Here is a 57,671-nt window from a genome sequence, read left to right on the forward strand (position 1 = left end):
CACCGCGTTTCTCATCGAGTATGCCCCCGACCGGCGCGCCTATTACGCCAGTTGGCAGGTCGCCAGCCAGGGCGCTGCGATCTTGCTGGCTGCGGTGTTCGGCACGGCGCTGCATGCCGGCCTGACGCAAGCGCAATTGGAAAGCTGGGGATGGCGGGTGCCGTTTATTTTCGGCTTGCTGATCGCGCCGGTCGGCTACTACATCCGTCGCCACATGGATGAAACGCCGGAATTCAGCGCGGCCAAAGCGTCGGATTCGCCGTTGGGCGATATGTTCGCGGGTCAGAAGCTGCGACTGGCCGTCACGGTCGGGTTTGTGGCGCTGGGTTCGGTGGGCAATTATCTCGCCCTGTACATGCCGACGTACTCGATACGTCAATTGGGGCTGCCGCCGACGATCGGCTTTCTGGCGACGTTGGTGACCGGCGTGATCATGACGGTGGGCTCGCCCTTCGTGGGCGCTTGGGCCGACCGCATCGGCCCCGCCCGCATCATGACGGTTACCGCGGCGCTGACGGCGGTGTTGTGCTATCCGCTGTTCTTCGTGCTGGTGTCGCACCCGACGGTTGCCGTACTGATGGGCGTGCAGGTGGTCCTGGGCGTCTTGGCCACCGCCTATTTCGCACCGATGCCCGCGTTGATGTCCGCCATATTCCCGGTGCAGGTCCGTACGACCGGTCTGTCGCTAGGCTACAACATCGCGGTCACGATCTTCGGCGGCTTTGCGCCGTTTATCCTGACGTGGCTGATAGACAGCACGGGCTCCCGCTTGTCGCCCAGCTATTACTTGTTTGCCGTGGCCCTGATGGCCTTGGTGTCGCTGTCCATGGCGCGGGTCCGGTTCAGCCAGCGATAGCGGGCGCCGCCGCGGCCATTCCGGGCTTGCCGCCGGAACGCCGCGGCGTTGTCAACGGAAGCAGCAGCGCAAGATCGGGCGGGAAAGGCATAATTGCCCTTTTTCTTGCGCCAAGAAAGGTTCTTCCGTATGACCGACGCCGTACCCATCAGCCAAGCCGACTACGACCTGCCCCTGGAAAAACTGGAATCCCACCTGCTGGCGCAGCGCCAGCGCGCGGCGGACGTGGTCAATGCGGCGACGCGCAACTGGACCTGGGTGCGCCATGGCGCGTTCCTGGCGTCCATCGTCATCGTCGGCATCGAGAAACTGACGACCGGCAAGGTCGGCGCCAATACCGCGGTCTTCGCCAGCGTGATACTGCTGATGGCATTGAGCTTCATCGCCGCGGCCAAGACCCGCCGCATCATCAAAGGCCTGGGCAACGGGCAGCCCACACCCAAGTGGGTGCTCAAGCGCATGATCCGCAAAACCATTTTCAAGGGCGCCGACAGTCTGCGCGGTTCAGCCCGGTTCTATCCGGATCGTTTCGTGCTGGAGCAGAACGGCAGCCATTTCGAATCCGATTACGAAAACGACAAGATCGAATTGATCGCCCTGACGCCGGATTATCTGCAGATCATTCCGGTGCAACGCAAGGACGTGCCCGACGAGGTGTATTTCATTCCGCTGGCGGCGGTGGACCAGCCCGAGGAACTGCTGAAGTTCCTGGGCGGCAAGCCTAATTATGTGGATGCGGTGTAGCGAGAGAAGCTCGGCTTATCGCCGCGTTCATTCATATGCCTGCTTGGCCGCGGACCATTTGAAGGTCCGCTTCCACTTTCCGCCTTGCTGGCGCAGCTGGATATCAAAGTAGCCGCCCGTCTTGCCGGGCAGCAACACCAGGGAATTGCTGGCGTCCGATACGTCATGTTCGCGTGTGCCGTCCGGGTTCCAGTCACCAGCGATCGATTTGCTGAACGACATGGGCTGGGCGAAGACGACCCGCAGGGCTGCGCCGTCGATGCGGAACAGGTACAGCGCTTCGAAGTCGGCGCCGCCGCCGGCGTAGCCTTCGCTCCAGCCGGCGCGCAGGCCAAAGGCCACGGCGTCGGGGGCGATCTTGTACGGCGCCAGGTCAAAGCGCTTCCAGCTTTGCGGCGGCGATAGCCGCGGCGTGCCGGCGTCCTGCATGTCCAGATCGATGGGCAGGTCGATGTCGGTGTCGCTCCAGTCGGTCTGTGTGGTGACCGGGCCGTCGGTGCGCGCCACCAGCTTGGGCGCGGCGCCTGGGGCTGATTCAAATACGCCGACCCACATCTCGTTCTTGTCTTCGTCGCGCGACAGGTTGTTGCAGCCGCCGCCGCCATATTTCTGGAGCCGTTCGGCGCGCTCGGCGGTGGCCGCCAGGCAGACCATGGTGACGAACGATCCGGGCCGCTGCGGCCAGGCCTTGGCGCCGGCCACCAGCAGCCGCTTGGGATTCTGGCCGGGCGCCAGTTGCTGCAGCAGGAACGTGTCGGTGAACTCCGCCGGCAGTTGCGCGCCCAGGCCATCGGGCTGGGGTGCGCCGCTCATCTGGGCGTCGTACAGCTTGCGCGCGTCCTGGGTCTTGATGGCGCCGGGAACCTGATCCAGGGATTGCACCCGGGTGTCCGCCAACGCCAGGGGCGCGTGCAGGGCATAGACCAGCGGGCAGAGCAGCAGAGCGGGACGCAGGCGCATCGATGAAACCAGGCAGTAGTGAAGTTGCGTGATTATCGCTGAACGGCGGCGGTAGAGGATCGATGAAATCTCTCAGCAAAACGTCAGGAATTTCGCGCTATCCGCCTGCTGCAATGGCCCGTGCCCGGGCCGCGTCAGTCTGTCTTCCAGCCCCATTTCTCGAAGATCGCGCGGCCGTCGGGCGAGGCCAGGAAATCCACGAAAGCCTGCGCTTGCGGATTGTCCTTGCCGTACCGGGTGACGACCGCGCCGGCATCGCGGTAGATGCGATACGGCTCTTCCACCTGCACCACGTCGGCCAGTGTGGGGTTCGAGACCTGCCAGATGTTCCAGATCAGCCAGGCATCGATGCTTTTGTCCTCGGCCCATTGGCTACGCGCCTGGGCGCTGTTGCCGGCTTCGGGCAACATCAGGTTGGCCCGGAAGGCGCGCACGGTGTCGATGTCGCCCAGGCGGCCGGCCACGTCTTCCCACAGGCCGGTCTGGCCCGCGCCGGAAACGGCCATGACCTTGATGCCAGGCTTGAGCAGGTCCTTGAACCCCTGGATACCTTTGGGATTGCCGGGCCGCACCAGGATCGCCGAGGGCCGCAGGTACAGCGTGCGTGCTTCGCGCAGGTCGAACAGGCCGGGCAGGGCGGTGGCAAAGCCGCTCATCATGTTTTCCGCACCGCTGAACAGCACGTCGGCATTTTGCTTGGCCTGCTCGGCCCAGGCGGGCGTGGGGCCGGCGGTGACCTTGACCTGGATGCCATGCTGCTTGCCGAAGGCGTCCGCGGCTTCTTTCATGGCGGGCGCCGGGCCGCCCGGGCCGTAGACGTTCAGGTCTTGCGCGGCCCAGGCGGGCTGGGCGGCCAGCGATGCCAGCGCAAGCAGGGCGCTGGCCAATAGCGTGTTCGACTTCATAGCGGGGACTCTCCGGCGAGGCCGGTCAACGCCCGAACTGCGCGTGACCGGCGGGTTGGCGTGAACAGGCCGCAAGCATTTCGAGTCGCGGCCCGTCAGGGGTATGGACGTTGCCGGGCGCCCGAATATTCCAAGTGCGACATCATGCGTTGCCAATCTGCTGGTTTTCGTTCCAAAAAAAACGGACGCCAGCCCGGCAAGCCTTGTATTTCAGTCTATATTCCCTGGGCGAAACCCGTTGCCGCCGCGGCCTGGCTCATCGCGCCCGCGCAACGCGTATTCCGTCCGCCCCGATTGCCCGGGTCCGGCGCCTGCGCAGCCCTTGCGGCTGCCCAATGCGCGCCGCCGGCGCCGGTGGGCGATGAACCGAACAGAGAGAGAGCGATGGATAAGCGACAAGACCTGGAACAACCGGCCATCCAGGAGGGCGCGGCACAGGCCGTGGCGCATGGCGAGCCGGAATCGCTTGCCCGCGACGCGATCGTCATCGACATCGAGGCCGATCCGACCTTGGGTTATGCATCGATCCAGAACGTCGTCCCGGTGCTGCGTTCGTTACGCCTGACCAATCGTTCGCAAGACACCTTCGAGAACCTGGAAGTCCACGTCCGCTGCAATCCGGCCTTTGCGCAAAGCGCGCGGCTACGCTTTGACGTGCTGGTGCCAGGAGAAATCCGCCGTATCGCGCCGCTGGACCTGGCGCCGGATCATGGCTACTTGGCCGGTCTGCAGGAATCGCAGCGCGCCAGCATCGACGTCACCGTGCAGGCCAGCGCTCAGGTCGTGGGCCGCGCGTCGCAGCCGGTGGCCGTGCTGGCGTACGACCAATGGGCCGGCACGCGCGCCTTGCCGGAGTTGCTGGCCGCGTTCTCGATGCCGAACAATCCGGCGGTGGACGTGCTGATCGGCAAGGCCGCCAAGCTGCTGCGCAGCCAGCATAGCGATCTGACCATGAACGGCTACCAGTCCAAGAGCCGCGACGTGGTCTGGAAGCAGGTGTCGGCCATCTACAGCACGTTGGCCGCCGAGACCTTGCATTACGCCGAACCGCCGGCCTCGTTCGGCGTGGATGGCCAGAAGATCCGCACGCCCGACCGCATCCTGGAGGCCCGCGTGGCGACCTGCCTGGACCTGGCGATGCTGTTCTCGTCGTGCCTGGAGCAGGCCGGGCTGCGCCCCGTGATCCTGATGAAGGACGGCCATGCCTGGGTGGGCGTGTGGCTGCACCCGGCGTGCTTCGCGGACCCGCTGACCGACGACGTGCAGGCGGTGCGCAAGCGCGTGGACAGCGGTGAATTCCTGGTCTTTGAAACCACCGGCATTGCCCAGCATCCCAATTTCCGCCCGTCGCTGCGGCTGGCGCTGGAACAGGGCGCCGCGCACCTGCGGGAAGAAAACACATTCCGCTACGCCATCGACGTGCACCGCGCGAGGGAGTTGCAGATCAAGCCGCTGCCGTCGCGCGGGGGCAGCGCCGTGCCTGGCGAGGCCGAGGCCACCGAGCGGCCCGCCGCCATCGAGCCGACCCCCGACCTGCCGCCGCTGGACCCGGAGTTCGTCATCAATCTGGAACCGGCCGACGATACGCCCGAAGGCCGGCTGGCCAAGTGGAAGTCGCGCCTGCTGGATCTGACGCTGCGCAACCGGCTTCTGAATTTCAAGAACACCAAGTCGACGCTGCCGCTGGTGGCGCCGGACCTGGCGCGCCTGGAAGACGCCATCGCCGACGGCAGCGAGTTCCGCATCCGTGCGCTGCCCGCCGCGCTGATGGAAGGCAGCGACCCGCGCGTGGCGCAGGTACATGTGGACCGCGGCGGCCGCGCGCCGCTGGACGACATGGCGCTGGAGGCCCTGGGCAACCAGGAATTGATCGCGCGGGTGCCGCAAGAAGCCCTGGACGCCAATCTGCTGACCATCTTCGGCGCGGCGCGCACCGGCCTGGAAGAGGGCGGCGCCAACACGCTGTACCTGGCCATGGGCATGCTGCGCTGGACGGAAGACCCGGCCGCGGAAAGCGCCCACCTGGCGCCGCTGATCCTGGTGCCGGTGTCGCTACAGCGCCAATCCGTACGCAGCGGATTCCGGCTGGTCAGGCACGACGATGAAACCATCATCAACCCCACGTTGCTGCAGATGCTGCGCAACAATTACGAACTGCGCATCCCCGGCCTGGACGTGCTGCCGGCCGATGACAAGGGCGTGGACGTGGCGCGCGTGCTGCAGGCGTTCCGCCTGGCGGTGCGTGAGATCGCCGGCTGGGAGGTGCTGGAGCAGGTGCACCTGGGCATCTTCTCGTTCACCAAGTACCTGATGTGGAAGGATCTGCAGGACCGCAGCGCGCAGCTCAAGAGCAATCGCGTCGTCCAGCACCTGATCGATCGCCCGGGCCAGGCCTTTGCGCAAACGCCGTGGGATCCGCGTTTTGAACGGCTGGACGAAAGCTACAGCCCGCAGGACCTGTTGACGCCGTTGCTGTCCGATTCGTCGCAGCTGAAGGCGATCTGCGCCGTCGATGCCGGCCGTGACCTGGTGCTGGAAGGCCCGCCGGGCACGGGCAAGAGCCAGACCATCACCAACCTGATCGCGCATCTGCTGGCGCGCGGCAAGACGGTGCTGTTCGTCTCGGAAAAAATGGCCGCGCTGGAAGTGGTGCATCGCCGCCTGGCCAATATCGGCCTGGGGCCGTTCTGCCTGGAGCTGCATTCGTCCAAGGCCCGCAAATCCGAAGTGCTGCAGCAGCTGGGCAAGGCGCTGGACCACAGCGGCCAGCGCAGCAGCGACGACTGGCTGCGCGAGGCCGAGCGCCTGGGCGTGTTGCGCCAGGAGCTGAACGGCCTGGTGGATGCGCTGCATCATCTGCATCCCAATGGCCTGACGGTGTATGACGCCATCGGCACCAGCATCCAGCACGCCGGCCAGGGGCCGTCGCCGATGTTCTGGCCCGATGCGCACGCGCACGGCTACGGCGAGTTGGCGCAACTGCGCGAGGCCGCCCGCCGGATGGCGACTCTGTCCGGGGAGCTGGGCGCGTTGCATGGTCATCCGCTGGCCCACATCGGCATGGCCGAATGGAGCCCCAGCTGGCAGGACGCGCTACTGGCGTCGGCGCAGGCGCTGGACCAGGCGGTGGACGGCTTCAAAGCCCGCATCGCCGCGGCAGGCGAAGGCCTGGGCGTGCCGGCTGCCGGCCTGAGCCTGGACGCCTACGCCCGCCTGGATGCGCTGATCGACGTGCTGCTGGCCGCGCCGCAGGTGCCCGCCGGCCTGGCCGCGCAGGCGCATGATCCGGCGGCCCGGCTGCAAGTGCAGGCGCTGGCCCGGCATGGTTTGGCGCGCAATGCGCAATGGGCGCAGGTGGGCGCGCAGTGGACGGCCGAGCTGGCGCAACTGGACGGCAACGCGCTGAAGGCGCAATGGCAGGCTGCCTGCACCGCCTGGTGGCCCAAGTCCGCTTTTGCCAAGCGCGGCGTGCGTAAACGGCTGGCGCCGCTGCGCGCCGACGGCCAGCGCCCGGACGATGCCGCCATCAACGCGATGCTGGCCCCGCTGGCGCTCGTCAACGCCGAGGATCGCGAATTGGCGGCGTTGACGGCCGATGCCCAGCGTCTGCTGCAGAACGACTACGCGGGTCTGGACACCGATTGGGAACAGGTCAGGCGCCACGAACAGTGGGCCGAGCGCTTTGCCGACGCAGTGACGCTGATGGCGGGCGACCCGGCCGCGGCCACCGACCTGCGCACGCGCTTGCAGCCGCTGGTGGGGGAAAACCGCGCCTTCCTGCAACCTGGCGCGGCGTTGGGCAAGTGCCTGCTGGAGGCGCGCAACGCCTGGCGCACGGTGCAGGACACGCTGGCGGCGGTGCAGGCCCAGGCCCAGCCCGTTGAACCGCTACAGGGCGGCGCGGATGACAACGCCGCGCTGGAACGCATCCAGGCGGTGCTGGCCGGCTGGCGTCATCACAAGCAGTATCTGATGCCCTGGTGTGTCTGGCGCCAGGCCCGCGAGCAGGCCATTGCGCTGCAATTGCAGGCCCTGGTCGCGTCGCTGGAGCAGGGCCAGGTGCCCTTGGCCCAGGTCGAGGCGCATTTCGAATACAGCTACCGCAATTGGTGGGTCAAGAAGATCATCGATCACTCGCCGGTGCTGCGGTCTTTCTCCAGCGCCGACCACGAGCGCAAGATCCGCGAGTTCCGCCAGGCCGACGACCGCTTCCAGCAACTGACCTCGGCCTATATCGGGGCATTGCTGGCCGGCAAGGTGCCCGCGGGCAACGGCATCCTGGTCAGCCCCGACAGCGAGCTGGGCCTGCTGCGTCGCGAACTGCAGAAGAAGGCCCGCCATGTGCCGGTGCGCCAGCTGATGCAGCGCCTGCCGTCGCTGCTGCCTAAGCTGAAGCCGTGCCTGCTGATGTCGCCGCTGTCGGTGGCGCAGTACCTGGATGCCGGCCATTCGCAGTTCGACGTCGTGGTGTTCGACGAAGCGTCGCAGATTCCCGTGTGGGATTCGGTGGGCGCCATCGCCCGCGGCCAGCAGTTGGTGGTGGTGGGCGACACCAAGCAGCTGCCGCCCACCAGCTTCTTTAGCAAGTCGACGAACGAAGAAGACGGCGCCGGCGACGACGGCCAGGTCGAAGACCTGGAGAGCATCCTGGACGAGTGCCTGGGCGCGGACATGAACCGCCTGCGCCTGCAATGGCACTACCGCAGCAAGCACGAAAGCCTGATCACGTTCAGCAACGTCACCTATTACGACTCGCAGCTCATCACCTTCCCGTCGCCGGTCACCGATGACGTGGCTGTGCGGCTGGAGCGCGTGGCGGGTGTGTACGACCGTGGCGGCAGCCGTACCAACCGGCAGGAGGCCGAAGCCATCGTCAGGGGTATCGAGCAGCACTATCTGGACAAGGCGCGCCGCCGCCAGACGCTGGGCGTGGTCACCTTCAACCAGCCCCAGCAATCGCTCATCGAAACCCTGCTGGACGCGCGCCGCCGCGCCAATGCCGAGCTGGACAAGGCCATCTCGGCCCAGTCGCGCGAGCCGCTGTTCATCAAGAACCTGGAGAACGTGCAGGGCGACGAGCGCGACGTGATCTATTTTTCGATCACCTACGGCCCGGATGCGGCCGGCAAGATGACGATGAACTTCGGCCCGCTGAACGGCGAAGGCGGCCACCGCCGCCTGAACGTCGCGATCTCGCGGGCCCGCGAGGGCGTGGTGATCTACAGCACGCTGCTGCCCGAGCAGATCGACCTGTCGCGGGTGCGCGCGGCGGGCGTGCGCGACCTGAAGCACTACCTGGAATTCGCGCTCAAGGGTCCGCGCGCGCTGGTCGAGCAATCCCTGCCCTCGGGCCGCGAACCCGACAGCCCGTTTGAGACGCAGGTCATCAAGGTGCTGCGCGAGCGCGGCTGGGTGGTGCATCCGCAGGTCGGTTGCTCGGGCTACCGCATCGACATGGGCGTGGTGGATCCGCGCGCGCCGGGGCGGTATCTGCTGGGCATCGAATGCGATGGCCGTGCCTACCATTCCGGCGCCACCGCGCGCGATCGCGACCGCCTGCGGCAGGTCGTATTGGAAGGCTTGGGCTGGCGGCTGCACCGGGTCTGGTCCACGGATTGGTGGATCAACCCCGAGCGGGAAGTGGAAAAGCTGCTGGCGCGCCTGGAGACGGAATTGGAGCGTGTGGTGGACGAGGCGCCCGAGGCGGAGCCCGACGAGGCGTCGCCGTCCGAGACCGGAACACAGGACGATGGCGCGGAATTCGTGATCACCACCGAAGAGGGCGCCGCGGGATGGTCGGGTGCTTCGACGCCGACGGCACCGGCCGGTGTGGCGCCGCTGATCGATCCGGCCAGCGGCATTACGCCCTACCGGGTAGCCGACCTGCCGCCTGGCGAGGCCGACGCGTTCTACACCCGGGCCAACAATGCCCGTCTGGCGGACGCGCTGCGTCAGGTCATCGATACCGAGGGCCCCATTCCTGAAACCGTGCTGCATCGCCGGGTGGCCCGCGCCTGGGGCCTGGAGCGCACGGGAGTGCGGATCGTGGAGCGCCTGCGCACCTTGACGCCCGCCGACGTCGCCGAGACGCGCGAAGGGGATGTGACCTATTACTGGCCCACCGGCGTGCAGCCCGATACCTGGGCGGGTTTCCGTGGCGCGGGGCAAGACGAAGCCACGCGCCGCCGGGTCGATGACGTCTGCCTGGAGGAATTGGCCAACGGCGTGCTGCGGGTGCTGGCCATGACGGGCAATGCGCCCAAGGCGGATGTGATCAAGTCGGTGTGCCGTCTGCTTGGCTTGTCGCGGACCTTGGCGGACGCGGAAACCCGGGTCGGTCAAGCAGTGTCGGCGCTGGCGGCGCAAGGGCGTGTGGGCGATGCGGCCGGGATCTTGCGGGTGGTCTGAAGCGAGACCTGATCCATGGTGCGCCCCTGGGCGCACCATGGGCCGCTCAACTCGCTACGGATTTCGCAATCTTTTGCATAGCTGGGCAGATCGTTGCAGCGACGCAGATATCGGATGCCAGCGTGTGAGTGTCAGACTGTAATTGCGCACAGGCGGGCGCCGCGGCGTGGGCGAGCCCTCGCGTTTGGGTCATTGCCCAGGGGCAGCGGCCATTGCATGACGATGATCTTGTCAGGCTGTGTTCAGCCTCGCGGCAAGATTTTGATACGAGCCAACGTCCGATTGGCCAAATTCGTCCATGCTGCGGACGTAGAATCCGGGTTTTCATCAGTGCCACATGGCTGATAGGAACGAACCATGAAAAAAACAATCCTCCTGGCGTCTGCTTGCGCCGCGCTGCTTCAGGCTTGCGCGCCGGTTTCCTCTCCTAGCGAAGGATCGTCCACGATGTCCACCCCCGCCGCCACGTCCGCTTCGACCCAGTTGAGCCTGCCCGCCTATTACTGGCGCCTGGCATCCGCCACCGACGCATCGGGCAAGGCCATCGCCGCCCTGCAGAAAGGCATCGAACAGCCCGTGCGCCTGACGTTCTCGGCTGACGCCTTGAATATCCGCGGCGGCTGCAATGCGCAGTTCGGCGGCTATACGTATCAGAACGGCGTGCTGCACGTCGCTAACCTGGCCTCCACCATGAAGGCATGCGAACCGAGCCTGATGCAGCTGGACGCCGAACTCGGCCGCCATCTGAAGGGCGATCTGCGCGCCACGCTGGGCGGCGAGGCCTCGGAACCTGGCCTGACCCTGGTGGCGCAAGACGGTAGCGTGCTCAAGTTCGTTGGCGAGCCGACGCCGGAAACGCTGTACGGCGGCCCGGGCGAAACCATTTTCCTGGAAGTGGCCGCCAAGCGCACGCAATGCAGCCATCCGATGATTCCCAATTACCAGTGCCTGATGGTGCGCGAGCGCCGCTACAACGATGCCGGCGTGCAACTGCCGCCGCAGGAAGAATGGCATCCGCTGTATCAGTCGATCGAAGGCTACGAACACCACGACGGCGTGCGCACCGTGCTGCGCGTGAAGCGCTACGATTGGAAGAACCCGCCCGCCGATGCGCCGTCGAAGGTATATGTGCTGGACATGGTGGTCGAGCAGGACGCGTCGGGTAAGAAGAAGTAGGGCATTGCGATGACGCGTTCTGATGCGTCGTGATGCGAAAAGGGCAGTCCGGTTCGGACTGCCCTTTTTTGTGCTTGTGCGGGCGGACGCCCGCAACGCTGCCACGCTTTCTGGCCTCGCTGCGGAATCATTTACCCGGAGTGTGAGTTGTATTGTAAATTATAGTTATTCTCATCTATACCCGCGCGTCCCTCATGGCTGCCACCGATCCCACCCCGCAGCACACGCTTCATACGCTATACCAAGACCATCAGGGCTGGCTGCAGGGCTGGCTGCGTAAAAAGCTAGGATGCGCGTTCGACGCGGCCGATCTGGTGCATGACACCTATCTGCGGGTCTTGAGCCGCCGCGAGCCGGGCGCTATCCGTGAACCGCGTTCGTATCTGGCCACCATCGCCCATGGCCTGATGGTGAACCATCTGCGGCGCCGCGACCTGGAGCGCGCCTACCTGGAAACGCTGGCGCACCTGCCCGACCACATGGCCCCCTCGCCGGAAACCCGCGCGTTGGCCCTGGAAGCGCTGTACGAGATCGACGCCATGCTCGACGGCCTGCCCGTCGCGGTCAGGCGTGCGTTCCTGCTGTGCCAGCTGGAAGGCATCACGCATGCCGAGATCGCCAAGAGGCTGCGCGTGTCGGTGGGGTCGGTGCGCCTGTACATCGCCCGGGCCTTGCGCCAATGCCTGGAACTGGCGCCGTGAGCGGCGGGGGCATTGACCCGCGCGCGCTGGACGGCGCGGTGCAATGGTTCCTACGATTGACGTCTGGCACCGCCAACGACGCCGACCGTGCGGCCTGGCAGGCCTGGCGCCGCGCTGATCCTGAACATGAACGTGCCTGGCAACGCACCGAAGCCCTGACGCGCCGGTTCGAGGCACTGCCCAAGGGTGTGCTGCCGGTCTTGGGCCGGCCGCGCTCGGCGGGGCGCCGGCGCGCGCTGGGCAAGCTGGCGCTACTGCTCAGCGCTGGCGGCGCTGCGTGGCTGGCGTACCGCGACGACGCCTGGCGCAACTGGGTCGCCGAGTACCGCACGCCGACAGGGGCGCGGCGCGAGGTCATGCTGGCCGACCATAGCCGTGTCGTCTTGAACACGTCCACGGCGATGGATGTGCTGTTCGACGCCCAGCAGCGGCTGATCGCGCTGCATGCCGGCGAAATCCTGGTCGAGACCGCGCCCGATCCCGAACGCATCGCCCGGCCGTTTATCGTACGGACCCGCGAAGGCAGCATCACCGCGCTGGGCACCCGTTTCGTGGTGCGGCGCGACGACGGCGTATCGGCCGTGCAGGTGCTGGAAGGCGCCGTGCGCGTGGCGCCGCGCGGGGCGGCTGGCGATGGCGCTCTGGTGGTACCGGCCGGCATGGGCTTGCGTTTTGGCGACGGCGTGGCCGACCGCCCCGAACCCATCGCGGGCGATCCGTCGGCCTGGCAGCACGGCATGCTGCAGGTGGACGGCATGCCGCTCAAGCAATTCCTGGCCGAGCTGCAACGCTACCGCAGCGGCTGGATCGAATGCGCGCCGGAAGTGGCTCATCTGCCGATCTCGGGCGCGTTTCCGTCGGGCGACATCGACCGGGTACTGGCCACCGTCGCCGATACCCTGCCGCTGCAGGTGCGCTACCGCACCCGCTACTGGGTGTCCGTGCTGCCGCGCGGCGGAAAAACTAATTTGTAACGCGATTAGCACTTTTCGCGTCTCATCTGGCTACGAGGGTAAGACCAACTGTTGGAGTGCCCCGTCATGCCCCCGCGTTTTCCCCGTCTGCGCACCAGCGCGTCCCGTCGCGCCCTATGCGGCGCTCGCGCGTTCGCGCTGCCGCTGGCTGCCCTGGCCGCGCCCGTCCATGCGCAGACGTCCGCCGCGCCGGTCGCGGTGGCGATCGAACCCGGCCCGCTCAGCGCCGCATTGTCGGCCTACGCCGCGCGCGCCGGCGTGCTGCTGTCGTTCGATCCGGCGCTGACGCGAGACCTGCGCACGGCGGGGCTCCAAGGCAGCTATGGCTTCGAAGAGGGCTTGCGCAAGCTGCTGGACGGCAGCGGGCTGGAGCCCTTGCGGCGGGCCGACGGCGGCTACACGCTGCGCCGCCAGCCCCAGGCTGACGTGACCGCGCTGCCCGTCGTCACCGTGACGGGCAGCCGCGACGGCGACGCGGTCAGCGAAGGCACCGGTTCGTACACGACGCGGGCCGCCTCGTCCGCGACCCGCATGGACTTGTCCCTGCGCGAGACCCCCCAGTCGGTCAGCGTCGTCACCCGGCAGCAGATGGACGACCAGAATCTGACGACCCTGGACGACGTGTTGCGCCAGACCCCAGGCGTCGTGGCGGACAAGCAGGACGAACGCGTCACCATCACGTCGCGCGGCTTCGCCATGAACACCATGATCGATGGCGTGCCCACGTTCGCGTTCAAGACGCCCGCGGCCGAGGTCGGCATGATCAACACCGTCATCTACGACCGCATTGAAGTCGTGCGCGGCGCGGCCGGCCTGCTCAATGGGGTGGGAGAGCCGGGCGGTTCGATCAACCTGATCCGCAAGCGGCCCACCAGCGAATTCGCCGGCCATGTCACTGCCGGCGCGGGCCGCTGGAATAGCTACAACCTGGAGATGGACCTGGGCGGGCCGCTCAACAGTTCCGGTTCCGTGCGCGGCCGGGCCATCGCCTCGCGCACCGCGGGCGACAGCTTCATCGACAAGCGCAAGCGGTCCGACGATGTTTTCTACGGCATCCTTGAGGCGGATATCACGCCCAACACGCTGTTGAGCGTGGGCTTCGAACATCAAAAGACCGCCATCGACGGCGCCAACTTCGGCCAGGCGCCCCTGTTCTACAGCGACGGCACGCGTACCGACTTTCCACGCTCGTTCAACCCCGGCACCCCATGGAGCCAGTGGGACATGTACAGCGACAAGATTTTCGTCACGCTGGACCATCGCTTCGACAACGGCTGGCGCGTCAAGATGGACGCGAGCCGTCTGAAGAACGAGCGCCGGGCGGTCTGGGGCTACCTGTTCGAATACTTCCCTGTAGAACAGAACGGCGATTCCACCATCGAGATTCGCAAGAATCCGGCCAACTCCACCAACAAGTCCTTTGACCTGTACGCCACCGGTCCCTTCCAGGCATTCGGCAGAGAGCATCAGGCGTCGTTGGGCGTGAGCGTCAATGACTACACCAGCGAGCTGAACCTGGATTCGGCCAACCCCAACGGCTGGGACCGCCGGCCGCTCAATTTCTATCAGCTGCAGAATTTTCCCAAGCCCAGCCAGTTCTACACCTTCTACAACACCTTCCTGGACGCCAAGGAAACCGCCGTCTACGGCTCCGCCCGCCTGAAAATCGCCGAACCCCTGTCATTCGTGCTGGGCGGCCGCGCCACCTGGTACGAAGAAAAATCCAAGTCCTACAACGGCCCCGCCAATCTCTGGACGACCAACCCTACCGCCAAGGCGAACGGCGAATTCACGCCCTATGCCGGTACGGTGCTGGACCTGAACGACACGTTCTCGGCCTACGCCAGCTATACGCGGATCTTCATTCCCCGCACCGAACGCGACGCTACCAATGCGTTGCTGCCGCCGCAAACCGGCAAGAACTACGAACTGGGCCTCAAGGGCGAGCACCTGGACGGCAAGCTCAACACCAGCTTCGCCGTCTTTCGCACCCAGGAAGCCAACGTGCCGGTCGAAGACCCCAGCGGCACGCCGTTGCCGGACGGCAGCACCCCGTACCGTTCCGTGGCGGGTGCGCGCAGCAAGGGTTTTGAGGTGACGGTGGCCGGCGAGGTCGCGCGGGGCTTGCAGCTGATGGGCGGATATACCTACTTCGCCAAGCGCGACAACGAAGGCGCCTTGCTGTTGCCGAATTACCCCGAGCGTCTGTTCCGGGTGGCGGCCAGCTATCGCCTGCCCGGGGCATGGAACAAGCTCACGGTCGGCGCCAGCGTGAACTACCAGAGCGGGATCTATTACGACGAATCCAGCGGCCTGGGCCGCGCGACGCAGGGCGGGGTGACGGTGTTGGGGCTGATGGCCCGCTATGAATTCAGCCGGCAGGTTGCCGCGTCGATCAACATCGATAACTTGACGGACAAGCGGTACTACAGCGGGCTGGGCGGATACAACGGGTACAACTACGGGACGCCCCGCAATGTGTGGATGAAGGTCAGCTACAAGTTCTAGCGGACCACGCCGGGGCCGGATGACGGGGAACGGAGGCGGACGGATTGTTCGCTTCCATCAATAATGATTACAATTCCCATTTCCGAAAATCTGAAAGCAGTCACCCCACGGCCATGTCGTCCACGGAATCCCTGGAGCACCGCGAGCTTGGCAGGCTCTATCGCGATCATCATGGCTGGCTGCGCGGTTGGCTGCTGCGGCGCTTGAGCGTGCCGGCCGAAGCGGCCGATCTGGCGCAGGACACGTTCCTGCGCCTGCTGGCCTCGCCCGCGTCCATGGCACAGTTGCAGGGCATCCGCCAGCCGCGCAGTTTCCTGGCAACGGTGGCACAGCGCACCTTGGTGGACCACATCCGCCGCCAGGTGCTGGAGCGCGCCTGGCTCGAAACCTTGGCGCAGCAGCCCGAAGCCAGCGCGATCTCTCCCGAGACGCAGGCCATCCTGCTGGAAACCATCCGCGAGATCGATGCAATGCTGTGCGGCCTGGGCGACAAGGTACGGCGCGCCTTCCTGATGTCGCAGCTCGAAGGCGCCAGCTATGCCGAGATCGCGTCCGCCCTGGGGGTGACCGTCAGTTCCGTCAAGAAGTACATGGCGCGCGCCACCGAGCATTGCCTTGTGTACGCGCTGGCCAGGCAGTAGACGGCCATGGCGGACAAGACCATTTCGGCCGCGGCGCAGTGGTATGCGCGGCTGTGCGCGGATGACGTCACCCCTGCGGACGTGGCGGCGCATGGCCGTTGGCTGGCCGCCGACCCGGAACACGCGCGCGTCTGGCGCCAGGTCGAACGCCTGCGCGGCACCCTGGGGGCGGCGCCCGCGCGCCTGGCGGCCGATACCCTGAACCGGGTCGATCACCACTTTTCGCGCCGTCGCGCGTTGCTGCGCAATGGCCTGGGCGCCGTGGCGCTGTTCGGGATTGGCGGCCTGTTGGCCTGGCGCGCCTTGCCGGTGGACGGGATGCTGGCCGACTATCGCACCGGCACGGGTGAACGCCGCGAACTGCGGATGGCGGACGGCACCCTGCTGTGGCTGGACAGCGCCAGCGCGGTGGACGTCAAGATCGATACGCACGGCCGCCAGATCATCGTCCATTCGGGTGAAATCCTGATCGACACCGAACACGCGGCGCGGGGCCTGCCGCCGCTGCGTGTCGCCACCGTGCACGGCGCCGTGCGCCCGCTGGGCACGCGCTTCATCGTCAATCGCCAGGAAGGCCAGACGCAGGTGGCCGTGCTGCGCCATGCCGTGGCGCTGCAAGCGGCGGCGGGCGGCGACGAGGTGATCCTGCAAGCCGGCGAGCAGGGCACCCTGGAGTCCTCGGGCGCCCGTCACACAGGCGCCGTCATTGGTGAACCAGACGCCTGGACGCGGGGCTTGCTGATCGTGGATAACTGGCGGCTGGGCGACCTTATCGACCAGTTGGACCGTTACCGTTTCGGCCGGCTGCGGTGCGACGACGCCGTGGCTTCCTTGCGCGTATCCGGCGCGTTCCCCATCGACGACACCGACCGGGCGCTGGCCGCCGTCGAGCGGGCACTCCCGGTCCGGATATCGCATTTCACCCGCTACTACGTCCGCGTGGCGGCGCGCGGCTGATTAATTTTCCAGAGGCATTGTCCTTTTTCCGTGCTCGTCCGACTTAGCAGGGATCACGTCGGATTCAAGTCACGGAAAACCTTTGTTCATGTCCTCTACTACTGCTTCCTGCCGCCCCTTCCTTGCTTTGGCGCCGTTGGCGCGGGCCATCCTGATTGCCGCGATGGCGGTCAGTGCTGCGCCTGACGCATTGGCGCAAGCCGCGCCCAATGTCGAGACCGCCCGCCACTATGACATTGCGCCGGGGCCGCTGGGCCTGGCGCTGAGCCGGTTCGCCGCCCAGGCGGGCGTGGTGTTGTCGTTCGACGCGCAACTGACCCAGGGCAAGCAAAGCGCCGGGCTGCAAGGCGGCTATGGCGTTGCTGCAGGCTTGGCGGCCATGCTGGCCGGCACCGGCCTGGAGGCCATCAACCAGGGGGCCAACAACTACGGTCTGCGCATCGCCGGTACGCAGACGCTGGCGCCGGTGGAAGTGCTGGGCTCGCGCGAACCGGGGCCCAGCGAAGCAACGGATTCGTACACCGTCGGCTTGTCCACCACCGCCACCCGGCTGCCGATGACCCTGCGCGAAACGCCGCAGTCCGTGTCGGTCATGACGCGCCAGCGTATGACGGACCAGGGCCTGAACACCCTGGAAGACGCCATTGCCAACACGCCCGGCCTGACCTTCAAGAAGAAGGGATCGGCCGATGACAACGAGAAAGGCCTGTATGCGCGCGGCATGGAAATCACCAACATGCAGGTGGACGGCGTGCCGACGCACAAGGATTTCAACGCCTTGGGCCTGGACACCGCGCTGTACGACCGGATCGAGGTCGTCCGGGGATCCACCGGCTTGCTCAGCGGCGCGGGCAATCCCGCGGCGTCGATCAACCTGGTGCGCAAGCGGCCCACCCGGGAATTCGAGGCCGCCGCTGGCGTCACGGTGGGTTCGTGGGACTACAAGCGCACCGAGTTCGATCTGGGCAGCCCGCTGGACGAAGCCGGCAAGCTGCGCGGGCGATTGGTCGGCGCATGGCAGGAAGGCGGTTCGTTCATCGACCGTGTCAAACAGGATTCGCAACTGCTCTATGGCGTGGTCGAAGCCGACCTGGCCGAGCGCACCTTGTTGACGCTGGGTGCGGAATACCAGCGCAGGAAATGCACCGCGTGCTCGTACTTCGGCTTTCCCGCCGTATATGCGGACGGCTCGGAGACGGATTTTCCCCAGCGTTTCAACTCGGCCACCAACTGGAGCCGCCAGGAACGCACGCGCTATAACGTCTTTGCCACGCTGGACCACGAGTTTGCGCCCCTGTGGAAAGGATCGGTCACCCTGTCGCGCACCGGCGACGACAACGATCGCACCTACGGCTGGTTCAGCAGCAATGGCTGGGCCAACCCGCAGACGGGGCAGGGCGCTTCGGTCTGGGTCGCGAAATGGCCTATTCCCAAGACCCAGAACGCCGTGGATGCCAGCCTGTCCGGCGCCTTCAACGCGCTCGGTCGCCAGCACGACCTGGTGTTGGGCGTCAACGCGTCCCGCACCAAGGCGGACTACGACACCTATCCGCTGTGGCTGGCGCCCGGCTATGACCCCAAGATTCCGGACATCCGTGCGTGGAACGGCGATATGCCCGAGCCGGATTGGCAGTCGACCGGCAAGCGCTATTACACCGAGAAGCAAGCGTCGATCTATGGCGCCGTGCGCCTGCGTCCCACCGAGGCCTTGTCGTTGGTGCTCGGGTCACGCGTGACGTGGTGGGACCAGCAAGCTTCCTATGCCTATACCGATGGCTCGTCCTATCCGGACAACATGCGCGAGCAAGGCGTCTACACGCCCTATGCCGGGGTGGTCTATGACCTGACCCGCAACCTGTCCGCCTACGCCAGCTACACCAGCATCTTCCTGCCGCAACAGGCGCAGAGCGTGTCGGGCAGTGTGTTGGCGCCCATCAAGGGCAACACCTATGAAGTCGGGCTGAAGACGACGCTGATGGACGGCCGCTTGAATGGATCGCTGGCCCTGTTCCGTACCCGGCAAGACAATTACGCGATGCTGGACGGCGATCGCCTGGCGCCCAACGGCGACAGCGCGTTCGTTGCCGCCGACGGCGCGGTGATGCGCGGCGTGGAAGCCGAGGTGAGCGGCGAGCTCACGCCGGGCTGGCAGACGCAGCTGTCGTACGCCTATGTGGACCGCAGGCTGCCCCAGGGCTTTACGACGCAGGTGGGTCTGCCGCGCCACATCGCCAAGCTGTACACCACCTACCGCCTGCCCGGCGACTGGAGCGCCTTGACGGTGGGTGGTGGCGTGCGCTGGGAAAGCCAGAGCGGCTATTCCAGCCGCGGACCCGGCGGTCGGCAGGCCGAGGCATCGCAAAGCGCCTATGCGCTGCTGGACTTGATGGCGCGCTATCAGTTCAACCGCCAGTGGTCCGCCACGCTGAATTTGAACAACGTGCTGGACAAGAAGTACTACGCCAGCACCAACGTCTACAGCAATTACTACGGCGCGCCATTCAGCGCGATGCTGGGGGTGAATTACCGGTATTGAGCCGGGCCAGGTCTTCGCCCAGCGTCTGGACCAGGGTGTCGGCGGCCAGTTTCTTCAGGGCTTGGGTGTGATTGATTGCGGTCATGCCGGGATCATCCTTGGGGTGAGTCAGGCGTCGCGGCGGGCCAGGCCCAGCCATTTTCCGACAGGTCTGGCTGCAGCGCCTTGAACGAGGCGTCGGCCCCTGCCTGTCCGGGGAACACGCCGGCCTTGTCGGGCCAGAACAGCTGCACGCAGGGAAAGTCGTCGCCGCCGTGGAACCAGCGGTTCCAACCCAGGTGGTCGGGGTAGTGGGACTTGTCGACCGGCACGAGCAGGGCGTTGAAGCCGCGGAACAGGGTGTCGGTGGGCACACCGATGGGCGGCGGGTTGCCGGCCTCGATCATCCGATAGAGGTTCCACAGCACGTCGTGGGTGACTTCGCGTGGCAGGGAAAAGACGATGACCTCGGGAAATCCATGGCCGACCCAGAATCCCGTGGTGAAGGAGAAGCCCGGCTCGTCGTCTTCGGCGAAGATCTCGGTGCGAAACCAGCCGTGCTCGCGGATCTGGTTGACGAAGCGTTGCTCGTCGGCGTCCAGGACGTCGGCGGGGGCATCCAGGGCGGTGGCGATGTCGGGGATGGGGGGCATGCGGTTTCCGTGGGGTGGGCGAGCGCTGGGCGGTACGGGAAATCATACCTACCCAGCTCCTCTGCCAGGGGGGCGACGTGATCTCGTGGCGTGGCAGGCGGATAGCGGACAGTTCTGTAAACTTGCCTGCGTCTTGCCTGCGTCTTGCCCGGCGTCGGCCGCCTTTTCTCTCCTTCGACCGCTATCCGATGACCACTTCCCACGCCGCTCTCGCCGACGCCCTGCGCGCACCGGTAGGTTCCCCCGCTGAATTGGATACGCTGGAAAAATTCTTCCAGCGCCCCGAGGTCAGCGCGTTCTACGCCGAAGCCCAGGAACCCGGCGAGACCGGCGCCGCGTTGCAATTCTGCGCCGGCCTGTTGCCTACCCTGCATCCCAGCCGTGCGGCGGGGTTGGCGCTGATGTGCGGATCCCTGGTGGAAGACGGCGCCGATCCCGTCATCCTGTTCCCGACGCTGCAAGCGCTGCTGCGCCCCTGGCTGGAAACGCTGCGGCCATACTGCGCCCAGGAAGTGGAAGCGGACGACGACGAGGTCGAAGAGGCTGACCGCCAGGCCTGGGCCGACGCGCAGGCGCGGCTGGCGGCGGTGCCGCAAGACCAGCGCTGGGAAGTCGATGCGCTGCAGGAGGCCGTGGACACGCTGGTGCTGCCGATGATGGCGATGGTGATGCGCGACCGCCGCAACCATCAGGCCTTGATCGACGACGATGCGCTGCTGGAATGGCTGTACGCGATGACGACAATGAACGACAGCCTGCCGTTCGAACAGCTGCATTTTTTGTGGCTGGCATCGCGCATCAGCTACGAGGACGAGCTGGTGGTGGTATTGCCGATGTCCGGGACGGGCTTCGTGGCGCGGGCGCATGGCATCAACAACAACTTCCATGCCTTCACGCTGCTGCAGATCCTGATCGGCGAGCATGCCCAGGCGTTGGGCGTGCGGCGCGAGATCGCGCCGCGCGAACCGGACGCGGATCGGGACAGCGCGGATTTCCAATGGCTGCAGGCGGACGCCTATGCCGGCGGTGCGTTGCAGAACATCATGCGTTTGGCCTGGGGCGAGGGTGCGTTGCGCGATAACCACGCCAAGGGCGGCAAGCGGGTACTGATCGCGCTGGAAACGGACGAAGGCATCAAGCGCAACTGGTCGGGCTTCAATGGCGCGATCCACGACGCGCAACAACCGTCGATGACGTTCATGCGGTACCTGACGCCGGACGAGGTGGCGGCCTATTTGGCGTGACGCCGCCCCGACGAGCGGCGTGCCAAAGTTGGCGCGCACGACGACGTCGTAGCGGTTGGCCAGCCAGACATCGTCCTTGAAGCCGATGATCTTGCCGCGAAAGCGCCGGACGACGATCAATACCAAGGTATATGTCCCCTGGCCTGTTTGGAACGCCAAGCCAGTCCTACACTCCCGCTTGTCGCAAACCTAAAGGAGCCCGCCGTGGAAGACGACGGAAGTACCAGAACCTACGGCGCATGCCGGGCATGACGGGTCTGCACGCCTTTTCTTGCCAGCCGCCGCGCGCAATCCCGTCTTTCTGACGGCGCCGCAGCGCTACGCATGCGCCACTTGAACGCCTTCGGGCGGATCGTCCTGCATTCAGGAGACGCGCATGCTCTTCCATACCCAATCCCCGACACCTGTGCGCCGCGCGCCCACCGCGTCGGCCTTCATCACCCTGACGTTCTACGGCAGCCCCACCGTGCTGGCCGCGATCCGCAAGCGCCTTTACGAAGCGCTGCGGCAGCGCGACGAGAGCGTGGCCGATGTCCGCTATTCGGCCGACGGCGAGCAGGCCTGCACCGCCATCAGCCTGCGTAGCGATACCGGCAACCCCTGGCCGTTGATCACCTGGCTCAGCGACCTGTGCCGCGACATGGGCGTGCAGACGCTGCGTGTCGGGGTGTCGCCCGCGGCCCGCGCGCAGCCCGCGCCGGTGGTGGCGCCGACCCACCTCTGATCCATCTTTTTTCGATTTTCAATATCCATCGAGTTCGCGCTCGCCGCGGATGGGGGATGCCTGCGCCTTGACGCCGGCGCTGCCCCGTCCACGACGAGTGCGGGCGGGAGCAGCGAACATGAAGCAAGTCCAAGAAGCCACGCTGCCGGCCCCGCGCGGGCCACGCAGCGAGAAGAACCGGGCGCCCGATACGGCGCCGGGCAAACGCCGCACGATGCCGGTGGCTCGCCATGCCGGGCTATCGGTGCAAGACAGCCTGCAGGCGTTGCAGACGCAGCGCTCGGGTCTGGCCGAAGCCGACGTGGCCGTGCGGCGCGCGGTCGATGGCATGAACGAGGTGGCGCACGACAAGCCGGCGCCAGCATGGTTGCAGCTGCTGCGCGCCTTCCGCAATCCGTTCGTGCTGGTGTTGTTGGGCCTGGCGGCGGTGTCGTACATGACCGACATCCAGTTCGCCAACCCGGCGGACCGGGACTGGACCGGCATCATCATCATGCTGACGATGGTGACGATCAGCGGCCTGTTGCGGTTCATCCAGGAATACCGGTCGGGCCGCGCCGCGGAAAAGCTCAAGTCCATGGTGCGCAGTACCGCCACGGTGGTGCGGCGAGACAGCCAGGCCAGCGAGCCGGCGCGGCGCGAGGTGCCGATGAATGAGCTGGTGCCGGGCGATATCGTCGAGCTGCAGGCGGGCGACATGATTCCCGCCGACATTCGCTTGCTGCAATCGCGCGACCTGTTCATCAGTCAGGCGATCCTGACCGGCGAAGCCTTGCCGGTGGAAAAGTACGACACGCTGGGCAGCGTCAGCGCCAAGCGCGCCGACGCGCAGGCCGGCGAAAACGCCGAGCTGCTGGACCTGGCCAATATCTGCTTCATGGGCACGAACGTGGTCAGCGGCACGGCCACCGCGCTGGTGGTGGGCACCGGGGCAAACACGTATTTCGGTTCGCTGGCCAAGAACGTGGTGTCGACCAAGCGTGTCGAGACCAGCTTTGACCGCGGCGTGAACAGCGTGTCATGGCTGCTCATCAAGTTCATGCTGGTAATGGTGCCGATCGTGTTCGTCATCAATGGCGTGACCAAGGGCGACTGGGTGACCGCGCTGACGTTCGCATTGGCGGTGGCGGTGGGGCTGACCCCCGAGATGCTGCCCATGATCGTTTCGGCCAATCTGGCCAAGGGGGCGGTGGCGATGGCACGCCGCAAGGTGGTGGTCAAGCGCCTGAACTCGGTGCAGAACTTCGGCGCGATGGACGTGCTGTGCACGGACAAGACGGGCACGCTGACGCAGGACCGCATCATCCTTGAGCACCACTTCAATGTCGACGGCGAGATCGACGACGAGGTGCTGCGCCTGGGCTGGCTCAACAGCGTCAACCAGAGCGGCCAGCGCAACCTGATGGACCGCGCGATCCTGGCGCGGGCGCTGGATCTGCGCGGCTGGGAGCGCAGCGACGCCTACGGCAAGGTCGACGAGATTCCGTTTGATTTCGTGCGCCGGCGGCTGTCGGTGGTGGTGCGAGGCGCGGACGGCGGCCTGGAGATGATCACCAAGGGCGCGGTCGAGGAAATGCTGGCGGTGAGCACGGGTGTGGTCAGCGATGGCCGCGAGGTGCCGCTGGATGCGGCCATGCGCAAGCGTCTGTTGCGCAGCGCCGAAGCCTACAACCGCGACGGTTTCCGGGTGCTGGTGGTGGCCTCGCGCCGGCTGGAAGACACCGGCCGCACGCAGTTCCAGACGGCCGATGAGAGCGGGCTGGTGGTGCGCGGCTTCCTGACCTTCCTGGATCCGCCCAAGGACTCGGCGCAGGCGGCGATCCGCGCGCTGAATGACTACGGCGTGGCGGTGAAGGTGCTGACGGGCGACAACCCCATCGTGGCCGCCAAGGTGTGCCGCGACGTGGGCCTGGACCTGGGCACCGAACGCGATGGCCGCGTGGTGCTGGGGTCGGAAATCGAGCAGATGGACGATGTGGCGCTATGCCAGCGCGTCGAGAACGCGGTGTTGTTCGCCAAACTGACGCCGCTACAGAAGTCGCGGGTGGTCAAGGCCTTGCAGGCCAACGGCCACACGGTGGGCTTTCTGGGCGACGGCATCAACGATGCGCCGGCGCTGCGCGACGCCGACGTGGGCATCTCGGTGGACAGCGGCGCCGACATTGCCAAGGAGACGGCCGATATCGTGCTGCTGGAAAAGGACCTGATGGTGCTGGAGCAGGGCGTCATCAAGGGCCGCGAGACCTTCGGCAACATTCTCAAGTACCTGAACATGACCGCCAGCTCGAACTTCGGCAACGTGTTCTCGGTGCTGGTGGCGTCGGCCTGGCTGCCTTGGGAACCGATGCTGTCGCTGCAGCTGCTGATCCAGAACCTGGTCTACGACATCTCGCAATTGACGCTGCCATGGGACCGCATGGATGAAGAGTTCCTGAAGAAGCCGCGCAAGTGGGAAGCGGGCAACATCCAGCGCTTCATGCTGTGGCTGGGGCCGACGTCGTCGGTGTTCGATATCACCACCTACTTCCTGATGTGGACGGTGTTCGGCGCCGGGGCGGCCTATGCGCTGCATGGCGGCGACGGCGGCCAGACCATCATGAATTCGGGCTGGTTCATCGAAGGCCTGGTCTCGCAGACTTTTGTGGTGCACATGCTGCGCACGCGCAAGATTCCGTTCCTGCAAAGCACGGCGTCGCTGCCGGTGCTGTTGTCCACCACGGTCGCCATCGGGCTGGCGTGCTGGCTGCCGTTCTCGCCGATCGCCGAGTCCATCGGGTTCGTGGCCTTGCCGCCTATCTACTTCGGCTGGCTGGCGCTGACGATCCTGGGCTACATCGCGCTGACGCAGCAGGTCAAGACGTTCTACATCCGGCGCTACGGCCGCTGGTACTGATATGTACGGAGAACCCTCATGGAAAAGGCATTCGAGGAAATGCGCAAGTTCTCGCGCGACATGCACGACTACACGGCTGAAAGGGTGGCGCGCCGTGGCGGCGACCTGCCGGACATGCCGGACGGCCCCTTGATTCCGCTGCGCCTGCTGGTGCCGATGCTGCTGGTATGGACGGTGGGGGTGGGCGGAATTCTGTGCCTGCTGCGCTGATCGGGCGGTGACAAGACAAGGGCAAGGCCGCAAAACGGTCTTGCCCTTTTTCGTGGGATTGAAGGCAGCCCGCGCCGGGCGGTGCGGGCCGCGCGGTTCAGACGCCGCCGTGCAGCATCTGGATGATGCCCAGCGCGATCCAGATGCCGACGAGCACGGCGCCGCGCGCGAGCCAGAGCGTCCTGATGGAGAGTTTCATGGGAATCTGCCGGTGAACGTTGAAGGACAGGGCGCGGCTGGGCCGCAGCGCCGCGCGGGGGATGAAAAAATTATAGGAACCGGCTCCCCGCGGCGCGAGGCGGGATTGGGGTGGCCCGCGTATACCTTGGTATACGCACGCTTTACGGCGGTAGGCCACGGCCGCCGGCTGTCTCTACAATGGCGTGTCGCGGCGCGCGGCGCATCGGAGCCGGCGCCGCTTTCCTTACACCGGGGTGGTCGCGCCATGTTCCACAAGCTGGCCAGGGGTTTGAAACAGCGCCCGGGCGCGGGCATCGCGCTGCTGATCGCGCTGATGGCGGCTATTTTCCTGGCGGACACCTTTACCCGCCTGGAAATCGCCGTGGCCGTGTTCTACGTGGCGGTGATCCTGGCGGCATTCAGTTTCCTGCCGCGGCGCGGCGTGATCGTGGTGGCGGTGGTCTGCGCGGCGCTGACCCTGATCAGCCTGTTCCTGACGCCCAATGGCGGTGCGCTGCGCGAGCTGGGGCTGATCAACGCGCTGATCAGCATTGCCGCGATTGGGGTGACGGCCTACCTGGCGCTCAAGCGCGCGGCGGCTGAAGACGCGGCATTCGAGGCCCGCACGCAGCTGGCGCGCATGGCCCGCATTCACAGCCTGGGCGAACTGACGGCGTCGATTGCCCACGAGATCAACCAGCCGCTGGCGGCCATCGCCACCAGCGGCAGCGCCTGCCAGCGCTGGCTGGAGCATGAACCGCCCAATATCGAACGCGCCTTGCGCGCCTTGCAGCGCATGACGGACGATGTGACCCGGGCGAGCGAGGTGGTGGCGCGGATTCGGCGCGATGCGCGCAATGCCGCGCCGCAACGGACCCGGCTGGCGCTGCCCGATGTGATCGGCGATGTGCTGGAACGGGCTGGCGGCGAACTCGACCGCCACGAGGTGGTGCTGTCCACCCGTATTCAGGAGCACATGCCCGAGGTGCTGGGAGACCGTGTGCAGTTGGGGCAGGTGATTGTCAACTTGGTGCTCAACGCCATCGAAGCCATGCAGGATACCCCCGCCGGCGCGCGCCAACTGACGCTGCGTCTGACGGCGCAAGAGCCTGGGCAGGTGCAGTTTTCGTTGACCGATACCGGACCCGGCCTGAGCCCGCAGGCACGCGAGCGCCTGTTCGACACGTTCTGGACGACCAAGCCGGACGGCACTGGATTGGGTTTGACCATCAGCCGCGGCATCATCGAAAGCCACGGCGGCCGCCTGTGGGCCGAGCCCGCCGGGCGTGGCGGCGCGGTGTTCTGTTTTACGCTGCCGGCGGCACCCGAGGAAGAACCATCATCATGAACACGCACGCACGGCCCGAGCCGGCCACTGTCCATATCGTCGACGACGACGTCTCGTTGCGCGAGTCGCTGGAAGACCTGATGCACTCGGTCGGGCTGCCGGTGCGCGGCTACGGGTCGGTGCAGGAGTTCCTGGACAGCGATGCGGGCGCGGGCCCCGGATGCCTGGTGCTGGACGTGCGCCTGCCAGGCCAGAGCGGCATGGACCTGCTGCGCCGCATGCAGCACGCGCGGCGCCGGATGCCGGTGGTGATGATCACCGGCCATGGCGACATCGCGATGTCGGTGGCGGCGATGAAGCTGGGCGCGGTGGATTTCCTGACCAAGCCCTTTCGCGACCAGGACCTGCTGGACACCATCCACGCGGCGGTGGAGCAAGACCGCGCGCAGCTGGCCAGCCTGTCGGGGTCCGAAGAGGTGCGCGCCCGTTGGAACACGCTGACCGATGGCGAAAAGGCGGTGATGGAACGCGTGGTGCGCGGCATGCTGAACAAGCAGATCGCCGCCGAGCTGAATGTCAGCGAGATCACCGTCAAGGTGCGGCGCGGGCGGGTGATGCGCAAGATGCAGGTACGCACGCTGGCCGATCTGGTGCGGGCAGGCGGGCAGTTGGGCTAGGAAGGCCACCCGCTTGTTCCGCGCTGCGTGGCGGCTGCGCCGCCGCCCGCCAGACGTCCAGGAAATGCCGCTTTTTCAGCGGATCCAGGTACACCAGCAGACCCACCCCCAGGCCCACGGGCCGCACGCCCGCCGCCGGAATCACCGACGCGCCGACCGGCCGCATGCCGGACTGGCGGGACAGCATCTCCTGGCCGCGTGGCGACAGCAGGTAGTCCAGGAAGCGGGCGCCCAGGTCCGCGCGCGGCGCCTGCCGCGGAATGATGGCCGAGCGCGACAGCATCAAGGTGTAATCCTGCGGGTAGACGATGGCCAGCGGCGCGCCCTGGTCGATGCGATGGCGGGTATAGGATTCCAGCAGGTTGTAGGCCAGCGTGATCTCGCCGCGTTGCAGCTTGTCCAGGGCGTCTTCGGTGGACTGATGCACGGCGACACGGTTGCGGCCCAGCGCGGCCAGCAGCGCGCCGGCCAGGCTGTCCAGCCGCGCATCCTGGGTGGCGGCCAGGTAGCCGATGCCGCTGCCTTCCACGTCGTAGGTCGAGACGCGGCCGGCCAGCGGCTGATCTGACGCCTGCAGCAGTGCCAGCAGTTCGCGGCGCGTGCGGGGCGCGCGCGCCGCGTCCAGCCGGCGCGTGTCGTAGACGATTACGATGGGGTCGATGCCGATGCTGAAGACTTCGTCGCGCCAGTTGGCCCAGGCGGGCAGGGCGCGGGTTTCGGGCGAGACATGGGGCTGGGCCAGGCCGTCGTTGACCAGCTTGGTCTGCAGGTCCATGGCGCTGCTGATGACCAGGTCCGGGCCAGCCTTGACGCCGGGCGCCTGCGCGGCGCGCGCCACCGTGTCGCTGTACAGCGCCTGGGTCGACAGCTCGGTGTATTCCAGCCGCACGCCGGGGTTCAGCTGGCTGAAGTCTTCGAGTACGCCGCGAAACACCTGCACGCTGTTGGACGCGTGCACCACCAGCACGTGCTTGCTGGCGGCAGGGCCGAGCACCAGGCCGTCGCCGCTGGTTTCGGCGGAATGGCCGACGGCGGCCAACAGCAGGGCGGCGCAGCCGGCCGCCAGGCGGGCAAGCAGAAGGAATCTAGGCGTCATGGCGGTGAACCGGCAAGGTGATCACGGCGTCCAGGCCGCCTTCCGGGCGATTGCTCAGGCAGAGCTGGCCCTGGTGGATGTCGACCACGCGCTTGACGATCGACAGGCCCAGCCCGGCGCCCGGCGTGCGCGGATTGGGGCCGCGCGAAAAGCGCTCGAAGGCGCTGTGCGCCTGCGCGGGAGCAATGCCGGGGCCGCGGTCCGACACCGCAATGCGCCAGTGTTCGTCCCGCCGTTGCAGCCCGATATCGATATGACCGTCTTCCGAGGCGCCGTGGCGCAGAGCGTTGTCGATGAGATTCTTGAAGGCCTCGCGCAGCATCAGGCTGTCGCCGGGGGCCATTGCCGCGCCGGTGTCCGGCAGATGTAGCCGCACGTCGGGCTGCGGGTCGGCCTGCGGCACCGTGTCATGGACCGCCTGGCGCAGCAGTTCGGCCAGGTCCACAGGCTCGAATCTGCGCAGGTTGCTGCGGTGGATCACGCTGGCGTCGCTGAGCAGCTGGTTGACCAGGCGCGACAGCTTTTCGGCGTTGCGCAGCACGGCCAGCAGGCTGCGGCGCTGTTCCGCGGGGTCTTCTTCGTCCAGCGCGACTTCCATCTGCGCGTGCAGCGCCGCCAGCGGCGTGCGCAGCTGGTGCGCGGCCTCGGCGATGAACAGGCGCAGGGTGTCCAGGTTTTCGGCCAGGCGGGCCATGAAGCCGTCCAGCGAATGCACCAGCGTATCGAGTTCCTCGGGCACGGGCGCCGCGATGGGATGCAGGTCTGACGCGCTGCGCCCGGCCAGCTCGCGCTCGATGCGCTGGATCGGCGACAGCGAACGTTGCAGCCCCCAGTAGGCCAGCGCCAGCGCGGCGGCGGTAAAGCCGATCAGCGCCAGTGTGCCTTGCCACAAAATGCGTTCGGCCAGCGCATCGCGGGCCTCGCGCGTTTGCGCCACCAGGATCCGTGCGGACTCGGTCGCGCGCGGGCCGGCGACCTTGCGTTCCATCCACGCGACCCGCACGGGCTGACCCTGGTAAGTGGTGGCATACAGCTGCGGCGAATCCGCGGCCTCGGCGTGGCGTGCGGGCGGCAGCGGCAGATCGGCATACCCCGAAATCAACGCGCCGTCCGCCGCCGCGACCCGGTAGAACACCCGGTCGCGCGGCGCCTGTTCCAGCAGCGCGAGCGCCGCGTAGGGCATATCCATCTGCCAGTCGCCCTGCACCAGTTGCAGGCTGTCGGCCATCGACAGCACCGAGGCGCGCAGCAATTGGTCGTACGTGGTGTCGGCGGTCTGTTGCGCATAGCCGCGCACCAGCGTGTATAGCGCGCCCAGCGCCACCACGAACAGCGCCAGCAGCATGGCCAGCAAGCGGCGGCGTACGGAAATGCGGCGGCCGTGCTGCACGGCTCAGTCCCGCGGGGCGTCCGGCGCGGGCTCCGGCGCCGTGCCGGACGCGGCCGGCTGGCTCTCATCCACCGCCGTCAGCAGATACCCCGTGCCGCGCTGCGTCTCGATGCGCAGCGGCGATCCTTCGAGCTTCTTGCGCAGCCGCGCGATATACACCTCGATCGCATTCGGCGCCGCGTCGTCGTCAAACGCAAACAACTTGTTCGCGATCTCCGACTTGCTGACCGCGCGATTCATCCCCGCCAGCAGGATTTCAAGCAAGCTGTATTCGCGCTTGGGCAGCTCGATGCGCTGCCCGGCCAGACTGACATGCCGCGCGGCGCTGTCGATCACCAGTTCCCCGAACCGCAACACGCCGGCTGCCTGCGCGCTGGGCCGCCGCAGCAATGCCCGGCAGCGCGCTTCCAGCTCGCGAAAATCAAACGGCTTGGCCAGGTAATCATCGGCCCCGGTATCGAGCGCATGTACCCGATCCTCGATATCGATCCGCGCCGTCAATGCCAGCACCGGTGTCTTGCTACCGCGGTCGCGCAACCGATGCAACACATCAAACCCCGACATCCGCGGCAAGCCGATATCCAGAATCACCAGATCAAAGGTCTCGTACTGCAACACCCCATCCGCGCTCAAGCCATCACTCTGGTAATCGACGGCATGCCCAAGACGACGCAGTCGGCGTACGAGCGCGTCGGCCAGGTCCTCGTCGTCTTCGATCACCAGAATTCGCATGCGCGAGATTGTCGCATAACGATCGAGGTCGTCCGCCGATTATCCGTCCCTGGAATAGGTCCGCGACCACCGGACCCTCAGCGTCCGGAGGGTCCGCTCTCGCCGAAGATGCGCGGCCCGCCGGGTAACAGCCGGGCGCCGCACACGCCTCAGAAATGCCAACGCACGTCAATCGATCCGGCGTGTTGGCGGTTGCCGCCGCCGAACTCGCCGGCGTAGCTCAAGCCGGCCGTCATGTTACGTATCTGCACGAGATCGGCGCCCAGCTCCAGGCTTGCGGCGTCGCGCGCGATCGGGGTTCCCGCCACGCTGAAAGCCGGGCCCTGGTCGAACGATAACGCGACCGAAGGCCGGGTTTCGCCATAGACATGGCGCCACCCGAGCATGCCGCGCAGCGCGATGCTCGAACCGGGTACCCGCCAGTTTCCACGCAGGCCCGCCAGGCTGCTGACGTTGCGCTGGCGCTGTCCGTCGCTGGACAGCGCCGCCGAGCCGCCGGACTCCGAGAACGCGTTCATGCGCAGCTGGCTCCATGCCAGGCCGACAAACGGCTCTATGCTGGCCGCGGCCGATAGCGGCAGCGCGTAGCCGAGCTCGGTGAACAACTGCGTGGTGGCACCGCGATAGCCGGCAGTGAGCCGCTCGTCCAGGCTGCCATAGCGCACTTGCCGTTGCGAGTCGATCTGGTGCCAGGAATAGGCGCCGCCGGCCATCAGCTTGAGGGCGCCTGCGCCGAGCGCATAGGCCTTGCCGCCGTAGACGGTGGCGCTGTAGCTCTCGGTCTTGGCGCTGGCCTGGCGCGATTGCGCGCTCAGCCGCGCATCCGTGTAGCCGAAGGCGCCGCCCATGCGCCAGCCTGCGCCCACGGGCGCGTCCCCGCCTATTGTCAGCGAGGTGCTGTGCTGGGTCAGGTTCGGCGCGTTGCCGTCCCCAGCCAGGTTGCTCCATTCGCCGCCCAGTTGAACCCACAGCGGCGACGCGCCGCTGCGCGGCAGGGCCGAGAGGGGCAGCGGCGTGCCATTGTCAACGGCCGCCGTGGGCGCGCCAGGCCGCATGGGCGCCGACAGGTTGTAGCGCAGCGCCGCCAGTCCGTTCTGGGAGGCGGGCGCCATGGCGGGGCCCGCCAGCGCCGAGACGACGCTGGCGTGGGTGTCGCCGGACAGTTGAGCCAGGGCCGGACTCAGGTCGGCCACGTGGGTACTCAACGCGACAGTGCGCCAGACTTCGTGCTGGTGTGGCAGGGCGTCGATAGCCGTGGCCACGTTGGCCTGGTTGGCGGTGTGGGTCAGGCTGGCCATGCCGCGGTCGTTGCGTTTGAGCGCGAGCGTGACGTCGTTGCCGTCGCCGCCCGTGATGCTGACCGGCGCATCGAGGAAAAGCAAGGGGTTGCGCAGCGTCGTGAACTCGCCCTTGACCGCGCCGGGGCTGCGCTTGGCGATCAGCGTGTAGGGACCATTCAATGGCTGCCATGCCGCCGCGTCCATGGGCGAGAGCTGCAGTTCCAGCGTGGCGCCGGTAATGTCCACCTGTCCGGCGACATCCACGCGGCTGATCGCCGCAGGCGCCCCGCTCGCGCGCAGGGTGCCGTGGTTGACATAATCGCCGGTGATCACTTGCCCGCCGCCAGGATCGCCGGGCGCGTGTACCGCGCCCGCCTCGATCGTGGTGGCGCCCAGGCTGCCGGTACCGCCCAGCACGGTGCCGTTGCGCGCCAGCACGCTGGCGCCCAGCCGCGCGTTGTCGCGCAGCCACAGGCCGCCGCCGGCCACGGTGACGTGACCGACGTAGGCGCTGTTGTCGGCGTCCAGCGTGAACATGCCCGTGCCGGTCTTGATCACGCCGCCGGCGCCGCGGATCTGGCCGGTATAGACACTTTGTTGATTGTCGGCGCCGGTGGTCAGCGTGGCCGCGCCCAGCGCGACGCTGCCGCTGCCGGACAGCGAGCCGATGGTCTGGTCCAGGCCGCCCAGGTCGAGTTGCGTGCCGGCATTGAGCAGGAAGGCACTACGTGACGAGAATCCCCGGGCCGAGCCGGCGCGCAACGTGCCGTTCAGGAGCAGCGTCGGCCCGGAATAGGCGCTGACGCCGGCCAGCACGAGTGTGCCGGGGCCCTGTTTGGTCAATCCACCAGCGCCCTGGCCATCGTTCAATGCGCCCGTCAGCTTCAGCGTGTAGGCCTGGGTGTCGATATTGCCAACGCCGGTCAGCGAGATCGCATTGCCCAGGGACAAGCCGTTGGCGGCTGCCTGCAGTGTGGCGCCTTGCGACATGGCGAGGAGGCCGGTGCCGAGCGCGTTGTTGTGACCCACCCCCAGCGTGCCTTCCCGCAACTGGGTGCCGCCGGAGTAACTGTTGTTGCCGGACAGTACCAGTGTGCCGGCCCCCGCTTTCACGAGGCTGCCTCGGTAGTTGGCATCGGTCTTGGCCGCCAGCGCAGCGATCCGTCCTTGGCGGACATCGATCTGGTCCTGGACCGATCTGTTTTGGTCGATGGCGGCAATGCGTGGCGCGTCGATGGCCGTCAGCGTCAGTTCGCTGTCAGTGCGTCCGGCGATGAAGTTGTCGTAGTCAGTGGTCTGGCTATACTTGTTACGCCATCCGGGGTGCGCCGATTCATACAGTCCCAGCAAGAGCGCCCCCTGGGGATGGGCGCGCAGTGCCGCCATTGCCGCGTCGAAGCGCTTGGCCTTATAACCTGCCTTGATGTTCGACTGGATGGCTTCTTTGAGCAGGGCGCGGCCTTGGGTCATGCCGGCGATCATGTCAGGGGTGGCCGAGGCAGCGCTCGGCACGGCCACGATGCGGCTTTGCAGCGCGGCCTTTTCGGCGACCCAGGCGTCGATTTCCTTGGCTTCCTCGAGTCGGCGTTGCGTCAGGGCCGCTTCGGAAATGTTGTTTTTCCACGTGTCGGACACACCGGCGGGCAGGTTGGCGGTGAACTGCCCCAACAGCTGGGCGGGGCCGTCCATGCCTTTGCGCAGGTCCGGTACCCCCCAGCCGTAGACGACGTTTGGCGTGTCGGCGGGCCCCTCGCCGCGATGCGAGGCGGTGGTCAGCAGGATCGTGCGGATCTCCTCGTTGCCCAAGTATGGGTAGCGCTCCATCAGCAGGCCCAGCGCGCCGGTCACGTGCGGCGCCGCCATGGACGTGCCATTCCACGACACGTATTTGTCGTTACCGGCCACGTCGGCGCTGAGGATGTTGGTACCCGGCGCGGCGAGGCACCAATATTTGGCCAGGCCGCATTGGTTGAAGATCTGGTCACCTGATTGCTTCAGGCCCGTAACCGCAATCCAGTATTTTTCAATTTCCGGTCGGAAATAGGGCACGCCGGCGCGAATCGAGGAATTTTTTTTGCCGGCATTGCCATTGGCCCAGACCTGCAGCGTGCCATATTGCAACGAGACGTCCGCGGCGGCGTCCAGCCACGTTTTCTTGCCCGCGCCGTTCAGGCGCAGGTATGCCTGGGTGAAACCCTCCACGCTGCCATAGTCGTCCGCATCAGGCGGCGAACCCCAGCTGCTGTTGATGACGCGCACGCCGGCGGCCGCCAAATTGCCATAGGCGGCCTTGAAATAGTTGTAGTCCATGTTGGACCCGTATATGGACTCGTCCGTGCCGTTGGAGTTGGTGGTGTAGTACTGGCTGCCGAACGACACGCCCATCATGCCCAGGCCATTCTTGGCGGCGGCGATGGTACCCGAGACGTGGTTGCCGTGGTTATCGTTTGCCCCCGTTTTGCGAGCCAGGTCCGTCTTGCTGATGTAATCGCCTGGACGGTCGAAGGCATCGCCGGCGCGCCAGCTGAGCTGCGAGCCGTCCAGCTGGTCGCCGTCATTCCGATAGGTGCCTTTGACCTCCAGGGCAATGACGCCGCGGCGGGCGAACTCCTGATGCGTGGGCAGATAGCCGGAATCGACTGACCCCAGCTTCACGCCCGCGCCGCTCAGGCCGCGCGCGTAAGCGTATTGCGCGTTCATCGCGTCCAGCCCCCAATCTGCCTTGAACTCCGGTTGCTTCGCCCAGCTCGCGACCGCGGCGTTCTCATCGTTGGTCCGGGTGCCGTCGTAATTGACGTAGGTCTGTGCCTGCGCAGTCGCCGCGAGCGCGTGGCCCAGCACCAGAAGGGCTGCATGCGTGGCCAGAACGCCTGGGCGCACCTGGAAGTTTGCGGGGGGACGCTGGTGTGGCTTCTCTTGTTTCATATTTTCCCTTTGAGATCGCGCGGCGTCCCGGCCGGACACGGGGCTGCCGCTCCCGGCCGGGCGCTGCTTGTTATGAAATGACGTGAATGGAGCAACTCGGATCAGCGTAGGGATTGTGTGTCGGCGAGAGCGAAGACGGTTGCATCCGCAGAGATTTTCAGATTTGTCCTAGGTCTCTCGTTGGCCAGCGTCGAGCGTCGTTCCGGGCGGTCACGACAGGTTCCCGACAGCTTTTGCTCCTAGCCTTCCGGCCCAGCGCTCCCCAAGGCGCACATAACAACGAGTCCGGAGATACCCCAATGCTTTTGACCCTGCTCGGCTTCGGCATGGTGATCACGTTCATGACGTTGATCATGACCAAGCGCCTGTCGCCGTTGGTTGCCCTTATCCTTGTCCCCATTATTTTTGCCCTGCTGGGCGGCTTCGGCGCCGGCATCGACAAGATGATGCTCGACGGCATCCGCAAAATCGCGCCGACCGGCGTGATGCTGATGTTCGCCATCCTGTACTTCGGCGTCATGATCGACGCGGGCCTGTTCGACCCCATCGTGGGCCGCATCCTGCACGCCGTGAAGGGCGATCCGCTCAAGATCGTCGTCGGCACCACGGTGCTGGCCCTGGTGATCTCCCTGGACGGCGACGGCTCCACCACCTACATGATCGTGGTGGCCTCCATGCTGCCGCTGTACCGCCGCCTGAAAATGAATGCGCTGTCCATGACCTGCCTGGCCATGCTGGCCAGCGGTGTCATGAACCTGACGCCGTGGGGCGGGCCGACTGCCCGCGCCGCCAGCGCGCTGCATGTGGACGCCGGCGACATCTTCGTGCCGCTGGTGCCGGTGATGGGCGTGGCCATCGTCGCCATCCTGGTGCTGGCCTTCTTCCTGGGTCTGCGCGAGCGCCGCCGCCTGGGCGTGCTGTCGCTGCCGGACGGCGCTTCGCTACATGCGGGCTACGACGAGGACGGCCCCAAGAACTTGCCGGAAATCGAAGTCGACCACGATCTGCGCCGCCCCAAGCTGCTGTGGGTCAATGCCGGCCTGACGCTGGCGCTGATGGTGAGCCTGGTCTTGGGCGTGCTGCCCTTGCCGGTGCTGTTCATGATCGCCTTCGCCATTGCACTGATCATCAATTACCCGAACCTGGCCGAGCAGCGCCGCCGCGTTGCGCAGCACGCCGGCAACGTGCTGTCGGTGGTGTCGCTGATTTTCGCGGCCGGCATCTTCACCGGCATCCTGTCCGGCACTGGCATGGTCGAAGCCATGTCGCGCAGCCTGCTGGCCGTGATTCCCGACGCGCTTGGCCCCTACCTGGCCGGTATCACCGCGCTGGTCAGCCTGCCGTTCACGTTCTTCATGTCCAACGATGCCTTCTATTTCGGCGTGCTGCCGATCCTGAGCGAGGCCGCGCAAGGCTATGGCATTTCCCCCGTGGAAATGGCGCGCGCGTCCCTGATCGGCCAGCCGGTGCACCTGCTCAGTCCGCTGGTGCCGTCCACCTACCTGCTGGTCGGCCTGGCCGGTGTCGAGTTCGGCGATCACCAGCGTTATTCGCTCAAGTGGGCCACGATGGTCTGCCTGGTCATGCTGGCCGCGGCGCTGGCATTCGGCTTGTTCCCCCTGGTCGGTTCCGTCGCCTGACCGGCGGCACCGCTACGCGTTTCTTGAAAGGAGGTCGTTCATGGCTTTGCGCATTGCTTATGTCACCAGCGGGATGGGCCACACGGGCACCGCGATCTGCCAGGCGCTGCACCACGCGGGGCACCGCGTCGTGGCCGGCTGCGGGCCGCGTTCGTCCCGCAAGGATCACTGGTTGAAGGAACAGAAGTCGTTGGGTTATGACTTCATCGCGTCCGAAGGCGACGCCACCGACTGGGCTTCGACCGAGGCAGCCTTCGCCAAGGTGCGCCGCGAGGTAGGCGACATCGATGTGCTGGTCAACAACGCCGGCGCCATGCTGGACATGCGCTTTCGGCAGATGAGCCACGCCGACTGGTCGGCGGTGCTGCGCAGCAACCTGGACACGTTGTTCAACAGCACCAAGCAGGTCGTCGACAGCATGGCCGACCGCGGCTGGGGCCGCATCATCAATATCGGTTCCGTTGCCGCCGAGAAAGGCCAGATCGGCCAGATCAACTATGCCACCGCCAAGGGCGCGGTCATCGGCTTCACGCGGTCGCTGGCGCAGGAAGTGGCGGCGCGCGGGGTGACGGTCAACCTGGTGTCGCCGGGCTTCATCGCCGATGACACGGTGAAGGCATTTCCGCCGGCGCTGCTGGACCGCATCATCGAAAGCGTGCCGGTGGGCCGGCTGGGCACCGCCAAGGATCTGGCCGGGCTATGCGCCTGGCTGGCGTCGGATGAAGCGGCGTTCGTGACCGGCGCCAACTACGCCATCAACGGCGGTGTGTACATGAGCTAGGGCCTGCGCCCGGCGCCTTCTGGCGCTCGCAGGCCTTATTGGCCCCGGCTTCGCAGGAAGTCGGGGATCGAGGTGGCGGCACGCTTGCTGTCCGCCAGCCATTCCACGCGCCACTCGGTGATGCGTTCGACGGTGACATGCTCGAACACGCCCGGGGTCGGCTCGCCGATGCACTCGCGTTGCCGCACCAGCACCAACGGGCGTTCGGCGCCTGGCGTTTCGTCCGCGCACTCGGCCGCGTCCTCGAAGGTGGCGAACGGATAGTAGTAGTCGTCGCCATCGTGCAGGTCTTCCCCGCCGGCGTGCGGATGCACCCATACCCGGTATTCCAGGACGTCGTCGTAGAAGTAGCCGCCGCCCGAATGGGTGATGGCGGGGTATTCGCCGACCTGGTCGGGGTCGATGGCGGCGGGGTAGGGGGAGGCGGGCGTGGCTGTCATGGTGGAACGTTGCGGCTGAAATGGATTGTCAGGCGCAAGTGTAGCGAGGGTAATGGTTTCCGTATTGGCTTGACTTGCACGCACGCTGCTCCAGCGATTGCCGCTGATGCGTCTGCTGCCGCTATCGGCTCATCCGACCCCTGCATTCTCCCCGCTCGCAAACATATCCACCAACGTCTGCCTCAGCCAGCGCTGCGCCGGCACGGTGTCGTTGCGTTGATGCCAGAACAGGCTCAGTATCCGCGGCGGCGCATGCAGCGGCAGTGGCATAGCGTGCAGGTAGGGGGCGTGCGGGGATTGCGCGCCCAGGTTGCGCGGCAGCACGGCCAGCATGTCGGAATGGCGCACCATTTCATACGCCACGCCATAGTGGTTGACGATGGCAACCACGTTGCGCGACAAGCCGCGCGCCGCCAGGTAGATGTCGTAGGACGGCAGCGCGGTGCCGGCCAGGCTGACGTCGACGTGACGCGCGGCCAGGAAGGCGCGGGTGCTCAGGCGCTTCATGGCCGCCAGGGGATGGCCGGCGCGCATGAAGCAGGCGTAATCGACCCGCCAGAGCGAACGCGAGCGGATGTGGTTGGCGTGCTGGGCTTCGTTTACGTACACGCTCAGCACGCAGTCGACACGGTTGTCTTCCAGCTGGTCGGCGATTTCCAGCACGGTGTTGGGTACGGTGCGCACGCGCGCCAGCGGCGCGACCTGCGCCAGGTGGTTGCACAGGCGCGGCATGACGACGCCGGCGGTGTAGTCGGACATGGACAGGCTGAATTCCACCGAGGCCTGGGCCGGGTCGAAGGCCTGGGCGTCCAGGGCGCCGCGCATGCGGCCCAAGGCTTCGCCCAGTTCGGCCCATAGGACGGCGGCGCGCTGGGTGGGCATGACGCCGTTGCCGGACCGCACAAACAGCGGGTCCTGCAGCCCGTCGCGCAGGCGGGCCAGGGCATTGCTGACGGCGGGCTGGGTCATGAACAGTGCGTTGGCGGCGCGGGTGACGCTGCCTTCCGTCATCAAGGCTTCGAAGACCTTGAGCAGGTTCAGATCGAGGGTACGGAAGGTCATGGCAGGTCATTCACACTAGTGATGGTGGGCATCATAACTATAAATTAGTGAGATAAAACCGCGCATGCCTATCATGCGTTCTCTCATCCAGTACGGCTCGAGCCGTCGACCAAGGGGAACCGCATGTCCATGATTTCGGGACGCATCGAGCGTCTGCCGTTCGCGCATTTCCACAAACATCTGCTGCTGATGGGCGGCCTGGGGTATATGTTCGATGCCATGGACGCCGCGGTGCTGGCGTTCATCCTGCCCGTGCTGCGCAAGACCTGGGAACTGTCCAGCGTGCAGATCGGCCTGCTGGGCAGCAGCACCTACATCGGCTTTTTCTTCGGCGCGTTGCTGGCGGGCACGCTGGGCGACCTGATTGGACGCCGCACGGTGATGATCTGGGCGCTGGCACTGTATTGCGTGGCCTCGCTCGTCAGCGCTTTCGTGAACAGCTGGCCGCCGTTCTTCGCGGCGCGGATCGTGGCGGGGATCGGCACCGGCGCGGAAAGCGCGATCATCGCGCCGTACCTGGCCGAATTCGTGGCCCGGCGGTTCCGGGGCAGCTTCACCGGGGCGCTGGCGGGATTCTTCTCGTTCGGCTTCGTGGCGGCGGCGCTGCTGGGGTATTTCATCGTGCCGGCGCATGACGAGGGTTGGCGCATGGTGCTGGTCATCACGGCGCTGCCGGTGGTGATGCTGCTGTGGTGGCGCCGGGCGCTGCCCGAATCGCCGCGCTGGCTGGAAAGCCGGGGCCGGACTGACGAGGCCTCGCGCATCCTGGACAAGATCGAAGCGGACTTCGCGCGGCGCGGCTACGCGCTGGCCGAGGCGCAGCCCGAAATCGCGGCGGCCACCGGCAAAAGCGGCACGCTGCGCGAGAACTTCATGCTATTGCTGGCGGGCCGCCAGGCACGCATCACCATCATGACGTGGATCATGTGGCTGTCGATCACGTTCAGCTACTACTCGTTCTTCGTGTGGATCCCGGGGCTGCTGGTCGAGACCGGCATGAGCATCACCAAGAGTTTTTCGTATTCGCTGGCGATCTATTGCGCGCAGGTGCCGGGCTATTTCAGCGCGGCCTGGTTCAACGAGAAGATCGGCCGCCAGGCCACCATCGCCACTTACATGCTGTTGGGCGGGGCCAGCGCGCTGGGCCTGGCTTTCTCGCAGAGCAACGAGCAGATCATGCTGGCCGGCATCTGCATGTCGTTCTTCATGAACGGTACTTATGCAGGCGTGTATGCCTACACGGCCGAGGTTTTTCCGACGGCGGTGCGCACCACCGGCGCGGGGCTGGCGTCGGCCATCGGGCGGATCGGCGCGATCGTGTCGCCGATCCTGGTCGGCTACCTGTATCCGAACTTCGGCTTTTTGGGTGTGTTCGGCCTGACGACGGTCGTGCTGTTGCTGGGCGCCGCCGTGGTGGTGTTGATGGGCGTGCCGACGCGCGGCCGCTCGCTCGAGGAAATCGCCGCAGGAGAAACGCAATGAAGTCCATTCGTCACACGGGACCCGCGCTAGCGGTCCCCGAACTGGATGCGGTGGCGGGCGCCCACGCCGCCCTGGACCAGCCGCAGGCGGTGTTCGCCGCGGTCGACCGCGCGCTGGCGGCACAGATCGGCCACCGGCTGTTCACCATTCTGTCCTACGACCCCGAGACCGCGCTGGCAACGCGGCTGTATTCGAACCTGCCCGACGCCTACCCGGCGGGCGGCAGCAAGACGGTGGCCCAGGGGCCTTGGACCGAGGCCGTGCTGGATCGCGGCGAGGCCTACATCGGGCACACGCTGGATGATCTGCGCCAGGTGTTCTCGGACCACGCCCTGATCGATTCCCTGGGCTGCCAGAGTGTGCTGAACATGCCGATCCGCTGGCGCGGCCGCACGCTGGGCTCGCTGAACCTGCTGCACGCGGCCCATTGGTACGGTCCGGCCGACGCCGCCGCGTGCCGTCCCTATGCACAACTGACGCTGCCGGCGGTGCTGCCGGTCCTACTTACGCTTTGATTGCGGGAGCATCATGCAAACCCTATTGTTCAAGAACGCCGCGCTGCTGGACCCGGCCCATGCCGATCTGCAGGGCGACCACGATGTGCTCGTGGAGGACGGCCTGATCAAAGAGGTGTCCGACCGCCCCTTGCAGGCGTCGTCGGCGCGGGTGATCGACCTGAAGGGCAAGACCCTGATGCCGGGTCTGATCGACCTGCACGTGCATGTGATCGCCGTGGAGTTGAACCTGGCGCAGCAGGTCAGCATGCCTAACGTGCTGGTGACCTTCCGGTCGGCGCCGATCCTGCGCGGTATGCTGCGGCGCGGCTTCACTACCGTGCGGGACGCGGGCGGCGCGGGGCATGCGTTCAAGCAGGCGGTCGAGCTGGGGCTGGTGCAGGGTCCGCGATTGTTCGTGTCTGGCCGGGCGCTCAGCCAGACGGGCGGACACGGCGACATGCGGGCCCGCAGCGATTTCCTGAACGATGATTCACCGTGTCCGTGCTGCGTGCGGGTGGGAGCGCTGGCGCGCGTGGCCGACGGCGTGGATGCGGTGCGCCGGGCGGTGCGCCAGGAACTGCAGATGGGCGCGGACCAGATCAAGATCATGGCGTCGGGCGGGGTGGCGTCGCCCACCGACCCGGTGGGCGCGTGGGGTTACTCCGAAGACGAGATCCGCGCCATCGTGGCCGAGGCCCGCGGCCGCCAGACCTACGTGTTGGCGCATGCCTATACGGCCGAGGCGATCGCCCGCGCCGTGCGTTGCGGGGTGCGCACGATCGAGCACGGCAATCTGGTCGACGCCGAGACCGCCCGGTTGATGGCGCAAAGCCAGGCGTATGCCGTGCCGACGCTGGTGACCTACGAGGCGCTGGCCAGCGAAGGCGGCGATTTCGGCCTGCCGCCGGAAAGCGTGGCCAAGATTTCGCAGGTGCGCGATGCCGGTCTGCGGTCGCTGGAAATCTATCGCGATGCGGGCGTGAAAATGGGCTATGGCAGTGACCTGCTGGGCCCGTCGCAGCGGCTGCAAAGCGATGAATTCCGCCTGCGGGCCGAGGTGTTGGGGCCACAGGCGGTGATCGCCAGCGCCACGCGGGTGGGCGCCGAGGTGCTGGGCATGCAGGGCAAGCTGGGCTGCATCGCGCCCGGCGCCATAGCGGACCTGCTGGTGGTCGATGGCGACCCGTTGCGCGATGTGTCCTGCCTGCTGGGGCAGGGCGAACGCATTCCGCTGGTGGTGCAGGGCGGCAAGGTGCAGTTTGACGAACTGCGCCTTGCCGCCTGATCGGAACGGGGCGGGGCCTTGGCGTCAGCCGCGGTTGATCGATACGCCGCCGTCGACCAGCAGCGCCGTGCCGGTGGTGAAGCTGGACGCGTCCGAGGCCAGGTACAGCGCCGATCGCGCGATCTCGGCAGGCGTGGCCAGCCGCTTGAGCGCGTGCAGGCCTTCGACGTAGCCGCGCGCTTCGGGCGTGTCCATTGAGGCCCGGCCCATCGGCGTGTCCGTGCCGCCGGGCAGCAGGGCATTGGCGCGGATGCCGCGAGCCCCGTATTCGGCGGCGATGACCTGCGTCAGCCCGATCAGGCCGGCTTTGCTGGCCGCATAGGCGCCCATGCCGGGAAAACCGGCGGTATAGCCGACGAAGGTGGACGTGAAGATCAGCGAGCCGCCGCCGCGTTCGAGCAGGGCGGGGATCTGGTGGCGCGCGCCCAGGAAGGCGCTGGTGAGGTTGGTATCCAGGATGTCGCGCCATTCTGCGGGCGAAAGCTCGTGCACCGGCACGGCGGGGCCAGTCATGCCGGCATTGTTGAAGGCGATGTCCAGGCCGCCGAAGCGGGCGTGGGCGGCAGCCACGGCGTCCCGCGCCAGGGCTTCATCGCGTACATCGCCCGCCAGCACGGCGGCATGGCTGCCCATGGCTTCGATCTCGGCGGCAAGCTGGTCCAGCTCGGCTTGCCGCCGTGCCACCAGCACCAGCCTGGCGCCTTCGCGCGCGAACAGCTTTGCGGCTTCGTAGCCGATTCCAGAACTGGCGCCCGTGACGATGGCAACTTTGCCGGCCAATTGATGCATGATCGATCCTTGAGGGTGAATGACCCAGGAACGATAGGCGCCCGCGCGGAGCCGGGCTATCCGGTTCTTGCGCTTACTTGAAGACCGACCAGGCGACCGTCACCGAGAAAGCACCCAGCACGATCGAGGCGGCGCGCTGCATCCTGGCCGGGTCGATCCATTTCAGTTTCTCGCCGCCGAGGGTGGCGCCGAATAACACCCAGGCCAGGCCGATAGGCACCAGCAACGCCGAGAAAATGGCCATGCACAAGGCATAGCCGGACAGGCTGGCGAAGGCCGCGGGCGGGAAAATGGTGCTGGCGAACAGGATGCCCTTGGGGTTGAGCAACGTGGCCGTGAACAGGGTGCGCAGGCCGATGACCTGCTGCGCCGCTGACGGCACGGCGTGCGCCGCACGCCACATGCGCCAGGCCAGATAGGCGATGTAGAGGCTGCTGGCAATGCGCACCGCCGTGGGCAGCCAGGGCAGGATCTGCGCGGCCTGGCTCAGGAAGCGGCCCCACACCGTGATCGACACCAGATAGCCGGCCAGTTCCGCGCCCGTCAGTCGCGCCGAACGGGCAAAGCCCTGGCGCAGACCCGCCGCCGCCAGCAAGGTATTGGTGGGGCCGGGCATGGCCAGCACGAGGGCGATACCGGCGACGAAAAAGCTCAATGCCGTAGCGGTGAACATGACGGGTCAGGATTGGGGCGAAGGGCCGTCTTGTAGCATGCGGGCCGTCATGGCGGCAACTGCCCGTGGGGCGGGCGCAAACCAGGTTGGCGGGGAGGCGACGGCGGGCGGCAGGCGTGCCAAAATCGGGCCTTCCTGTCTCAGACCAGAGGGATGCCATGCCAATTCGGCCCAGCCGCGCCTTGGGCGCGAGCGTGATGGTGCTGTTGCTGCTTGCCGCCTGCGGCAAGAAAGAGGAATACCCCGCCGAGGTCCAGCGTGTGACCTATGCCTCATGCGTGCAGGGCTTCAAGGCCAAGGCGCCGGCCGGCATCGACAAGGTGGATGACAAGGCCAAGGGGTACTGCCAATGCGTGCTGGACGGCCTGCAGTCCAAGGTGCCGCTGACGGACTTTCAACGTTACGAACAGCTGCTGATCAGCGGGGCGTCCGGCGCCGAGCGCGAGCGGCTGGAAAAGGCGGTGATGACGGTGGTGGACGCGTGCCTGAAGCGCTTGGTTTCGTTCTAGCGCGATCAGGCATGGGCGGCGCCGGGTCGACCGGGAAGCGCGCGGGGTCGGCAAACAAGGCGACCAGTTCGTCGAACACGAGCCTGACACGCGCCGGCACCGGGCCGCGCTGCGGACGATAGACATACAGGTCCCAGGGGGCTGGCGACAGCTCGGGCAGCACCGCCACCAGCTTGCCGGTGCGCAGATGCGGGACGGCTACATAGCTGACCAGATGGCCGAAACCCAGACCGGACAGCACCGCATCGCATTCGGCTTCCAGGTCGTTGGTGCCGAAGGCGGGCTGGGATGGCGTCCAGAGTCCGTCCTGGGCCAATTGCCAAGACCAGGGGCGGCCGGTGCCGCGGTCGATCAAGGCGGTGACCGGCAACGCGGCCAACTGCTCCAGATGGGTTGGCGTGCCGCAGCGCGCGATCAACTCGGGCGAACCGACGATGAAGAAGTTCAGCTTGGTCACTGCTTTGGCGACGTAGCGGCTGTCGCGCAGCGATCCCAGCCGTACGCCGATATCGATTTTCTCGTCGACCACGTCGGCGATCTGGTCTGACAGGCGCAGGTCAAAGCGGATGGCGGGATGACGCTGGCCAATGTCGCGCAGCAGCGGCGCAATGAACATCCGGCCGAGCGAGATCGGGGCGGTGATGCGCAAGACGCCCGCCATGCCGTCGCGGGCCTGGGCCGACGGGCGCTGGAACAGGCCGTCGATCTGCGACAGGCTGGCGCGGGCCTCGCGCGCCAGTTGCTCGCCGAATTCGGTGATCTGGTTGCCGCGCGTGTTGCGGTGGAACAGGACTTCGCCGATTTGCGCTTCCAGTTCCTGCACCGCGCGGGTGATGGCCTGCGGCGAGGTGCCCAGCCGCAGCGCGGCTTCCTTGAAGCTGGCGGCGTCGGCCGCGGCGCAGAACAGGCGCAGCATTTCCAGGCGGTTCAGCATGGGCAGCCCTTGTGTCGTCGGATGAGAATTCCAATATTTGGAATTCTAAAATAAAAACGTTTCCATTTACTGGATTTCTGCCGCTGCCGATACTGACATTCATCACAACACATGGCCCCCCGGGGCTGACAGGAGAATGTCATGAGCAAGAACATCGAAGGCAAAGTGGTGGTGATCACCGGCGCCAGCAGCGGATTGGGTGAAGCCACGGCGCGGCACCTGGCAGCGCAGGGCGCAAGCCTGGTGCTGGGCGCGCGCCGCCTGGACCGCCTGCAAGCGATTGCCGCCGAGATCCGCGCGGCGGGCGGCAAGGTGGAAGTGGCGGCCACCGATGTGGCGCGTCAGGCTGATGTACAGGCGCTGATCGACACGGCGGTTCGCGCGTTCGGACGGGTGGACGTCCTGGTCAACAATGCGGGCTATATGGCGATTGCACCGCTGGCCGATACGCGGGTGCAGGAGTGGGACCGCATGATCGACATCAATATCAAGGGCGTGCTGTATGGCATTGCCGCCGTGCTGCCGCTGTTCCAGAAGCAGGAAAGCGGGCATTTCATCAATATCGCGTCGGTCGCGGGCCTGAAGGTGTTCAGCCCTGGCGGCACCGTGTACAGCGGCACCAAGTTCGCGGTGCGGGCAATTTCCGAAGGCCTGCGGCATGAGGTCGGCGGCAAGATCCGCACCACCACCATCGAACCCGGCGCCGTCGACACTGAACTCAAGCAAGGCGTGTCGCACACAGAAAGCCGCAAGGCGGTGGACGATTTCTACCAGATCGCGATCGGCGCCGACGCCGTGGCGCGCGCGATCGCTTACGCGATCGAGCAGCCGTCGGATGTGGACATCAATGAGATCGTGCTGCGTCCCGCCGCCCAGGATTTCTGAGTGCGGGCGGGCCCCTAGCGCGCCAGCTTCATCGACACATCGGTATGCGTGCCGCGGTCCAGGTCGGCACCCAGCGGCGCGGTGCATTCGGGCAGGTTGAGCAGCTCGCGGCTGATTTCACCGGCTTCGATGCGGCGCGCGATGTCGTCGAGCAACAGCGTGCGCGTGGCGAAACCCTGGCCCTGCAGGTTCCTGGTGTTCAGCCGATAGCTCAGGTTGGGCTCGCTGCCCTTCATGATACCCAGCTCCAGGATTTGCCCGTGCTCGTTGCGGATCAGCAGTTGATCGGGGCGCGCATAGATGCGGTAGATGCGCCACGGCGACGAAATGGCCGCATGGCTGGGGCGTGCGTCGGTATGCGCGCTGTTGCCGCGCGGCGGCGGCGGGGTGCCGGCGCTGGGCAGCAGCTTGACGCAGGCGTTGGCGAAACGCGCGACAGTCCGTGAGAAGGCGCTCACGCTCGCGCAGCCGGGAGCGCGCGGACGGGGCGAGGACTTGTCGTGTGGGGGGGCGGTTGCTTGTTCATTGCCGTGCTCCTATGCATGGCGATGCGGGCGAGGGACGCGCGTTCAAGCACCATCATTGCAGGATACGCGCTTTGGCGCGTCGCCGTATGAAAAAGCCAAGGTGTTACGCATAAAGCGTGGATGCGCGGCGAAATAACGTGATTTCCCGCGAATAAAAGCCAATATCAGCGCAAAAACCAGCTAAGCATGCGTGCAAAAATAATAAGGGTGGTAATTGGAAACGCTGATTGACATTATCCGGCCCTACACCCATAGTGGACTTGAAGCTTTTCGAGCATCGTGATTTTCGTCCGGTCTTGCACCCCCTGCGGGGCGCTTCATTGTTCGCAGTCCTTTCCTTGACAGGCTCACTCTCGCGGGCTGTGTCCGCTATTTAAAGGAATGGATTATGGAAACCGGAATCGTCAAATGGTTCAACGATGCCAAGGGCTTTGGCTTCATCATGCCCGAGAACGGCGGCAAGGATCTGTTCGCTCATTTCTCCGAGATTGTCAGCGACGGGCACAAAGTGCTGCTTGAAAACCAGCGCGTCAGCTACGTCACCGCGCAGGGCGCCAAAGGCCCCCACGCCACGCAAATCCGCACCTTGTGAACAAAGGCCCTTGACGGGCCTTTTGATCAACGACGGGAGGCTTATGTTTCACAACAATATGGTTTACAAGGGCTACCGGCTGACAGCCAGCGTTTCCCGCATTTCCGTGGGCGGCTCGGGCCGGCCCGCTTTCACCGCGACCGTGGCCGTGGAGCTTGCCGGCGATCAGGACCGTCTTGGCGAACCCTACGTCGTGCCGCTGTTCGCATCGGGTGGCTTCGTGTCCAGCCCAGGCATGGCGGTGGATGCCGCGATCAACCATGGCCGTACCGTGGTGGACGCGCATGCCAGACCCGTCTAAGCGCGTGAACCGGCGCGGCGCTTGCATGGCGCATGCGCATCGCGGTCCTCCAAACAACATGGCCGCCCAGGGCAACCGGGCGGCCTTCTTGTTTTTCAGCGGTGCGTCGGCCTAGGCTGGGCTAAGCCAGGGTGTCGGGCGCTGCGGGCAATGTGCCCGTCGTACTGCATGGAAAAGTATGCGGGTCCGCAAAGGACCACGGAGAACGTCAGGTGCTTTGCTTGCCGGACGTGGCGGTGGCCTTGTCCTTGTCGACTTGAGCCTGCTTGCGAGCGGCATCTTCCTTCTGTTGCTGCGTTTGCTGCTCTTGTTGCTTGTTGGGCGTCTGGTTCTGGTCCGGTTGATTCGACGAAGCCTGGTAGCGAGTGGGGAAAGTCATGGTGCGTACCTCTTGGTTGTCGCGGCGAGATGCCACCAACCCACGGTAGTCCCTTGCCGCGGCATTCCCTACGCTTCATTTGCAACAAACAATCTTGTACGAATACGCCCGCGAACCAGGCGGTTCGCGGGCTTGTCGGCACAGGTCTACAGACCGAATGCCTGCCGTTCGTCGGTCAACATGACCTTTTGGTTGCGGTTCGATGACGGCCGGCCGCTGGTGTAAAGTCGCGTGTACACCATTTCCTAAAGGACACGAAGGTGCCTGAATCGAACGAATCCGCGGTTCTGCTGTTTTCCTACGGAACCCTCCAGGACAAGGCCGTGCAACGCGCCAACTTCGGCCGTGAACTCTCGGGCAAGGCCGACGCCATGACCGGCTATGTGCAGCGCTGGGTGGAAATCACGGACCCCGAGGTCATCAAGACCAGCGGGCTGGCGCAGCACCCCATCGTCTACGCCAGCTACGACCCCAAGGACGAAGTGGCGGGCATGGTGTTCGAGATCACCCAACGGGAACTCGAAGCCGCCGACCGCTACGAGGTCTCGGATTACAAGCGGGTGTCGGTGCTGCTGAAATCCGGTGTGCACGCCTGGGTGTATATCAAGGCCTGAACCCGGCCTGGCGCGGCGGCGGCCCCGGCTGTCCTGGCGCGCCGCGGCGCCTGTACACTCGGTCATCTCCACTCCGGGGGCCCCACATGGCCGGCAGTAGCTTTTTCGCCCTGTTCGACGACATCGCCACCATTCTTGACGACGTCTCCGTCATGACCAAGGTGGCGGCCAAGAAAACCGCCGGGGTGCTGGGCGACGACCTGGCGCTCAACGCCCAGCAGGTCTCGGGTGTGCCGGTCAACCGCGAACTGCCCGTGGTGTGGGCGGTGGCCAAGGGCTCTTTCCTCAACAAATTGATCCTGGTGCCGTCGGCCCTGGTGATCAGCGCCTTCGCGCCCTGGGCCGTGACACCGCTGCTGATGGTGGGCGGAGCCTTCCTGTGTTTCGAGGGCGTGGAAAAACTGGCGCATAAATTCCTGCCGCACGGCGATACCGCCGATGGCAATCACGCCGCCCGCGCCGAGGCCCTGCAGGATGCTTCGGTGGACATGGTGGCGTTCGAGCGCGACAAGATCAAAGGCGCGGTGCGCACCGACTTCATCCTGTCGGCGGAAATCATCGCGATCACCCTGGGCGCTGTGGCTGGCGCCGACATGGTGCGCCAGACCATCGTGGTGGCCGGCATCGCCCTGGTCATGACGGTGGGCGTCTATGGCCTGGTGGCGGGCATCGTCAAGCTCGACGACCTGGGCCTGTATCTCAGCACCAAGCGCTCGCAGGCCGCGGCCTGGCTGGGCAAGCGCATCGTCGTGGCCGCGCCCTACCTGATGAAGACGCTATCGGTGGTGGGTACCGCCGCCATGTTCATGGTCGGCGGCGGCATCCTCACCCACGGCATCGCGCCGCTGGGCGCCGCCATCGAGCACGTCGCCGCCGCCACGGGCAGCGGCTTGCTGCCGCTCTTGACGTCGACCGTGCTCAGCGCCCTGTTCGGCATCGTGGCCGGGGCCGTGGTGCTGGGCGTGGTCAGCCTGGCCAAGCGCCTGTTCAGGAAGTAAGGCGCCGGGCCGCCGCCGTGTCCGGCCGCAGCGGCATCCGACGATGCCTGGTCCGGATGCCGGCGTGCCGCGTCGCCATCAATACGCCAGCGAAGCCTGCAGGTACACCGTGCGCGGCATGCCCACGTACTTGCCCGCGTTGTTGTCGGTGGAACGGGTGAAGTAGCGCTTGTCGAACAGGTTCTTCACGCCCAGCGCGATGTTCAGGTTGTGCATCTGCTTGCCGAAATCGTAGGCGGCGCGCACGTGCACCGTGCCGTAGCCGGGGATGTCGCCGTAGGCGCCGTTGGCGCTTTCGGTGGTCTGGTACGTGGCGCCGGGATCCGGCGAGCCGGGCGAGCGCTGCTTGGACTGCAGGAAGGTATCGACGTTGAAGGTCCATTGGTTGCGCGTATAGCGCGCGCCCAGCGAGGCCACGTTGCGAGAATAGAACGGCAGGTCGCGGCCTTCGAACACGCCCGCCTTGTAGGTGGCCTGCGTGTAGGTGTAGGTGCCGTACACCGACATGCCCGATAGCGCTGCGGTGAGCTCGCCCAGGTCGTACGACAGCCCGGTTTCCACGCCGCGGTGGCGCGTGGCGCCCAGGTTGGTCCACGCGTCCGAGCCGCCGTTGGTGCCGCCGCGCAGCTGCAGCTCGTCGTCGAAGTTGATGTTGAACAGGGTCAACTCGCCCTTCCAGCCGCCGCTGTTGAAATGGGTGCCCACTTCATACGTGGTGGCCTTTTCGGGATGCAGGCCGTTGGTGGTCGAGGCGATCTGGAAGTACTGCAGCGGACCGAACGACTGGCCGGCATTGGCGAACACGCTCCATTGCTCGCTCAGGTGATACACGATCGACAGCGAGGGCAGGGGCTCTTCGGACTTGATGCTGGTGTATTTCTTGGCGGCGGGGTTGGACTTGTCGTTCAGGAAAGAATCGATGAACTCGTAGCGCACGCCCGGGGTGATGGTCCAGTTGCCAACGTTGATGGTGTCGTCGATGTAGACCGCGTGCGCGGTGGTGCCGCCGGTGCGGAACTGGTACTGCGGGTTCGGCGCGTTGAGCGGGTCGAACGGGCCGTCCGGCACATAGAACGCCGTGCGCGACGCGCGTTCGTCGCTGGCTTCCTTCAGATAACGGTAGCCGACGCTGATTTCCTGCGTCACGTCCGATCCGCGGAACAGGCGCGAGTAGCGCGGCTCGATCGCGAACGTGTGATAGTTGCGCGGGTTGAACGTCAGGCGGCGCTGGCCGGCGTTGGCGCCGGTGCCTTCGGTCTCGATGCTGCTGCCGCGGAAGCTGTCGGTGTAGTACGTCAGCAATTCGAACTTGTTGACGCCGTCGTCGTGGTTGTAGCGGAACGACGTGTCGGTGCGGCGGCCGGTGAAATTGTCGTACGGCCGCGTGGACTGGAACGGGTCCTGCGAATACTGCTTGGTGGTCAGGCCGCCGGGCATGCCGGCGCGGCCTTCGTAGTGGTGCAGCGACGCCGAAATGCGGTCGTCCGCGCCGATGCGGTAAGTGCCCTTGAGCATCACGTCATCGATGTCGACGCGGTCGTTGCTGTCGCGGAACCCATTGCCGTGCGTGCCCGAATAGAGCAGGGCGCCGCCCAGGCCGCGATCGTTGGTGCCGCCGATGAACGCGCTGGGCGTTGTCTTCACGCCACCGTGGCTGTACATGTCGGTCTCGACCGAGGCGTCGGCCGTGAAGTCCTGCGGAATCGCGCGCGTCACGAAGTTGATGATGCCGCCCACGTTCTGCGGGCCATAGCGCACCGAGCCCGCGCCGCGTACCACGTCCACCGCCGACAGATTGCCCAGCGCCACCGGCGCCATCGACAGCTGCGGTTGGCCATAGGGCGCCACCGCCAGCGGAATGCCGTCCATCAGGATCGTCGAGCGTGGCGACAGGCGCGAGGTCAGCCCGCGCACGCCCACGTTCAGCGACACGTCGCTGCCGCCCGTGCCGTTGCTTTCCTGGACCTGTACGCCCGGGATCCGGCGCAGCACGTCGCGCACGTTGGTCGCGCCCGTGTCCTGGAACGCGGCGCGGTCGACGATGGTGCGCGCCCCGCCATGCTCCAGCACCTTTTCATCGCTGGGATTCTCCAGCCAGTCTCCCACGACGCTGATCGCGCCCAGGGTGTTGTTGTCGGCGGAAGCGCCGGGATTGGCGGCGGCCGCGGCTGGCGCGGTTTGCGCATGGCCGTTGGCAGCCAGCGTCAGCAAAGCCAGCGCCAGCGCAAGGCGGCGCGCAGGGAAGGGGATAGGCATGGACATTCCAGGAATCACTCACACATTAATGAGAGCGGAAATCAAATTGAGAATCTTTTCGGAATTAAGGCGGACTGAGAAGCGCAGCGCGGACCTGCCCCGGAGGGCTCGCCCGGATCGGCGCAAAATATAGCAAAAATTGGCGCCAATCCAAACGGGGTAAATTGGGGCCGTGGCAAAAACGCCCCACGCGGCCGCGGCCCAGGCAGACGCGCCCGCAGGTCCTGCGCCCCGCCGAATCCGTATAAGATGTGAAATTGGCGCCAATTTTTACGCGGGAACAATCATGGACACACTCGATCAGCAATTGCTGGGACTGTTGCGCGCCGACGCTCGCGCAACCGTGGCAACCCTGGCCAAAAAGCTCGACGTTTCAAGGGGAACCATCAACAACCGCATCGCGCGCATGGAAGACGAGGGCGTCATCGTCGGCTACACCGTCCGCCTGCGTCCCGAATCCGAACCCGACCAGATCGGCGCCTGGATGAACATCGCCGTGGACGGCAACGAAACCCGCCGCGTCGTCAGCATCCTCCTGGGCGACCCCGCCGTCGTCGCCCTGCACGACACCAACGGCCGCTGGGACCTCCTGGCCGAATTGCGCGTGGCCAACATCGAAGAAATGTCCCGCGTCCTGGACCGCGTCCGCCTGATCAAAGCCATCTCCGCCACCGAAACCAGCATCCACCTGAAAAGCTACAAGCTGGACTGAACCAGGGCAGGGCCACACGCCAGCACGACACACCACGCTCTCCAATTCAAGAGCGCAGGGGCAGTTCCTGCACTGGGCACCAAACCAGGCCTCCCCGGAAACCACCAAGCCCCCGCAAGTCCCCACCGGCCTGCAAGCCAATATCCAAGCCTAAACCTGCCGCGCCAAAATCAGGTCTCCCCTAAAAAGCCATCCTCAACCGCCTTGACCCAGCACCCTCAAAGGCCCAAAAAGGCCGCCGGCGCGGCCGCTTGGGCGACCCCGCAAGATCTTTCACCCCACTCCCGTTCCCCACCAGAACGCCAAGCACACCCCTCGCCCCAGCACCGCCACAAACCCGCTCCATCACAGCGTGGCGGGCAGGCGGACAGGGAGGGCGGGGCGTGTAGATGCGCCCGACGGAATCGGAAGGCAGTCGCCGAAGGCGACAACGAAGATGAGGAAGGGGCAGTCCGGAGCGAAGGCTCCGGACCGCAATCGTAGCCCCGCTCCCGGCCGGCCGCCGTTGCCCAGCGCGTCTAAAGAACCCCAATCGCTGCAAAGCAATCACCCCCGAGCCTCATAAAGCATATGCAACGTAATCTTCCGCACTTCCGCCTTGCTCATCTCGATATGCCCCCGCAACATCCTCCCCGCCGCCTCCGCCCGACGCGCTAAAACCGCCCGCAAAATCGCCCCATGCTCCTCATAGGTCGCATCCACCCGAAACTCCTTGGTGAAATCCAACCGCCGGACGATCCGGATCTTCTCGGTCACCTCCCGATGAATCAACGCCATCTCTGGATTTCCTGCCGCCGCGACGAGAGAGCAATGAAACGCCTCATCCAGCTCAGCCACCAACCGGCCATCCAGAATCCGCTGCGCCGGCGGCACCAGCCACACATCAGTCAGCGCCCCCAGCATCCCGCTTTCGTCCATATGCTCCCGCGCGCACAACCGCTCCACCGCCGCCAGCTCCAGCACCACCCGCACGTCATACAGCGCCTCGAAGCGCTCGAAATCGAACGGCCGCACCTGCCAGCCGCTGCGCGGACTCGGCACCACGAAGCCTTCGCGTTCCAGCCGCGCCAGCCCCAGCCGCACCGGCGTGCGGCTCACGCCCAGCCGCAGCGCCAATTCGGCCTCGGTGAAGCGGTCGCCCGGCAGCAGCCGGAAATCGAACAGCTCGTCCTTCAGGCGCTGGTACACCTGGTCCGCCAGCGACCCCGCCAGCGCCGGCGCCTGACGCAGCGCCGGGCTGATCCGCACCGATTCGCCCGCCATCATCAGGTCACGGGGCAAGTGGCATCTTCGGCCAGCACGATCAGCGGATCGCCCGCGTTCACCGGCTTGCCCGGCACGCAGCGGATACCCGTCACCGTCCCCGAGGCCGGCGCAATCACCGACAGCTCCATCTTCATGGCCTCCACCACCACCAGCGTGTCGCCGGCCGACACGCTCTGGCCCACCTGCACCGGAATCTTCCAGATATTGCCGCACATGTCCGCGCTGACCAGGCGTTCGCCCTCGCGCAGCGCCGTCTCCGGCTCGGGTTCGGCCTCGACCGGCGCGGCCGCCACGTCCTCGCTCTTCCATAGCGCCACTTCGGCATCGAACGCCGCCTTCTGCCGCGTCTGGAACGCGCCGATGCTGTCGGCCTCGTCCGCCACGAAACGCTGGTACGCCGCGAAATCGAACACCTCTTGCTCGATCCGCACCGTCGCGCGGCCTTCGCGGAAATCCTCGCGCAGCGTATCGAGCTCGGCCTCGCTCACCGGATAGAACCGCACCTGGTCGAAAAAGCGCAGCAGCCAGGGCTTGCCGTCCTGGAACACCGGGTTCTTCAGAAACTTGTTCCAGATCGGCAGCGTGCGGCCCACCAGCTGATAGCCGCCGGGCGAATCCATGCCGTAGATGCACATGTACACGCCGCCGATGCCCACCGTGCCCTCGGCCGTGAAGGTGCGGGCCGGGTTGTACTTCGACGTCAGCAAGCGGTGGCGCGGATCGATCGGCACCGCGCACGGCGCGCCCAGGTATACGTCGCCCAGGCCCATGATCAGGTAGCTCGCGTCGAACACGATGCGGCGCACGTCCTCGCGGCTGGCCAGGCCGTTGATGCGCTGGATGAAGTCCACATTGTTCGGCAGCCACGGCGCGCTGGCGCGCACCGTTTCCTGGTAGCGCTGCACCGCGCCCAGCGTGGCCGAATCCTCGAACGCCATCGGCAGGTACACCACCCGGGTCGGCACCTTCAGCGTCGCCACGTCGGCCAGGCCAGCCTCGATCTCCAGCAGCCGCGCGATCAACGCGTCCTGCAGGATCACGCGGCTGTCGTAGCGGATCTGCAGCGAACGCACGCCCGGCGACAGCTCGTGCACGCCGTCGATGGGGCGGGCGGCCAGCGCTTGCATCAGCAGATGAATCCGCATGCGCAGCGCCAGGTCCAGCACGTTGTCGCCATACTCCAGCAGCAGGTACCCGTCGCCCGCCTGACGGTAAGACACCGACGGGCGCGTCCCCTCGGCCGGCAATGCGGCCACGATGGTTTCGGATGCGGTCTGCGGCGGCGCCGCCGGCGTGGTGGCTTGCGGCGCGACCGACGTCAGCGATGCCACGCTGCGGTCCTGCGCCGCTTCCAGCGCTACCGCCTCGCGGTAGTCGATGCGCACGAAGCGGATGCGGTCGCCCGGCTTGACCTGGCCCACCTTCCACAGCTCGGCGCGGGCGATCGTGACCGGGCACACGAAGCCTCCCAGGCTGGGACCGTCGCGCGTCAGGATGACGGGGCTGTCGCCGGTAAAGTTGATGCTGCCGATGGCGTATTCGCAGTCGTGGATGTTGGAAGGATGCAGGCCCGCCTCGCCGCCGTTCTCACGCGCCCAGGTGGGCTTGGGCCCGGTCAGGCGCACGCCCAGCCGGTTCGAGTTGTAGTGCACCTCCCAATCGGCGGCGAAGAATTCGTCGATGGCTTCGGGACGGAAGAAGTCGGGCGCGCCGTGCGGCCCGTACAGCACGCCGATTTCCCAGGTATTGCCGTAGCGGGGGATCAGTTCGGGCGCGGCCGCCTGCGGCTCGGCCACGGGCGGCGCGGCGTTGGCGGCAGGCAGCCCGGAGCGCACCACCGGCAGCATGTCGCCTACCCGCAACGTGCGGCCGGCATGGCCGCCGAATTGGCCCAGCGCAAAGGTCGAACGGCTGCCCAGGTACACCGGCACGTCCAGCCCGTTGCGCACCGCCAGATAGCTGCGGCAGCCGGACAGCGCGCGGCCGGTGGCCAGTACCTGGCCCGAGCGCACCGTGACCGGCCGCCACATCGGCACCGGTTCGCCGTCCAGCGTGGCGGCGCATTCGGCGCCGGTCAGCGCGATGAGGGCATCCCCATGGAAGCGCAGCGTCGGGCCGACCAGCGTGGCCTCGATGCCGGCCGCATCCGGCGCATTGCCGACGATGCGGTTGGCCAGGCGGAAGGCATAGTCATCCATCGGGCCCGAGGGCGGCACGCCGATGTCCCAGTAGCCGGTGCGGCCCGGATAGTCCTGCACGCTGGTGTAGGTGCCGGCTTCCAGCACTTCGATGGCGGCCGGTTGATACGCGAAGCTGTCCAGGAAGCGGGTCGACAACTGCCCCGCGCGGAAGCGCTCGTCCGCCACGATCTGGCGCAGGTAGTCCAGATTGGTGGCGATGCCGTGCAGGCGGGTGTTGGCCAGCGCGTCGGCCAGCTTGTCCAGCGCCGCCTCGCGCGTGCCCGCGTGCACGATCAGCTTGGCCAGCATTGGGTCGTAGAAGGCCGGCACCTCGGTGCCCGTGGCGACCCAGCCATCCAGCCGCACACCTTCCGGGAAGAACACATCGGTCAGCACGCCGGGCGACGGCTGGAACTGGCGCAGCGGGTCTTCGGCATACAGGCGCACCTCGATGGCCGCGCCTTGCGGTGCGCGCGTCATGGCGTCGATGTCCAGCGGCTCGCCCGCCGCCACGCGCAACATGCATTCCACCAGGTCCAGCCCTGTCACGGCTTCGGTCACGGGATGCTCGACCTGCAGGCGCGTGTTGACCTCCAGGAAATAGAAGCTATCGCGCGCCGGATCATAGATGAATTCCACCGTGCCGGCCGACCGGTAGCCGACCGACTCGCCCAGCTTGACCGCCGCGTCCAGCAAGGCCGCGCGGGTGGCGGCCGGCAGCAGCGGCGCCGGGGTCTCTTCGATAACCTTCTGGTTGCGCCGCTGCACCGAGCAGTCGCGCTCGCCCAGCGCCAGCACGCGGCCCGCGCCGTCGCCGAAGATCTGCACTTCGACGTGGCGCGCGTTATCCACATAGCGCTCGATGAACGCGCCGCCATCGCGGAAGAAGTGTTCGCCCATGCGCTGCACGCTGTCGAAGGCCGCCGTCAGCTCGGCCTCGCTGTCGCAACGCGACAGGCCGATGCCGCCGCCGCCCGCGGTGCTCTTGAGCATCACGGGATAGCCAATGCGCTCGGCCTGCGTCAGCGCCTCGCCCAGGCTGGACAGCAGGCCCGTGCCGGGCGTCATCGGCACGCCGGCCTCGGCCGCCAATTCACGCGAACGGTGCTTCAGGCCGAACTCGCGTATCTGCAACGCGGTGGGGCCGACGAACGCAATGCCCGCGGCCTCGCAGGCCTCGGCGAACTCGGCGCTTTCCGACAGGAAGCCGTAGCCCGGATAGATCGCCTGCGCGCCGTGCGCGCGGGCGGCTTGCAGCAGCAGGTCCATGCGCAGGTAGCTGTCGGCGGCCTTCTCGCCGCCCAGCGCCACGGCCACGTCGGCCTCCTTGACGTGGGCCGCGTTGCGGTCGGGGTCGGAATACACGGCAACGCTGCGGATGCCCAGCCGTTTGAGGGTACGAATGGCGCGGACGGCGATTTCTCCGCGGTTGGCAATCAGGACGGTATCGAACACGGGGTCGGCTCCCAGAGGCGGTCTTGGATTAGCGGGGGGTGGCGTTCAGGCTGGCGAGATAGGCGCGCCAGCCGCCGAAAGCGGTGATGTCGCGAGCGCCGGCCAGGCCGCGCGGCTCGCAGATGAAGCCCTTGACCTGGCGGCCGTCGTGCAGCTCCAGCGTGCCGATGCCCAGCGGCGCCGGGATTTCGGCCACGAAGGCGCCAAACGCCGCCACCGGGATGTCCCACAACTCCACCTCTATGGGCGCGCCGCTGTCGGACTTGACCAACCCGGGCTTGGGCGGCGTGGTGTTGGCCAGCGCGTACAGCCGGTAATCGGCTGCCGTTTGGGTCTTTTCGACCAGCACCGCGCGGCGCGAGGTCAACTGATGATTCAGCGGCATGCCCGTCAGATGGGCGCCCACCACGGCCACGCGCAAGGTGTTCGGATCCGCCGGCTGCGGACCCGGCGCGGGCAGCGGCTGGCCCGTGGCGCCCAGCGGCAGGCCGCGCTGCGCCTGCCATTGGCGGCCGAATTGCGCCAGCGCGTGGTCCTGCCAGGCCAGGCCGATCAGCGTGATGCCGGCCGGCAGCCCGTCGCCCCGCATGCCCGCCGGCAAGGCCAGCGCGGACAGGTCGGCCAGGTTGGCGAAATTGGTGTACACGCCCAATCGCGAATTGAGCCGGACCGGATCCGCCTGCAATTGCGCGATGGTGTAGATCGTCGGCGAGGTCGGCACCACCAGCGCGTCAAAGCCGTGCAGCGATTGCTGGATCTGGCGCGCCAGCTCGGCGC

Annotated in this window: 46 protein-coding genes (2 of these 46 cut by a window edge); 28 read left to right on the forward strand and 18 right to left on the reverse strand. The window is 66.5% G+C overall.

Going from position 1 to position 57,671, the window contains the following annotated elements; translation table 11 throughout:
- A protein-coding gene (locus tag A9974_RS24005; protein WP_183006709.1) for an MFS transporter crosses the window boundary here: on the forward strand, window positions 1-856 show its 3' portion. Its footprint begins 458 nt before the window's first position; the window shows 856 of its 1,314 coding nt (coding positions 459-1,314); its start codon lies off the left edge, out of view; it ends in the stop codon at window positions 854-856.
- A gap of 129 nt (window positions 857-985) precedes the next feature.
- Complete coding sequence (locus tag A9974_RS24010) at window positions 986-1,600, forward strand: hypothetical protein (protein ID WP_183006710.1); 615 nt, start codon at window positions 986-988, stop codon at window positions 1,598-1,600.
- A 27-nt stretch (window positions 1,601-1,627) separates the two neighbouring features.
- On the opposite strand, the gene A9974_RS24015 is transcribed toward A9974_RS24010, so the two are convergent.
- Complete coding sequence (locus A9974_RS24015) at window positions 1,628-2,560, reverse strand: hypothetical protein (RefSeq protein WP_183006711.1); 933 nt, start codon at window positions 2,558-2,560, stop codon at window positions 1,628-1,630.
- 134 nt (window positions 2,561-2,694) lie between these two features.
- Window positions 2,695-3,465 carry an extracellular solute-binding protein gene (locus A9974_RS24020; protein ID WP_183006712.1) on the reverse strand — a complete coding sequence of 257 codons (771 nt, stop codon included), beginning with the start codon at window positions 3,463-3,465 and terminating at the stop codon, window positions 2,695-2,697.
- Between the two features lie 384 nt (window positions 3,466-3,849).
- Here A9974_RS24020 and A9974_RS24025 point away from each other — a divergent pair, with 384 nt between their 5' ends.
- The 8 genes from A9974_RS24025 (at window position 3,850) to A9974_RS24060 (ending at window position 19,366) form a co-directional block, all read left to right on the forward strand.
- Entirely contained in the window at window positions 3,850-9,873 is a 6,024-nt protein-coding gene (locus A9974_RS24025) for a DUF3320 domain-containing protein (protein WP_183006713.1), read from the forward strand.
- 447 nt (window positions 9,874-10,320) lie between these two features.
- Complete coding sequence (locus A9974_RS24030; RefSeq protein ID WP_220806092.1) at window positions 10,321-11,049, forward strand: META and DUF4377 domain-containing protein; 729 nt, start codon at window positions 10,321-10,323, stop codon at window positions 11,047-11,049.
- A gap of 194 nt (window positions 11,050-11,243) precedes the next feature.
- On the forward strand, window positions 11,244-11,750 hold the full coding sequence (locus A9974_RS24035) for a sigma-70 family RNA polymerase sigma factor (RefSeq protein WP_183006715.1): 507 nt from the start codon (window positions 11,244-11,246) through the stop codon (window positions 11,748-11,750).
- The gene (locus A9974_RS24040; RefSeq protein ID WP_370539679.1) at window positions 11,747-12,724 is read left to right on the forward strand and encodes a FecR domain-containing protein; all 978 of its coding nucleotides are present in this window, start codon (window positions 11,747-11,749) and stop codon (window positions 12,722-12,724) included. The genes A9974_RS24035 and A9974_RS24040 overlap by 4 nt, the downstream gene beginning before the upstream one ends.
- A gap of 66 nt (window positions 12,725-12,790) precedes the next feature.
- Window positions 12,791-15,232: a TonB-dependent siderophore receptor gene (locus A9974_RS24045; protein WP_183006717.1), complete on the forward strand. Its 2,442-nt coding sequence runs from the start codon at window positions 12,791-12,793 to the stop codon at window positions 15,230-15,232.
- Window positions 15,233-15,345: 113 nt separating this feature from the next.
- The gene (locus tag A9974_RS24050) at window positions 15,346-15,873 is read left to right on the forward strand and encodes a sigma-70 family RNA polymerase sigma factor (protein ID WP_183006718.1); all 528 of its coding nucleotides are present in this window, start codon (window positions 15,346-15,348) and stop codon (window positions 15,871-15,873) included.
- Between the two features lie 6 nt (window positions 15,874-15,879).
- The gene (locus A9974_RS24055; RefSeq protein WP_183006719.1) at window positions 15,880-16,830 is read left to right on the forward strand and encodes a FecR domain-containing protein; all 951 of its coding nucleotides are present in this window, start codon (window positions 15,880-15,882) and stop codon (window positions 16,828-16,830) included.
- An 88-nt stretch (window positions 16,831-16,918) separates the two neighbouring features.
- The gene (locus A9974_RS24060) at window positions 16,919-19,366 is read left to right on the forward strand and encodes a TonB-dependent siderophore receptor (protein WP_183006720.1); all 2,448 of its coding nucleotides are present in this window, start codon (window positions 16,919-16,921) and stop codon (window positions 19,364-19,366) included.
- 92 nt (window positions 19,367-19,458) lie between these two features.
- Here the strand turns inward: A9974_RS24060 and A9974_RS24065 are convergent, their stop codons facing one another.
- Complete coding sequence (locus tag A9974_RS24065; RefSeq protein ID WP_183006721.1) at window positions 19,459-19,998, reverse strand: DUF4262 domain-containing protein; 540 nt, start codon at window positions 19,996-19,998, stop codon at window positions 19,459-19,461.
- 188 nt (window positions 19,999-20,186) lie between these two features.
- Between A9974_RS24065 and A9974_RS24070 the strand changes: the two genes are divergently transcribed.
- The 6 genes from A9974_RS24070 (at window position 20,187) to A9974_RS24095 (ending at window position 27,214) form a co-directional block, all read left to right on the forward strand.
- Window positions 20,187-21,242 (forward strand): hypothetical protein, encoded by a 1,056-nt coding sequence (locus A9974_RS24070; RefSeq protein ID WP_183006722.1) that lies wholly within the window; start codon window positions 20,187-20,189, stop codon window positions 21,240-21,242.
- Between the two features lie 376 nt (window positions 21,243-21,618).
- On the forward strand, window positions 21,619-21,966 hold the full coding sequence (locus A9974_RS24075; RefSeq protein WP_183006723.1) for a hypothetical protein: 348 nt from the start codon (window positions 21,619-21,621) through the stop codon (window positions 21,964-21,966).
- A 118-nt stretch (window positions 21,967-22,084) separates the two neighbouring features.
- A complete protein-coding gene (gene mgtA, locus A9974_RS24080) occupies window positions 22,085-24,859 on the forward strand; it encodes a magnesium-translocating P-type ATPase (protein WP_183006724.1) in 2,775 nt (924 codons plus the stop codon).
- 18 nt (window positions 24,860-24,877) lie between these two features.
- On the forward strand, window positions 24,878-25,069 hold the full coding sequence (locus tag A9974_RS24085; RefSeq protein WP_183006725.1) for a hypothetical protein: 192 nt from the start codon (window positions 24,878-24,880) through the stop codon (window positions 25,067-25,069).
- 445 nt (window positions 25,070-25,514) lie between these two features.
- Entirely contained in the window at window positions 25,515-26,597 is a 1,083-nt protein-coding gene (locus A9974_RS24090; RefSeq protein WP_183006726.1) for a sensor histidine kinase, read from the forward strand.
- Entirely contained in the window at window positions 26,594-27,214 is a 621-nt protein-coding gene (locus A9974_RS24095) for a response regulator transcription factor (RefSeq protein ID WP_183006727.1), read from the forward strand. The genes A9974_RS24090 and A9974_RS24095 overlap by 4 nt, the downstream gene beginning before the upstream one ends.
- Here the strand turns inward: A9974_RS24095 and A9974_RS24100 are convergent.
- The 4 genes from A9974_RS24100 to A9974_RS24115 form a co-directional block, all read right to left on the reverse strand.
- Window positions 27,129-28,310 (reverse strand): ABC transporter substrate-binding protein, encoded by a 1,182-nt coding sequence (locus A9974_RS24100; protein WP_183006728.1) that lies wholly within the window; start codon window positions 28,308-28,310, stop codon window positions 27,129-27,131. The two genes, A9974_RS24095 and A9974_RS24100, sit on opposite strands and share 86 nt — an antisense overlap.
- On the reverse strand, window positions 28,300-29,700 hold the full coding sequence (locus A9974_RS24105; protein ID WP_370539680.1) for a sensor histidine kinase N-terminal domain-containing protein: 1,401 nt from the start codon (window positions 29,698-29,700) through the stop codon (window positions 28,300-28,302). The genes A9974_RS24100 and A9974_RS24105 overlap by 11 nt, the downstream gene beginning before the upstream one ends.
- A 3-nt stretch (window positions 29,701-29,703) precedes the next feature.
- The gene (locus tag A9974_RS24110; protein ID WP_183006729.1) at window positions 29,704-30,432 is read right to left on the reverse strand and encodes a response regulator transcription factor; all 729 of its coding nucleotides are present in this window, start codon (window positions 30,430-30,432) and stop codon (window positions 29,704-29,706) included.
- Window positions 30,433-30,581: 149 nt separating this feature from the next.
- The gene (locus A9974_RS24115) at window positions 30,582-34,592 is read right to left on the reverse strand and encodes an autotransporter domain-containing protein (protein WP_183006730.1); all 4,011 of its coding nucleotides are present in this window, start codon (window positions 34,590-34,592) and stop codon (window positions 30,582-30,584) included.
- A 344-nt stretch (window positions 34,593-34,936) separates the two neighbouring features.
- Between A9974_RS24115 and A9974_RS24120 the strand changes: the two genes are divergently transcribed.
- Entirely contained in the window at window positions 34,937-36,277 is a 1,341-nt protein-coding gene (locus A9974_RS24120; protein ID WP_183006731.1) for a CitMHS family transporter, read from the forward strand.
- 40 nt (window positions 36,278-36,317) lie between these two features.
- A complete protein-coding gene (locus A9974_RS24125) occupies window positions 36,318-37,058 on the forward strand; it encodes an SDR family oxidoreductase (RefSeq protein ID WP_183006732.1) in 741 nt (246 codons plus the stop codon).
- A gap of 35 nt (window positions 37,059-37,093) precedes the next feature.
- Here A9974_RS24125 and A9974_RS24130 read toward each other — a convergent pair whose 3' ends face one another.
- Complete coding sequence (locus tag A9974_RS24130; protein WP_183006733.1) at window positions 37,094-37,498, reverse strand: GCN5 family acetyltransferase; 405 nt, start codon at window positions 37,496-37,498, stop codon at window positions 37,094-37,096.
- A gap of 129 nt (window positions 37,499-37,627) precedes the next feature.
- The gene (locus A9974_RS24135; protein WP_183006734.1) at window positions 37,628-38,560 is read right to left on the reverse strand and encodes a LysR family transcriptional regulator; all 933 of its coding nucleotides are present in this window, start codon (window positions 38,558-38,560) and stop codon (window positions 37,628-37,630) included.
- Window positions 38,561-38,683: 123 nt separating this feature from the next.
- Here A9974_RS24135 and A9974_RS24140 point away from each other — a divergent pair, with 123 nt between their 5' ends.
- From A9974_RS24140 to A9974_RS24150, 3 genes are read left to right on the forward strand one after another with little or no spacing between them, the layout of a single operon-like run.
- Window positions 38,684-40,042 (forward strand): MFS transporter, encoded by a 1,359-nt coding sequence (locus A9974_RS24140; protein ID WP_183006735.1) that lies wholly within the window; start codon window positions 38,684-38,686, stop codon window positions 40,040-40,042.
- The gene (locus A9974_RS24145) at window positions 40,039-40,557 is read left to right on the forward strand and encodes a GAF domain-containing protein (RefSeq protein WP_183006736.1); all 519 of its coding nucleotides are present in this window, start codon (window positions 40,039-40,041) and stop codon (window positions 40,555-40,557) included. The genes A9974_RS24140 and A9974_RS24145 overlap by 4 nt, the downstream gene beginning before the upstream one ends.
- Window positions 40,558-40,570: 13 nt before the next feature.
- Window positions 40,571-41,824 carry an amidohydrolase family protein gene (locus A9974_RS24150; protein WP_183006737.1) on the forward strand — a complete coding sequence of 418 codons (1,254 nt, stop codon included), beginning with the start codon at window positions 40,571-40,573 and terminating at the stop codon, window positions 41,822-41,824.
- Window positions 41,825-41,848: 24 nt separating this feature from the next.
- Here A9974_RS24150 and A9974_RS24155 read toward each other — a convergent pair whose 3' ends face one another.
- Both A9974_RS24155 and A9974_RS24160 read right to left on the reverse strand, forming a co-directional pair.
- Window positions 41,849-42,613 (reverse strand): SDR family oxidoreductase, encoded by a 765-nt coding sequence (locus tag A9974_RS24155; RefSeq protein ID WP_183006738.1) that lies wholly within the window; start codon window positions 42,611-42,613, stop codon window positions 41,849-41,851.
- Between the two features lie 73 nt (window positions 42,614-42,686).
- Complete coding sequence (locus A9974_RS24160; RefSeq protein WP_183006739.1) at window positions 42,687-43,286, reverse strand: LysE family translocator; 600 nt, start codon at window positions 43,284-43,286, stop codon at window positions 42,687-42,689.
- A gap of 158 nt (window positions 43,287-43,444) precedes the next feature.
- Here A9974_RS24160 and A9974_RS24165 point away from each other — a divergent pair, with 158 nt between their 5' ends.
- Window positions 43,445-43,795 (forward strand): hypothetical protein, encoded by a 351-nt coding sequence (locus A9974_RS24165; protein ID WP_183006740.1) that lies wholly within the window; start codon window positions 43,445-43,447, stop codon window positions 43,793-43,795.
- On the opposite strand, the gene A9974_RS24170 is transcribed toward A9974_RS24165, so the two are convergent.
- Window positions 43,704-44,729 (reverse strand): LysR family transcriptional regulator, encoded by a 1,026-nt coding sequence (locus A9974_RS24170; RefSeq protein ID WP_183006741.1) that lies wholly within the window; start codon window positions 44,727-44,729, stop codon window positions 43,704-43,706. The genes A9974_RS24165 and A9974_RS24170 overlap by 92 nt on opposite strands.
- A gap of 141 nt (window positions 44,730-44,870) precedes the next feature.
- On the opposite strand from A9974_RS24170, the gene A9974_RS24175 reads away from it, so the two are divergent.
- A complete protein-coding gene (locus A9974_RS24175) occupies window positions 44,871-45,614 on the forward strand; it encodes an SDR family oxidoreductase (protein WP_183006742.1) in 744 nt (247 codons plus the stop codon).
- A 14-nt stretch (window positions 45,615-45,628) separates the two neighbouring features.
- On the opposite strand, the gene A9974_RS24180 is transcribed toward A9974_RS24175, so the two are convergent.
- Window positions 45,629-46,072: a hypothetical protein gene (locus A9974_RS24180; RefSeq protein WP_183006743.1), complete on the reverse strand. Its 444-nt coding sequence runs from the start codon at window positions 46,070-46,072 to the stop codon at window positions 45,629-45,631.
- Between the two features lie 457 nt (window positions 46,073-46,529).
- On the opposite strand from A9974_RS24180, the gene A9974_RS24185 reads away from it, so the two are divergent.
- Window positions 46,530-46,733: a cold-shock protein gene (locus A9974_RS24185; RefSeq protein WP_025137012.1), complete on the forward strand. Its 204-nt coding sequence runs from the start codon at window positions 46,530-46,532 to the stop codon at window positions 46,731-46,733.
- Window positions 46,734-46,776: 43 nt separating this feature from the next.
- Window positions 46,777-47,034, forward strand: coding sequence for a hypothetical protein (locus A9974_RS24190; RefSeq protein WP_183006744.1), 258 nt, complete (start codon window positions 46,777-46,779; stop codon window positions 47,032-47,034).
- A 208-nt stretch (window positions 47,035-47,242) separates the two neighbouring features.
- Here the strand turns inward: A9974_RS24190 and A9974_RS24195 are convergent, their stop codons facing one another.
- Window positions 47,243-47,413: a hypothetical protein gene (locus A9974_RS24195; RefSeq protein ID WP_183006745.1), complete on the reverse strand. Its 171-nt coding sequence runs from the start codon at window positions 47,411-47,413 to the stop codon at window positions 47,243-47,245.
- 260 nt (window positions 47,414-47,673) lie between these two features.
- Between A9974_RS24195 and A9974_RS24200 the strand changes: the two genes are divergently transcribed.
- A complete protein-coding gene (locus A9974_RS24200; protein ID WP_183006746.1) occupies window positions 47,674-48,027 on the forward strand; it encodes a gamma-glutamylcyclotransferase family protein in 354 nt (117 codons plus the stop codon).
- Between the two features lie 86 nt (window positions 48,028-48,113).
- Window positions 48,114-49,025, forward strand: a complete 912-nt coding sequence (locus A9974_RS24205; RefSeq protein WP_183006747.1) for a DUF808 domain-containing protein — start codon at window positions 48,114-48,116, stop codon at window positions 49,023-49,025.
- Between the two features lie 78 nt (window positions 49,026-49,103).
- Here A9974_RS24205 and A9974_RS24210 read toward each other — a convergent pair whose 3' ends face one another.
- Window positions 49,104-51,281: a TonB-dependent siderophore receptor gene (locus A9974_RS24210; protein WP_183006748.1), complete on the reverse strand. Its 2,178-nt coding sequence runs from the start codon at window positions 51,279-51,281 to the stop codon at window positions 49,104-49,106.
- Window positions 51,282-51,567: 286 nt separating this feature from the next.
- Between A9974_RS24210 and A9974_RS24215 the strand changes: the two genes are divergently transcribed.
- Window positions 51,568-51,993, forward strand: a complete 426-nt coding sequence (locus A9974_RS24215) for an Lrp/AsnC family transcriptional regulator (RefSeq protein ID WP_183006749.1) — start codon at window positions 51,568-51,570, stop codon at window positions 51,991-51,993.
- Between the two features lie 546 nt (window positions 51,994-52,539).
- Here the strand turns inward: A9974_RS24215 and A9974_RS24220 are convergent.
- The 3 genes in view from A9974_RS24220 to atzF are tightly spaced (at most 28 nt apart) and all read right to left on the reverse strand, a layout consistent with a single transcriptional unit that may run on beyond the window.
- Window positions 52,540-53,259, reverse strand: a complete 720-nt coding sequence (locus A9974_RS24220) for a GntR family transcriptional regulator (protein WP_183006770.1) — start codon at window positions 53,257-53,259, stop codon at window positions 52,540-52,542.
- Window positions 53,259-56,894 carry an urea carboxylase gene (gene uca, locus A9974_RS24225; RefSeq protein ID WP_183006750.1) on the reverse strand — a complete coding sequence of 1,212 codons (3,636 nt, stop codon included), beginning with the start codon at window positions 56,892-56,894 and terminating at the stop codon, window positions 53,259-53,261. Before uca ends, A9974_RS24220 begins: the two co-directional genes overlap by 1 nt.
- A 28-nt stretch (window positions 56,895-56,922) precedes the next feature.
- Window positions 56,923-57,671 carry the 3' end of an allophanate hydrolase gene (gene atzF / locus A9974_RS24230; RefSeq protein WP_183006751.1) on the reverse strand. The gene runs 1,084 nt beyond the window's last position, so 749 of the gene's 1,833 nt are visible here — the last part of the coding sequence; its start codon lies beyond the right edge, outside the window; it ends in the stop codon at window positions 56,923-56,925.

The sequence above is a fragment of the Achromobacter sp. UMC71 genome (genome assembly GCF_014170305.1).
In the GTDB taxonomy this organism is placed as follows: Bacteria; Pseudomonadota; Gammaproteobacteria; order Burkholderiales; family Burkholderiaceae_B; genus Achromobacter.

Coding starts and splice junctions, on each gene's coding strand:
- A9974_RS24010 (WP_183006710.1), top strand. CDS start 986: ATGACCGACGCCGTACCCATCAGCCAAGCCGACTACGACCTGCCCCTG.
- A9974_RS24015 (WP_183006711.1), bottom strand. CDS start 2,560: ATGCGCCTGCGTCCCGCTCTGCTGCTCTGCCCGCTGGTCTATGCCCTG.
- A9974_RS24020 (WP_183006712.1), bottom strand. CDS start 3,465: ATGAAGTCGAACACGCTATTGGCCAGCGCCCTGCTTGCGCTGGCATCG.
- A9974_RS24025 (WP_183006713.1), top strand. CDS start 3,850: ATGGATAAGCGACAAGACCTGGAACAACCGGCCATCCAGGAGGGCGCG.
- A9974_RS24030 (WP_220806092.1), top strand. CDS start 10,321: ATGTCCACCCCCGCCGCCACGTCCGCTTCGACCCAGTTGAGCCTGCCC.
- A9974_RS24035 (WP_183006715.1), top strand. CDS start 11,244: ATGGCTGCCACCGATCCCACCCCGCAGCACACGCTTCATACGCTATAC.
- A9974_RS24045 (WP_183006717.1), top strand. CDS start 12,791: ATGCCCCCGCGTTTTCCCCGTCTGCGCACCAGCGCGTCCCGTCGCGCC.
- A9974_RS24050 (WP_183006718.1), top strand. CDS start 15,346: ATGTCGTCCACGGAATCCCTGGAGCACCGCGAGCTTGGCAGGCTCTAT.
- A9974_RS24055 (WP_183006719.1), top strand. CDS start 15,880: ATGGCGGACAAGACCATTTCGGCCGCGGCGCAGTGGTATGCGCGGCTG.
- A9974_RS24060 (WP_183006720.1), top strand. CDS start 16,919: ATGTCCTCTACTACTGCTTCCTGCCGCCCCTTCCTTGCTTTGGCGCCG.
- A9974_RS24065 (WP_183006721.1), bottom strand. CDS start 19,998: ATGCCCCCCATCCCCGACATCGCCACCGCCCTGGATGCCCCCGCCGAC.
- A9974_RS24070 (WP_183006722.1), top strand. CDS start 20,187: ATGACCACTTCCCACGCCGCTCTCGCCGACGCCCTGCGCGCACCGGTA.
- A9974_RS24075 (WP_183006723.1), top strand. CDS start 21,619: ATGCTCTTCCATACCCAATCCCCGACACCTGTGCGCCGCGCGCCCACC.
- mgtA (WP_183006724.1), top strand. CDS start 22,085: ATGAAGCAAGTCCAAGAAGCCACGCTGCCGGCCCCGCGCGGGCCACGC.
- A9974_RS24085 (WP_183006725.1), top strand. CDS start 24,878: ATGGAAAAGGCATTCGAGGAAATGCGCAAGTTCTCGCGCGACATGCAC.
- A9974_RS24090 (WP_183006726.1), top strand. CDS start 25,515: ATGTTCCACAAGCTGGCCAGGGGTTTGAAACAGCGCCCGGGCGCGGGC.
- A9974_RS24095 (WP_183006727.1), top strand. CDS start 26,594: ATGAACACGCACGCACGGCCCGAGCCGGCCACTGTCCATATCGTCGAC.
- A9974_RS24100 (WP_183006728.1), bottom strand. CDS start 28,310: ATGACGCCTAGATTCCTTCTGCTTGCCCGCCTGGCGGCCGGCTGCGCC.
- A9974_RS24110 (WP_183006729.1), bottom strand. CDS start 30,432: ATGCGAATTCTGGTGATCGAAGACGACGAGGACCTGGCCGACGCGCTC.
- A9974_RS24120 (WP_183006731.1), top strand. CDS start 34,937: ATGCTTTTGACCCTGCTCGGCTTCGGCATGGTGATCACGTTCATGACG.
- A9974_RS24125 (WP_183006732.1), top strand. CDS start 36,318: ATGGCTTTGCGCATTGCTTATGTCACCAGCGGGATGGGCCACACGGGC.
- A9974_RS24130 (WP_183006733.1), bottom strand. CDS start 37,498: ATGACAGCCACGCCCGCCTCCCCCTACCCCGCCGCCATCGACCCCGAC.
- A9974_RS24135 (WP_183006734.1), bottom strand. CDS start 38,560: ATGACCTTCCGTACCCTCGATCTGAACCTGCTCAAGGTCTTCGAAGCC.
- A9974_RS24140 (WP_183006735.1), top strand. CDS start 38,684: ATGTCCATGATTTCGGGACGCATCGAGCGTCTGCCGTTCGCGCATTTC.
- A9974_RS24145 (WP_183006736.1), top strand. CDS start 40,039: ATGAAGTCCATTCGTCACACGGGACCCGCGCTAGCGGTCCCCGAACTG.
- A9974_RS24150 (WP_183006737.1), top strand. CDS start 40,571: ATGCAAACCCTATTGTTCAAGAACGCCGCGCTGCTGGACCCGGCCCAT.
- A9974_RS24155 (WP_183006738.1), bottom strand. CDS start 42,613: ATGCATCAATTGGCCGGCAAAGTTGCCATCGTCACGGGCGCCAGTTCT.
- A9974_RS24160 (WP_183006739.1), bottom strand. CDS start 43,286: ATGTTCACCGCTACGGCATTGAGCTTTTTCGTCGCCGGTATCGCCCTC.
- A9974_RS24165 (WP_183006740.1), top strand. CDS start 43,445: ATGCCAATTCGGCCCAGCCGCGCCTTGGGCGCGAGCGTGATGGTGCTG.
- A9974_RS24170 (WP_183006741.1), bottom strand. CDS start 44,729: ATGCTGAACCGCCTGGAAATGCTGCGCCTGTTCTGCGCCGCGGCCGAC.
- A9974_RS24175 (WP_183006742.1), top strand. CDS start 44,871: ATGAGCAAGAACATCGAAGGCAAAGTGGTGGTGATCACCGGCGCCAGC.
- A9974_RS24185 (WP_025137012.1), top strand. CDS start 46,530: ATGGAAACCGGAATCGTCAAATGGTTCAACGATGCCAAGGGCTTTGGC.
- A9974_RS24190 (WP_183006744.1), top strand. CDS start 46,777: ATGTTTCACAACAATATGGTTTACAAGGGCTACCGGCTGACAGCCAGC.
- A9974_RS24195 (WP_183006745.1), bottom strand. CDS start 47,413: ATGACTTTCCCCACTCGCTACCAGGCTTCGTCGAATCAACCGGACCAG.
- A9974_RS24205 (WP_183006747.1), top strand. CDS start 48,114: ATGGCCGGCAGTAGCTTTTTCGCCCTGTTCGACGACATCGCCACCATT.
- A9974_RS24210 (WP_183006748.1), bottom strand. CDS start 51,281: ATGCCTATCCCCTTCCCTGCGCGCCGCCTTGCGCTGGCGCTGGCTTTG.
- A9974_RS24215 (WP_183006749.1), top strand. CDS start 51,568: ATGGACACACTCGATCAGCAATTGCTGGGACTGTTGCGCGCCGACGCT.
- A9974_RS24220 (WP_183006770.1), bottom strand. CDS start 53,259: ATGATGGCGGGCGAATCGGTGCGGATCAGCCCGGCGCTGCGTCAGGCG.